The sequence below is a fragment of the Vibrio sp. 14N.309.X.WAT.E.F5 genome, assembly GCF_030397615.1.
Taxonomy (GTDB): domain Bacteria; phylum Pseudomonadota; class Gammaproteobacteria; order Enterobacterales; family Vibrionaceae; genus Vibrio; species Vibrio lentus.
Genome location: NZ_JAPNXR010000025.1, coordinates 1 through 57,671 on the forward strand (window position 1 = coordinate 1; position 57,671 = coordinate 57,671).

At 44.0% G+C, this 57,671-nt stretch carries 58 protein-coding genes, 1 tRNA gene and 1 riboswitch; of the genes, 31 read left to right on the plus strand and 28 right to left on the minus strand.

What is annotated here, in order from left to right; translation table 11 throughout:
• Positions 1-400: 400 nt before the first annotated feature.
• From OW495_RS20485 to OW495_RS20495, 3 genes are all read right to left on the minus strand, one after another.
• Positions 401-1,654 carry an HD-GYP domain-containing protein gene (locus OW495_RS20485; protein ID WP_099165098.1) on the minus strand — a complete coding sequence of 418 codons (1,254 nt, stop codon included), beginning with the start codon at positions 1,652-1,654 and terminating at the stop codon, positions 401-403.
• Between the two features lie 83 nt (positions 1,655-1,737).
• A complete protein-coding gene (locus tag OW495_RS20490; RefSeq protein ID WP_029223348.1) occupies positions 1,738-2,145 on the minus strand; it encodes a VOC family protein in 408 nt (135 codons plus the stop codon).
• 567 nt (positions 2,146-2,712) lie between these two features.
• A tRNA-Leu gene (locus OW495_RS20495) sits at positions 2,713-2,797 on the minus strand.
• Between the two features lie 195 nt (positions 2,798-2,992).
• Here OW495_RS20495 and OW495_RS20500 point away from each other — a divergent pair.
• A complete protein-coding gene (locus OW495_RS20500) occupies positions 2,993-3,469 on the plus strand; it encodes an RDD family protein (RefSeq protein ID WP_017107789.1) in 477 nt (158 codons plus the stop codon).
• 62 nt (positions 3,470-3,531) lie between these two features.
• On the opposite strand, the gene lptG is transcribed toward OW495_RS20500, so the two are convergent.
• Together lptG and lptF are read right to left on the minus strand one after the other, a co-directional pair.
• Positions 3,532-4,602: an LPS export ABC transporter permease LptG gene (gene lptG / locus OW495_RS20505; RefSeq protein ID WP_017110558.1), complete on the minus strand. Its 1,071-nt coding sequence runs from the start codon at positions 4,600-4,602 to the stop codon at positions 3,532-3,534.
• A 3-nt stretch (positions 4,603-4,605) separates the two neighbouring features.
• Positions 4,606-5,706 carry an LPS export ABC transporter permease LptF gene (lptF, locus tag OW495_RS20510; RefSeq protein WP_029225986.1) on the minus strand — a complete coding sequence of 367 codons (1,101 nt, stop codon included), beginning with the start codon at positions 5,704-5,706 and terminating at the stop codon, positions 4,606-4,608.
• A gap of 192 nt (positions 5,707-5,898) precedes the next feature.
• Here lptF and pepA point away from each other — a divergent pair, with 192 nt between their 5' ends.
• The 3 genes from pepA to OW495_RS20525 all read left to right on the plus strand — a co-directional run bounded on the left by pepA (position 5,899) and on the right by OW495_RS20525 (position 10,944).
• Positions 5,899-7,419 (plus strand): leucyl aminopeptidase, encoded by a 1,521-nt coding sequence (pepA, locus tag OW495_RS20515; protein WP_065104169.1) that lies wholly within the window; start codon positions 5,899-5,901, stop codon positions 7,417-7,419.
• Positions 7,420-7,518: 99 nt separating this feature from the next.
• Positions 7,519-7,968 carry a DNA polymerase III subunit chi gene (locus tag OW495_RS20520; protein WP_102384439.1) on the plus strand — a complete coding sequence of 150 codons (450 nt, stop codon included), beginning with the start codon at positions 7,519-7,521 and terminating at the stop codon, positions 7,966-7,968.
• 102 nt (positions 7,969-8,070) lie between these two features.
• A complete protein-coding gene (locus OW495_RS20525; protein WP_004735333.1) occupies positions 8,071-10,944 on the plus strand; it encodes a valine--tRNA ligase in 2,874 nt (957 codons plus the stop codon).
• 147 nt (positions 10,945-11,091) lie between these two features.
• On the opposite strand, the gene OW495_RS20530 is transcribed toward OW495_RS20525, so the two are convergent.
• Together OW495_RS20530 and OW495_RS20535 are read right to left on the minus strand one after the other, a co-directional pair.
• Entirely contained in the window at positions 11,092-12,099 is a 1,008-nt protein-coding gene (locus OW495_RS20530) for a M48 family metallopeptidase (RefSeq protein WP_102514528.1), read from the minus strand.
• Positions 12,100-13,272, minus strand: a complete 1,173-nt coding sequence (locus OW495_RS20535) for a YjgN family protein (protein ID WP_102514529.1) — start codon at positions 13,270-13,272, stop codon at positions 12,100-12,102. It lies immediately after the preceding gene.
• Positions 13,273-13,512: 240 nt separating this feature from the next.
• Between OW495_RS20535 and OW495_RS20540 the strand changes: the two genes are divergently transcribed.
• Positions 13,513-14,418 carry a bifunctional helix-turn-helix transcriptional regulator/GNAT family N-acetyltransferase gene (locus OW495_RS20540; protein WP_289888051.1) on the plus strand — a complete coding sequence of 302 codons (906 nt, stop codon included), beginning with the start codon at positions 13,513-13,515 and terminating at the stop codon, positions 14,416-14,418.
• 94 nt (positions 14,419-14,512) lie between these two features.
• On the opposite strand, the gene OW495_RS20545 is transcribed toward OW495_RS20540, so the two are convergent.
• Positions 14,513-15,310 carry a hypothetical protein gene (locus tag OW495_RS20545; protein WP_102545690.1) on the minus strand — a complete coding sequence of 266 codons (798 nt, stop codon included), beginning with the start codon at positions 15,308-15,310 and terminating at the stop codon, positions 14,513-14,515.
• 124 nt (positions 15,311-15,434) lie between these two features.
• Positions 15,435-15,851: a ribonuclease E inhibitor RraB gene (gene rraB, locus OW495_RS20550; RefSeq protein WP_004735324.1), complete on the minus strand. Its 417-nt coding sequence runs from the start codon at positions 15,849-15,851 to the stop codon at positions 15,435-15,437.
• A 576-nt stretch (positions 15,852-16,427) separates the two neighbouring features.
• On the opposite strand from rraB, the gene arcA reads away from it, so the two are divergent.
• From arcA to OW495_RS20575, 5 genes are all read left to right on the plus strand, one after another.
• A complete protein-coding gene (gene arcA / locus OW495_RS20555; RefSeq protein WP_009847726.1) occupies positions 16,428-17,648 on the plus strand; it encodes an arginine deiminase in 1,221 nt (406 codons plus the stop codon).
• A gap of 156 nt (positions 17,649-17,804) precedes the next feature.
• Positions 17,805-18,809 (plus strand): ornithine carbamoyltransferase, encoded by a 1,005-nt coding sequence (locus OW495_RS20560; RefSeq protein ID WP_122054730.1) that lies wholly within the window; start codon positions 17,805-17,807, stop codon positions 18,807-18,809.
• 287 nt (positions 18,810-19,096) lie between these two features.
• Positions 19,097-20,026 (plus strand): aspartate carbamoyltransferase, encoded by a 930-nt coding sequence (gene pyrB, locus OW495_RS20565; protein ID WP_004735321.1) that lies wholly within the window; start codon positions 19,097-19,099, stop codon positions 20,024-20,026.
• A gap of 12 nt (positions 20,027-20,038) precedes the next feature.
• Positions 20,039-20,500, plus strand: coding sequence for an aspartate carbamoyltransferase regulatory subunit (gene pyrI / locus OW495_RS20570; RefSeq protein WP_004735320.1), 462 nt, complete (start codon positions 20,039-20,041; stop codon positions 20,498-20,500).
• A gap of 135 nt (positions 20,501-20,635) precedes the next feature.
• Positions 20,636-21,025: a RidA family protein gene (locus OW495_RS20575; RefSeq protein ID WP_004735319.1), complete on the plus strand. Its 390-nt coding sequence runs from the start codon at positions 20,636-20,638 to the stop codon at positions 21,023-21,025.
• Positions 21,026-21,149: 124 nt separating this feature from the next.
• Here OW495_RS20575 and OW495_RS20580 read toward each other — a convergent pair whose 3' ends face one another.
• From OW495_RS20580 to mlaF, 8 genes are all read right to left on the minus strand, one after another.
• Positions 21,150-21,875: a 1-acylglycerol-3-phosphate O-acyltransferase gene (locus OW495_RS20580; protein ID WP_004735318.1), complete on the minus strand. Its 726-nt coding sequence runs from the start codon at positions 21,873-21,875 to the stop codon at positions 21,150-21,152.
• A 150-nt stretch (positions 21,876-22,025) separates the two neighbouring features.
• The gene (gene murA / locus OW495_RS20585; protein WP_029223045.1) at positions 22,026-23,291 is read right to left on the minus strand and encodes a UDP-N-acetylglucosamine 1-carboxyvinyltransferase; all 1,266 of its coding nucleotides are present in this window, start codon (positions 23,289-23,291) and stop codon (positions 22,026-22,028) included.
• 8 nt (positions 23,292-23,299) lie between these two features.
• Positions 23,300-23,554, minus strand: a complete 255-nt coding sequence (ibaG, locus tag OW495_RS20590; RefSeq protein WP_004735316.1) for a BolA family iron metabolism protein IbaG — start codon at positions 23,552-23,554, stop codon at positions 23,300-23,302.
• A 13-nt stretch (positions 23,555-23,567) separates the two neighbouring features.
• Entirely contained in the window at positions 23,568-23,876 is a 309-nt protein-coding gene (locus tag OW495_RS20595) for a lipid asymmetry maintenance protein MlaB (RefSeq protein WP_004735315.1), read from the minus strand.
• Entirely contained in the window at positions 23,876-24,535 is a 660-nt protein-coding gene (locus OW495_RS20600) for a phospholipid-binding protein MlaC (protein WP_241910206.1), read from the minus strand. The genes OW495_RS20595 and OW495_RS20600 overlap by 1 nt, the downstream gene beginning before the upstream one ends.
• Positions 24,536-24,539: 4 nt before the next feature.
• On the minus strand, positions 24,540-25,031 hold the full coding sequence (gene mlaD / locus OW495_RS20605) for an outer membrane lipid asymmetry maintenance protein MlaD (protein WP_065104177.1): 492 nt from the start codon (positions 25,029-25,031) through the stop codon (positions 24,540-24,542).
• Positions 25,032-25,033: 2 nt separating this feature from the next.
• Positions 25,034-25,813, minus strand: coding sequence for a lipid asymmetry maintenance ABC transporter permease subunit MlaE (mlaE, locus tag OW495_RS20610; protein ID WP_020477255.1), 780 nt, complete (start codon positions 25,811-25,813; stop codon positions 25,034-25,036).
• A 1-nt stretch (position 25,814) separates the two neighbouring features.
• Positions 25,815-26,609, minus strand: coding sequence for a phospholipid ABC transporter ATP-binding protein MlaF (mlaF, locus tag OW495_RS20615; RefSeq protein WP_065104179.1), 795 nt, complete (start codon positions 26,607-26,609; stop codon positions 25,815-25,817).
• A 262-nt stretch (positions 26,610-26,871) separates the two neighbouring features.
• On the opposite strand from mlaF, the gene OW495_RS20620 reads away from it, so the two are divergent.
• From OW495_RS20620 to mgtE, 12 genes are all read left to right on the plus strand, one after another.
• Entirely contained in the window at positions 26,872-27,837 is a 966-nt protein-coding gene (locus OW495_RS20620; protein WP_017107773.1) for a calcium/sodium antiporter, read from the plus strand.
• Between the two features lie 34 nt (positions 27,838-27,871).
• Positions 27,872-28,843, plus strand: a complete 972-nt coding sequence (gene kdsD, locus OW495_RS20625) for an arabinose-5-phosphate isomerase KdsD (protein ID WP_065104180.1) — start codon at positions 27,872-27,874, stop codon at positions 28,841-28,843.
• Entirely contained in the window at positions 28,843-29,400 is a 558-nt protein-coding gene (kdsC, locus tag OW495_RS20630) for a 3-deoxy-manno-octulosonate-8-phosphatase KdsC (protein ID WP_017107771.1), read from the plus strand. The genes kdsD and kdsC overlap by 1 nt, the downstream gene beginning before the upstream one ends.
• A complete protein-coding gene (gene lptC / locus OW495_RS20635) occupies positions 29,397-29,960 on the plus strand; it encodes an LPS export ABC transporter periplasmic protein LptC (protein ID WP_065104181.1) in 564 nt (187 codons plus the stop codon). The genes kdsC and lptC overlap by 4 nt, the downstream gene beginning before the upstream one ends.
• Complete coding sequence (gene lptA, locus OW495_RS20640) at positions 29,941-30,435, plus strand: lipopolysaccharide transport periplasmic protein LptA (RefSeq protein ID WP_102514350.1); 495 nt, start codon at positions 29,941-29,943, stop codon at positions 30,433-30,435. The genes lptC and lptA overlap by 20 nt, the downstream gene beginning before the upstream one ends.
• A 2-nt stretch (positions 30,436-30,437) precedes the next feature.
• Complete coding sequence (lptB, locus tag OW495_RS20645; protein ID WP_017107768.1) at positions 30,438-31,163, plus strand: LPS export ABC transporter ATP-binding protein; 726 nt, start codon at positions 30,438-30,440, stop codon at positions 31,161-31,163.
• Between the two features lie 54 nt (positions 31,164-31,217).
• Entirely contained in the window at positions 31,218-32,678 is a 1,461-nt protein-coding gene (locus OW495_RS20650; protein WP_017110568.1) for an RNA polymerase factor sigma-54, read from the plus strand.
• A gap of 58 nt (positions 32,679-32,736) precedes the next feature.
• Entirely contained in the window at positions 32,737-33,024 is a 288-nt protein-coding gene (hpf, locus tag OW495_RS20655) for a ribosome hibernation promoting factor (protein WP_017107766.1), read from the plus strand.
• Position 33,025: 1 nt separating this feature from the next.
• On the plus strand, positions 33,026-33,487 hold the full coding sequence (gene ptsN / locus OW495_RS20660) for a PTS IIA-like nitrogen regulatory protein PtsN (protein ID WP_017107765.1): 462 nt from the start codon (positions 33,026-33,028) through the stop codon (positions 33,485-33,487).
• A 1-nt stretch (position 33,488) separates the two neighbouring features.
• Positions 33,489-34,358, plus strand: coding sequence for an RNase adapter RapZ (gene rapZ / locus OW495_RS20665; RefSeq protein ID WP_017110570.1), 870 nt, complete (start codon positions 33,489-33,491; stop codon positions 34,356-34,358).
• A 2-nt stretch (positions 34,359-34,360) separates the two neighbouring features.
• Positions 34,361-34,636: an HPr family phosphocarrier protein gene (locus OW495_RS20670; protein ID WP_017110571.1), complete on the plus strand. Its 276-nt coding sequence runs from the start codon at positions 34,361-34,363 to the stop codon at positions 34,634-34,636.
• A gap of 149 nt (positions 34,637-34,785) precedes the next feature.
• Entirely contained in the window at positions 34,786-36,141 is a 1,356-nt protein-coding gene (gene mgtE, locus OW495_RS20675; protein WP_289888076.1) for a magnesium transporter, read from the plus strand.
• 89 nt (positions 36,142-36,230) lie between these two features.
• On the opposite strand, the gene pmbA is transcribed toward mgtE, so the two are convergent.
• Positions 36,231-37,574, minus strand: coding sequence for a metalloprotease PmbA (pmbA, locus tag OW495_RS20680; protein WP_102280908.1), 1,344 nt, complete (start codon positions 37,572-37,574; stop codon positions 36,231-36,233).
• A 118-nt stretch (positions 37,575-37,692) separates the two neighbouring features.
• Between pmbA and yjgA the strand changes: the two genes are divergently transcribed.
• The gene (gene yjgA, locus OW495_RS20685) at positions 37,693-38,217 is read left to right on the plus strand and encodes a ribosome biogenesis factor YjgA (RefSeq protein WP_017107760.1); all 525 of its coding nucleotides are present in this window, start codon (positions 37,693-37,695) and stop codon (positions 38,215-38,217) included.
• A 126-nt stretch (positions 38,218-38,343) separates the two neighbouring features.
• Here the strand turns inward: yjgA and thiQ are convergent, their stop codons facing one another.
• The 5 genes from thiQ to mpl form a co-directional block, all read right to left on the minus strand.
• A complete protein-coding gene (gene thiQ / locus OW495_RS20690) occupies positions 38,344-39,048 on the minus strand; it encodes a thiamine ABC transporter ATP-binding protein (RefSeq protein WP_065104184.1) in 705 nt (234 codons plus the stop codon).
• The gene (gene thiP / locus OW495_RS20695; protein ID WP_102514351.1) at positions 39,048-40,661 is read right to left on the minus strand and encodes a thiamine/thiamine pyrophosphate ABC transporter permease ThiP; all 1,614 of its coding nucleotides are present in this window, start codon (positions 40,659-40,661) and stop codon (positions 39,048-39,050) included. The genes thiQ and thiP overlap by 1 nt, the downstream gene beginning before the upstream one ends.
• Before the next feature lie 105 nt (positions 40,662-40,766).
• Positions 40,767-41,759 carry a thiamine ABC transporter substrate binding subunit gene (gene thiB, locus OW495_RS20700; RefSeq protein WP_102514352.1) on the minus strand — a complete coding sequence of 331 codons (993 nt, stop codon included), beginning with the start codon at positions 41,757-41,759 and terminating at the stop codon, positions 40,767-40,769.
• A 53-nt stretch (positions 41,760-41,812) separates the two neighbouring features.
• A riboswitch (TPP riboswitch) is annotated at positions 41,813-41,932 on the minus strand.
• A gap of 43 nt (positions 41,933-41,975) precedes the next feature.
• A complete protein-coding gene (locus tag OW495_RS20705; RefSeq protein WP_102514353.1) occupies positions 41,976-42,599 on the minus strand; it encodes a flavin prenyltransferase UbiX in 624 nt (207 codons plus the stop codon).
• Positions 42,600-42,636: 37 nt separating this feature from the next.
• The gene (gene mpl / locus OW495_RS20710; RefSeq protein WP_289888078.1) at positions 42,637-43,995 is read right to left on the minus strand and encodes a UDP-N-acetylmuramate:L-alanyl-gamma-D-glutamyl-meso-diaminopimelate ligase; all 1,359 of its coding nucleotides are present in this window, start codon (positions 43,993-43,995) and stop codon (positions 42,637-42,639) included.
• Positions 43,996-44,265: 270 nt separating this feature from the next.
• Between mpl and fbp the strand changes: the two genes are divergently transcribed.
• Complete coding sequence (fbp, locus tag OW495_RS20715) at positions 44,266-45,276, plus strand: class 1 fructose-bisphosphatase (protein ID WP_017107754.1); 1,011 nt, start codon at positions 44,266-44,268, stop codon at positions 45,274-45,276.
• Positions 45,277-45,353: 77 nt separating this feature from the next.
• Here fbp and OW495_RS20720 read toward each other — a convergent pair whose 3' ends face one another.
• The 4 genes from OW495_RS20720 to OW495_RS20735 form a co-directional block, all read right to left on the minus strand.
• The gene (locus OW495_RS20720; RefSeq protein ID WP_065112004.1) at positions 45,354-45,710 is read right to left on the minus strand and encodes a DUF2799 domain-containing protein; all 357 of its coding nucleotides are present in this window, start codon (positions 45,708-45,710) and stop codon (positions 45,354-45,356) included.
• Positions 45,711-45,791: 81 nt separating this feature from the next.
• Positions 45,792-46,148, minus strand: a complete 357-nt coding sequence (locus OW495_RS20725) for a gamma-glutamylcyclotransferase (protein ID WP_102514355.1) — start codon at positions 46,146-46,148, stop codon at positions 45,792-45,794.
• A gap of 88 nt (positions 46,149-46,236) precedes the next feature.
• Entirely contained in the window at positions 46,237-49,995 is a 3,759-nt protein-coding gene (locus tag OW495_RS20730) for a translocation/assembly module TamB domain-containing protein (protein WP_102514356.1), read from the minus strand.
• Positions 49,992-51,704, minus strand: a complete 1,713-nt coding sequence (locus OW495_RS20735) for an autotransporter assembly complex family protein (protein ID WP_102514357.1) — start codon at positions 51,702-51,704, stop codon at positions 49,992-49,994. Before OW495_RS20735 ends, OW495_RS20730 begins: the two co-directional genes overlap by 4 nt.
• Positions 51,705-51,899: 195 nt before the next feature.
• On the opposite strand from OW495_RS20735, the gene msrA reads away from it, so the two are divergent.
• Positions 51,900-52,529, plus strand: coding sequence for a peptide-methionine (S)-S-oxide reductase MsrA (msrA, locus tag OW495_RS20740; RefSeq protein WP_102268863.1), 630 nt, complete (start codon positions 51,900-51,902; stop codon positions 52,527-52,529).
• 111 nt (positions 52,530-52,640) lie between these two features.
• Here msrA and OW495_RS20745 read toward each other — a convergent pair whose 3' ends face one another.
• On the minus strand, positions 52,641-52,841 hold the full coding sequence (locus tag OW495_RS20745) for a DUF1107 family protein (protein ID WP_004735283.1): 201 nt from the start codon (positions 52,839-52,841) through the stop codon (positions 52,641-52,643).
• A 252-nt stretch (positions 52,842-53,093) separates the two neighbouring features.
• On the opposite strand from OW495_RS20745, the gene OW495_RS20750 reads away from it, so the two are divergent.
• The 6 genes from OW495_RS20750 to OW495_RS20775 all read left to right on the plus strand — a co-directional run bounded on the left by OW495_RS20750 (position 53,094) and on the right by OW495_RS20775 (position 57,423).
• Positions 53,094-53,645 (plus strand): YtfJ family protein, encoded by a 552-nt coding sequence (locus OW495_RS20750; protein WP_017107748.1) that lies wholly within the window; start codon positions 53,094-53,096, stop codon positions 53,643-53,645.
• 90 nt (positions 53,646-53,735) lie between these two features.
• A complete protein-coding gene (locus OW495_RS20755; protein WP_289888088.1) occupies positions 53,736-54,026 on the plus strand; it encodes a DUF2607 family protein in 291 nt (96 codons plus the stop codon).
• A gap of 41 nt (positions 54,027-54,067) precedes the next feature.
• Positions 54,068-54,781, plus strand: a complete 714-nt coding sequence (locus tag OW495_RS20760) for a DUF2796 domain-containing protein (RefSeq protein ID WP_289888089.1) — start codon at positions 54,068-54,070, stop codon at positions 54,779-54,781.
• A gap of 139 nt (positions 54,782-54,920) precedes the next feature.
• A complete protein-coding gene (locus OW495_RS20765) occupies positions 54,921-55,637 on the plus strand; it encodes an ABC transporter ATP-binding protein (protein ID WP_017110584.1) in 717 nt (238 codons plus the stop codon).
• Positions 55,634-56,893: an ABC transporter permease gene (locus OW495_RS20770; RefSeq protein ID WP_289888090.1), complete on the plus strand. Its 1,260-nt coding sequence runs from the start codon at positions 55,634-55,636 to the stop codon at positions 56,891-56,893. Before OW495_RS20765 ends, OW495_RS20770 begins: the two co-directional genes overlap by 4 nt.
• Positions 56,894-56,907: 14 nt before the next feature.
• On the plus strand, positions 56,908-57,423 hold the full coding sequence (locus tag OW495_RS20775; protein WP_065104194.1) for a DUF3299 domain-containing protein: 516 nt from the start codon (positions 56,908-56,910) through the stop codon (positions 57,421-57,423).
• Positions 57,424-57,671: the final 248 nt, after the last annotated feature.

The window sequence follows — 57,671 nt, forward strand, 5'->3', positions numbered from 1 at the left end:
ATATTCATCAACGAGTGCCCACACAGATTGATAGGTTTAAATTGTTAAAGAGCTTCACTTGTTGAGCGTTCCTTTAAGTAAGGAGCCTCTCGAAGTGGACGGCCATTCTAGCGTTTTAATTCTCAGTGTCAAACACTTATTGGGAATTAATTTCCACTTTTAAAAAGTAGGAGCGATTAAACGCTTTAAGCTAGTTGCCTTACCAACATTCTGCGCTGAAGCCTTGTGGCGCCTGCCGTATCAGTGAGGCGGCATTATAGAGATACCGCTCATATTGGCAAGCAATAAATGCGTTTTTTATTGAAAAAAGAGGTTAAGTGAGGACATTTCAACCAAGGGCTTATTTATACCAGTTTCACCCCAAGTTTCGAACAAATTACCCACAACGACCTGTGGATAACTACTCGCCATTATCAAAAAAGTAAGATAAACGAGCCCTAGGGTTTAGATATTCTCTAACTTGTTCCGGTAGCTTGCTTGGATGAACAGCATTAACGATTTTGATCTCTTTAATAAAGAGGTCAATGATCGGGGCTTGGGTTCTTGGCACGCTAGGATCGTAGATCAGTACATTTGGATAAAGCATATGCTTGGCGTTAACAGATATCACAATCCCAATCGAATCATTTGAAAGTTGTACTACGGTTCCTGGTGGGTAGACTCCCATAAACTTAACCAACAACCCCAAATTATCTTGGCTATATAGATATTTGCCGTTCTTATATAAGTGAGACAATGCCAAATATGGGATCATTTGTTGATATTGCGTTTTACCATGGCAAAGATTATCGAAAGCGTTAGCTACTGCAACTATCTTGGCAAACTCATCGATCTCATCTTCTTTTAAACCTTCAGGATAACCAGAACCATCATTCATCTCATGATGTTGAGCAATCACCTTTTTAGCACTTTCAGGAAAGTCATCAATTGTTGAGACAATATCTGCACCATATTTGGTGTGAAGCTTTAGGTAGTTCTCTTCTGGTACCGTTAGTGCGCTCTGCTTTCTTAATATCGCGACTGGTATTTTGATTTTGCCTACATCGTGGAACAATGCGGCAAATGAAAGATCTTTCAACTGTTGCGTATTGTAGCCTTTAGCTTTACCTATCATTAGCGCAATAACAGAGACATTTAATGTATGAAAGTAGATATCTTCAAAGTCACCTTTTGCATTCATGAGATGCAAGGTGACGTTATCATCGCTCACTAGGGTTTCGACAATATCATCAACAAGAGCCTTAACCTCCCCTACCGCATCTAATGGGCGATTACGGATTTTAGTCATCACTGAACGCATTCGAGCAAGCGAACGTTCGAACTCTTTCTCGCAATGGCTCACCCTACGACGGTAAGAGCTTAGAGTTTCGATACGCTCATGCTTATCTTTCCACATTCTTTCTGCTTCAAGGCTTACCTGTAAATCACAATCAAGGTCTTGTTCACTCACATGGTTCGCGGGTAAGGGTGATGTATCACTTTGGTTCGGGTTTATATAGACGTGCTTAATCCCAAGATGTCGAATGACTTTTACTTGGGCGTCGTCTTTGATTTTAAAGCTGTTGAGTAGAAATGGGTGTTCATTCCATTTTACTGGGAGTCGTACATGTAGACCGGGCTGAATGCGATCTACGGTAATCTTTATGCTGCCCATTTTTATATATAATATTGATTATTAATCTCTATTTATAATTCTAATAAAACCAAGCAGCAATTTCACTATCCAATTTCACAGGTTCAACTTAAAGAATCACAGTGCACCATCCAACGTATACCGAACTTGTCTTCTACTTTGCCAAACCGAGCCCCCCAAAAAGTATCCGCTAGCGGTGTCATTATACGCCCGCCTTGCTTTAGCTTTTCAAAGATGTGTTCTTGAGTCGCGGTATCCTCGGTAACAAGCGAGAGTGCAAGGTTGTTCCCTTCAAGCTCCTTGGCTTTAACACCATCGGACATCATCAGCTTCATACCAAATGCTTCGAACTCAGCATGCATAATCCAATCAGGTTGAGCTCCCTCTATTACTTGTGGCGCATCACTAAAAAGTTGTTTAGATAAAACTACACCGCCAAAACACTTATGGTAAAAATCCAACGCTTCATTACAACGGCCATCAAAAAACAAGTAAGGGGTTACTGTCAGCATATATCTCTCCTCTATTATTCCTTTAAACATAGACAATAGAAGAGAGATTGGTAGGTAACATCATGATTTAAGATGATTAATTCACTAAGGAATCGAATTACGAAGGGAAACCGTGAGATTTAGGAATGAAACCACAAGATCTGACTGATTGAAAAAGCATTCCTGCCGCCACCACGAAGGCAACGTATTCTGGTCTCTAGATACAACAAAGTCTCGACTTGAGTCGAAGCTTTGTCATTTAAATATGGTACCGGTAGGCGACTTGACTGGGCTTGCATCCAAGCCGACACGCTGGGTTAGGGATTCACAAACATCCCAAAGCGACCTTTCTATGTTTGGTACTGGTTTAGACCGACTGATTGGACAGGCATTCCTGCCGCCACCACGAAGGCAACGTTTTCTGCTCTCCAGATACAACAAAGCCCCGACTTTCGTTGAGGCTCTATCTTAAAATATGGTACCGGTAGGCGACTTGACTGGGCTTGCATCCAAGCCGACACGCTGGGTTAGGAATTCACAAACGTCCAAAACGACGAAAGGTCGCTATAAAAGCGACCTTTCTATGTTTGGTACCGGTAGGCGGACTTGAACCGCCACGCCCGAAGGCAACGGATTTTGAATCCGTCGTGTATACCAATTTCACCATACCGGCATTATCTTGGGGCATTGCCCTTTCGATGTCTGGCATTATACGTATGCGAACTGATGTGGCAAGTATAAAAACTTGAATTCATGTGTGTTTGCCGATAATTTCGCCACTAAGTCATAAGCTGTGCGTCATGTCTCTTTTCACGCCAAGCCTTAGACTATATTCTGACGCCTAAATTTTTGAAGAAGTAATAACACCATGACATCAACAAACACAATGCCACCAGCAGGAGTAATGCGCCGATTTGGTGCCTTGTTCTATGACGCCCTTATCGTAATCGCTATTGAAATGTTGGCGGCTGGCGTCATTGTCGCTCTACTGCACGCACTCATGGCTCTTGGCGTTTTTAACCATAGCGGTTATGCCGATGTTAGTGACTTCTTAACGAACCACCCTATCTGGAGCCCAGCATATACTTTCTACTTAGTCGTAGTTTGGGTGTACTTCTTTGTATTCTTCTGGACAAGAGCTGGCCAAACGCTAGGAATGAGAGCTTGGAAACTGCGTGTTCAAAACAAAGATGGCTCAGCAATTACGGTAACCCAAGCACTGATTCGCTTAGGAACCTCAGGGTTTGGATTGGCAAACTTATGTGTTCCATTCGATCCTCAGAAGCGAGGCTTTCACGACATCTGGGCGAAGACTGAAGTAGTCGTGCTACCACAAGCACGATAACGCTATTAATCTCGCTACAAGCAAGATCAAAAAAGGAAGGCGTTATGCCTTCCTTTTTCTATCTACAGTTTCCGCCTCAAGAGCATTATGGCTATTCCGAGGAACACCACGCTCGGGGCTAACGCACCAAAGGCCGGTGGTATTTGGTAAACCAAACTGACCGGACCAAAAAACTCACTGGATATATAGAAGGTGAAACCTGCAATAACCCCCGAAAGAATTCTTGCACCCATAGTCACACTTCGTAATGGACCAAAGATAAACGACAGTGCCATCAACATCATGACCGCTATCGAGATAGGCTGAGTTATCTTTCTCCATAAAGCGAGCTCATAGCGTGATGCATCTTGCTCCGACGCTTTTAGGTAGGAAACATAATCATACAATCCACTTAAAGACAGCTCTTCAGGCTTAACCGTTACAATCGCAAGCTTATCTGGAGCGAGTGACGTCTTCCATGAGTATGTCGGTAGGCTTTCTTTGGTAATCTGAATCTCATTTTCGAACGATGTGATCTCGACATCATTCATTGTCCAAACGTTGTCTCCAACGTAATCGACCTCTTCAGAATATATCGCGGTCTTAAGTGCCTTATTTTCATCAAAGCGCCACATGTTCAAACCATATAGCTTTTCATCGTCAATTTTGACAACGAATATAAAGTCATTGGCATCACGCGCCCATACCCCACTTTGAGTAGAGATAATATTACCACCAGCAATCGATATGGTTCTCAGATCACGAGCCATCTTCTGTGCTTGAGGCGCACCCCATTGACCAAGAAGAGTCACCACGATCATTAATGGAATGGCGGTTTTGAGTACCGATAGGCCAATATCTAACTTAGAGAAACCGGCAGCCTGCATCACCACCAGCTCAGAGCTCGCAGCAAGCATACCCAATCCAATCAACGCACCAAGTAATGCAGCCATTGGAAAGAACATCTCGATATCACGAGGGATACTCAATAGAACGAAATACAGCGCTTGTAATAGATCATAGGTACCACGACCAACCTTTCTCAGCTGCTCTACGTACTTGATAATCCCAGAGAGACCAACAAACGTCACCAATACCAGTGACGTTGTTGCGATGATGGTTCTGCCTATATATAAATCGAGAATCTTAAACACGGCTTAAGCTAACCTTTTATTCTTGAATTTTTCTTTCAAACGCCTTACTGGCACGCTATCCATAAAGTTTGCACCAATTGCGACAAATAACAATAACGCATTAATTGGCCACATGCCGACTACCGCAGGGATACTCCCCTCTTCAATCGAAGATTTGGTTGCACTAATTGCTAAGAAATAGGTTAGGTAAATTAGAATAGCTGGCCCAATTTTAGCGAAACGACCTTGTCGAGGGTTCACCGCAGACAGTGGCACGACAAGCATGGTCAACAATGGAATACAAAGCACCAATGAAATTCGCCACTGTAATTCCGCTTTAGCACTGTTTTCTGGATTGCCAATCAGTTCGAGCGTAGGAATGGCTTCCCAATCTCGACCTTTTTTCTCAACCTCACGCTGACCAATTAAGCCTTCGTACTCTTCAAAGTGCGTCACCATATAATCAAGACGTGTTGGAATCCCTTCATGACGGGTACCATCGTACATCACAATCACTTGGCGACCATCGCTGAGTTCTTTTACATCACCTGACTTAGAGAACATCACACTAGGCAATACCGAATCACGTGGGCGCATTTGAGCAACAAACACATTTTCTAACTTATTACCGTCGATATCATCAATGAAAACGACAGAAGAACCATCCGGCGTACCTTCAAACTTACCTTTTGGCAATAAATCAACACTATTTTCTGCAGCGACTTCTTCATACATTTGCTCAACTTTGTCTTGCGACCAAGGAGATAACCAAAATGAGTTAAAGGCAGCAACAGATGCGGTAATCAAAGCCAAATAAAGCGCAGATTGGATAAGGAATTTATTACCAATACCCGTAGCGTTCATTACGACTATTTCACTTTCAGCGTAAAGACGGCCAAAAGTAAGCAAAATACCAATATAGATACTGAGTGGAAGCATCAACAAGCCCATTGCCGGCATATTTAGACCAACAATCGACAATATGAGGCTCGCAGGAATATCACCATCAGAGGCGTCCGCTAAAACACTGATGAATTTTTGGCTGAGAAACACGAGAAAGAGAACAAAAAAGATCGCAAATTGGCTCTTGATTGTCTCGCGGATCAAATATCTAACAATAATCACGCTCAAATTACCTATACAAAACTTGTTTTTTTGATTGAATCACTATAATTTCCCGTTGAACCTTTTATTTTTTTAAATTTTTAGCTAAGTGTTAGCGTTCTTCTTTAAGGTTAGTTCCATTATAGGATCCAACAAGTAAGAACCCATTATCTAACATTTAGTTCGATTTGTCTTCAGGATGTAGGAGTACGCATGGAGTTCAGTGTAAAAAGTGGCAGCCCAGAGAAACAGCGCAGCGCATGTATCGTTGTCGGTGTATTCGAACCGCGCCGCCTTTCTCCAGTAGCCGAGCAATTAGATAAGATTAGCGATGGCTATATTAGTTCACTGCTTCGTCGCGGTGATCTAGAGGGTAAACCTGGCCAGATGCTGCTACTGCATCAAGTACCTGGTGTACTTTCAGAACGTGTTCTACTGGTAGGCTGTGGTAAAGAACGTGAGCTAGGCGAGCGTCAATACAAAGAAATTATCCAAAAAACCATCAGCACACTAAACGAAACAGGTTCTATGGAAGCAGTATGCTTCCTTACAGAGCTTCACGTTAAAGGTCGCGACACTTACTGGAAAGTTCGTCAAGCGGTAGAAGCGACTAAAGATGGTCTTTACACATTCGACCAATTTAAGAGCAACAAACCAGAGACTCGTCGTCCATTGCGTAAATTGGTATTCAATGTACCAACTCGTCGCGAGCTAAGCCTTGGCGAAAAAGCGATTTCTCATGGTCTTGCTATTGCTTCAGGTGTGAAAGCATCTAAAGACCTTGGCAACATGCCACCAAACATCGCAAACCCGGCTTACCTAGCTTCTCAAGCTCGTCGTTTAGCTGACGATTATGAGACAGTAAAGACTAAGATCATCGGTGAAGAAGAGATGGAAAAGCTGGGTATGACTTCATACTTAGCAGTAGGCCGTGGCTCTAAGAACGAATCTATGATGTCTATCATGGAATACAAAGGTGCTGCTGACCCAAATGCAAAACCTATCGTTCTAGTCGGTAAAGGTCTTACTTTCGATTCAGGCGGTATCTCACTTAAGCCTGGTGAAGGCATGGATGAGATGAAGTACGACATGTGTGGTGCTGCATCTGTATTCGGCACAATGAAAGCATTGGCGAAACTTAACTTGCCAATCAACGTTGTCGGTATTCTTGCAGGCTGTGAAAACATGCCGGGTAGCAATGCTTACCGCCCAGGTGACATTCTAACGACAATGTCTGGCCAAACGGTTGAAGTACTCAACACTGATGCTGAAGGTCGCTTGGTTCTATGTGATGCTCTAACTTACGTTGAGCGTTTTGAACCGGATTGTGTTGTTGACGTTGCAACACTAACTGGCGCGTGTGTTATTGCTTTAGGTCACCACATCAGTGGCGTTCTATCAAACCACAACCCTCTTTCTCATGAACTTGTTAATGCTTCAGAGCAAGCAAGTGACCGTGCATGGCGTCTACCTATGGCAGACGAGTACCATGAGCAGCTAAACAGCCCGTTTGCTGATATGGCAAACATCGGTGGCCGCCCTGGCGGTACTATCACCGCAGGTTGTTTCCTGTCTAAGTTCACCAAAAAGTACCACTGGGCTCACATCGACAGTGCAGGTACCGCGTGGAAGTCAGGTGCAGCGAAAGGCTCGACAGGTCGTCCTGTCTCAATGCTAGTCCAATTCTTATTGAACCGCAGCGGCCATGAGACTGAAGAGCAATCTTCAAAATAATGAAAAGGGCCTACGGGCCCTTTTTTAATAAGCGCTATTTGTTAGAGCCTGTTAACCAAGTAACATTGATATCCACAATTTTCAGTTCGAGTGTTAAATATGCAGACTGCTACGTTTTACATTGTGTCTCCAGACAGCCCGCAAGCCAGTGAAGAGGGTTTTGCTCACTACGTGTTGTTTCTTGCGCAGCATTTTGCAAAACAAGGCGCTAAACTTTATCTCAACTGTAACGATAAAGATCATGCTGAGCGTATCGCTGAAGTTTTTTGGCAAGTAGAGCCTACTGAATTTATCGCGCACAACTTGGTTGGCGAAGGTCCAAAATATTCAACGAATATTGAGATAGGCCATCAAGGTGTCAAACCTAATTGGAACCGCCAATTGGTAATAAATCTGGCCGATAATCATACAACCTTTGCGAACGCCTTTGCTCAGGTGATAGACTTCGTTCCTTGCGACGAAAAACCTAAGCAACTCGCTCGAGAAAGGTATAAAATTTACCGTCAGGCTGGATATCAGCTACAAACTATCGAGATTCAACATCCATAGTCAAACCTCATAGTTAAAGCTATCTTTGGATTTAGATTCAAGAAGCTTCACTTATGAAGTTTGACCACGATTAACCATTCACAGTATCCGTTTAAGAGCACTATGGAAAAGACATACAACCCAACATCAATCGAACAAGCTCTGTATAAGACTTGGGAAGAGAAAGGCTACTTTAAGCCACACGGTGACACATCAAAAGAAGCTTACAGCATCATGATCCCGCCACCGAACGTCACTGGTAGCCTACACATGGGTCACGCGTTCCAAGATACGATCATGGATACGCTTATCCGTGCTCAACGTATGAAAGGCAAAAATACGCTTTGGCAAGTGGGTACTGACCACGCTGGTATCGCAACTCAAATGGTTGTTGAGCGTAAGATCGCCGCTGAAGAAGGCAAAACAAAACACGACTACGGCCGTGAAGCTTTCATCGACAAGATCTGGGAATGGAAAGGCGAATCAGGTGGCACGATCACTCAACAACTTCGTCGTCTTGGTGCATCTGTAGATTGGGATCGTGAGCGATTCACTATGGATGACGGCCTATCAGCTGCGACTCAAGAAGTATTTGTTCGTCTATACGAAGAAGACCTAATCTACCGTGGTAAGCGTCTAGTAAACTGGGATCCTAAACTGCACACTGCAATTTCTGATCTTGAAGTTGAAAACAAAGACAAAAAAGGTTTTATGTGGCACTTCCGCTACCCGCTAGCGAATGGTGTTAAAACCGCTGATGGCAAAGACTACATTGTCGTTGCGACTACGCGTCCTGAAACCATGCTTGGTGATACCGGTGTTGCGGTTAACCCTGAAGATCCTCGCTACAAAGATCTTATCGGTAAAGAAATCCTGCTTCCTATCGTAAATCGTCTTATCCCTATCGTAGGTGATGAGCACGCTGACATGGATAAAGGCACGGGTTGTGTGAAAATCACGCCAGCTCATGACTTTAACGATTACGAAGTGGGCAAGCGCCATAGCCTACCAATGATCAACATCCTAACGTTCAACGGTGATATCCGTGATGCGGCAGAAATCTTCACAACGAACGGTGAAGAGAGCGATGTGTACTCAACAGAGCTTCCAGCTAAATACCAAGGTATGGAGCGCTTTGCAGCTCGTCGTGCAACGGTTGCTGAATTTGAAGAACTAGGCCTACTTGAAGAAATCAAAGATCACGATCTAACCGTTCCTTACGGTGACCGTGGTGGCGTGGTTATCGAACCAATGCTGACTGACCAATGGTACGTGCGTACAGCACCTCTTGCTGCGCCTGCTGTTAAAGCCGTTGAAGATGGTGAGATCCAATTCGTACCTAAGCAGTACGAAAACATGTACTTCGCGTGGATGCGTGACGTGCAAGATTGGTGTATCTCTCGTCAACTTTGGTGGGGTCACCGTATCCCAGCATGGTACGACAACGATGGTAAAGTTTACGTAGGTCGCACTGAAGAAGAAGTTCGTGAAAAGAACAACCTTTCACCGGTAATTGTTCTTAAGCAAGACAACGACGTTCTTGATACATGGTTCTCTTCTGCACTTTGGACGTTCGGCACACAAGGCTGGCCTGAAGATACTGAAGCAATGAAAACATTCCACCCATCAGAAGTACTAGTATCTGGTTTTGATATTATCTTCTTCTGGGTTGCTCGTATGATCATGATGACTATGCACTTCGTGAAAGACGAAGACGGCAAGGCTCAAGTACCTTTCAAAACAGTTTACATGACGGGCCTTATCCGTGATGAAAACGGCGACAAGATGTCTAAGTCGAAAGGTAACGTACTTGACCCTATCGATATGATTGACGGCATCGGCCTTGAAGAGCTAGTAGAGAAGCGTTGTGGCAACATGATGCAACCTAAACTGGCTGCTAAGATCGAAAAAGCAACACGTAAAACTTTCGAAGATGGTATCGAACCATACGGTACCGATGCACTGCGTTTCACTCTTGCTGCTATGGCTTCAACTGGCCGTGACATCAACTGGGACATGAAGCGTCTTGAAGGTTACCGTAACTTCTGTAACAAGCTATGGAACGCAAGCCGTTACGTACTGATGAACACAGAAGAGCACGATTGTGGCATGTCACTGTCTGTAGAAGACCGTGCAAACATGGAATTCTCTCTAGCAGACAAGTGGATTGAATCTCAGTTTGAAGTTGCAGCGAAAGAGTTTAACGCTCATCTAGACAACTACCGTCTAGACATGGCAGCAAACACGCTTTACGAATTCATCTGGAACCAATTCTGTGACTGGTACCTAGAGCTAACTAAACCTGTTCTTTGGAAGGGTACTGAAGCTCAACAACAAGCGACTCGTTACACGCTTATCACGGTTCTTGAGAAGACTCTACGTCTTGCTCACCCTGTTCTTCCTTACATCACTGAATCTATCTGGCAAAGCGTTAAGCCACTAGTAGACGGCGTTGAAGGCGAGACCATCATGACTCAAGCGCTTCCTCAGTTTAATGAAGCTAACTTCAATGCTGAGATCGTTGACGACATCGAATGGGTTAAAACTTTCATCACAGCTATCCGTAACCTACGTGCGGAATACGACATTGCACCAAGCCAAGGCTTAGAAGTAATGATCAAAGTCGCTGATGAGAAAGATGCAGCTCGTATCGAAGCAAATAAGATCGTTCTTACTTCTCTAGCTAAGCTAGACGATATTAAAGTTCTAGCAGACGGCGAAGCAACTCCGGCTTGTGCAACCAAACTGGTTGGCAAATCTGAGCTGATGATCCCAATGGCGGGTCTTATCGACAAAGATGCTGAGCTTGCTCGTCTAGATAAAGAAGTAGCGAAGACTCACGGTGAGATTAAGCGTATCGAAGGTAAGCTAGGTAACGAAGGTTTTGTTGCTAAAGCACCAGAAGCCGTTATCGCGAAAGAGCGTGAAAAGCTTGAAGGCTACCAAGAAACTCTTGTTAAGCTTGAAGAGCAAAAAGCGACAATCGCTGCTTTATAATCCATGCGATAGTTTTTAAGTAAGAAAAAGGGCAGATAATAATCTGCCCTTTTTATTGTCTAAAATTCGGTTTTAATTGTTTGATTAATACATTCACATTAGATAACAATGATTTAAGCATTAACACTAGCCTTCACCAGTAAACAACTAATGTACGTCCCTCAATGTTTCAATCCGTTCACCCAATTCAGGATGAGAACTGAGCCATGTGGGTAGTTCAGTATGTCCATCAGAACCTTTTCCTAACAATTCAAACATCTCAATCATAGCTTGATTAGAGCCATGCAGCTCGATCATCGAATAGGAAGCAAATGAATCCGCTTCTCGCTCTGCATCTTGTGATTGACCATTATTTGCAACAAACACACCAAGACCCGTAAGGTTATCAATGATCCCAGAGCTTTCACCAGTCAAAGCCGCCACAGTTACTGATAACAAACTGGATCGAACCAATACTTTCATTACATGCTGATGTTGAACATGTCCTAATTCATGTAACAAGATACTGTCTAGTTGCTCTTTCGTCTCAGTCAACCGAACTAAGTCATCTAATACAATGATTGTTCCCGCACTCAGTGCAAAAGCATTGGCGCCAAGTTCTGAAGAACGAAAGACCAACTGTACATCGCCCTCAATATTCATTTGTTGCAACTGCTTTTCAAAGCGCTGACGAATATGATTCTGTCGTTCTTCCGGCAGAGTAGAGCTCTCAAAGAACTGTTCATCTAAAGACTCTAAAACCTGATTTTCAACCAATCTAGGCACTGAATCAGGCAAATAAGTGACTATTTGATGAGTTAACCACGGGATCCCATGAGTAAACATAGAAATAGTAAGTAACACAAGAACAACACTACTAACTAAGATAGCCATGATGTTCTTTTCTAATTTACCTAAGAAATTATGTTTACCTCTGTCTCTCAAATAGGCGTCCAATTCATCACTTGCCTCCGTGATAAATTGCCATCCATCTGGGAATTTGAGCTTTGTTGGAGCGGATCCAACGCCTCGCATAATTTCAACACGTTCAAAATATGCAGAAACAATAGAACCATCCCCATCCACACTCAGGAGTAGTTTATCAGGGTGAGATATATCTAAAATGGCCTCGCAGCGTTCAGAACTACGAGGCGGGTGTGCAACACCAGAGATCATTTAGCCAATACCAAGATCAACATTAAACGCTTGAGCTATTTCATCAGAAATAGCCGATTCCACATCAGACGGTTGGTCGTTTGCTACTAGTAAATCTAAGTTACCTTGAACATACGTATTCTCCGACAAGTAGTTCATCGTTCTTACCATCACCCATGGTCTAGCTAACCCGAGGGTAATCACTTGAAGCAAGAAGTTAGTTAATACTAAAAGCATGTAGCTTTTTATCGTTAATGTCGAAGCAAAACTTAACGTTGAATCGGCCTCATTTTCTTTTCCTTCAAGCACTAATTTAGAGAAAGTATAATTTCTAATTTTTACTTGAATGTAAGCAGCAATCGCAATACTCATAACAATGAAAACAAAGTAATAAGCAACTATCATTGAAGTCAAACTTCCGTTGTTAGCGATTTCGGATAACGACTCAGGGTTGTTGATCATGTTAAAGCCAACGGCACTGAAGAGAGCCAAGACGGCAACAATAGAGACAACCAGCCATACAATCATACTGGTTAAGTATACTTTGAAATAAAAGCCATCTTGGTAATCAGCTTTAAACTGACGATCGCCATAGCGATAACCATTAGAAAAATAATTGGCGATACCAGCAAGTAGCCAGGATTGTAAATAAACATAAGAAGGTATGGATATTAAAATGGCGATGCCACCAGCAATCATGTTCATTTGCATAGTAAATATTATTGCCATGATTGCCGTAAATACGCCGACACCCACAACAAGACCGCGCCCAATAATTGCCCAGTAGGCTCCAGAAACAGTACCGTGGAAAGAGAAGTGAACATTTCGAAAGCTTGTCATTGCAGAATCAAAACGAGCATTACTGCGAGATAACAATGGTAACAATGCAAAGAAAGCCAGTAATAAAACCAATGCAACCTGAGGAGCAAATTGATTACTGACTCCCCAAGCGACTACACAAATCAACGCAATGATTCGCCCTTTCAATATTTGTATAGGCTTACCATGATATTCAAAGCTATCACTGCCAATAAATGTATTCCCATAAAAGTAACGTTTATTTCGAACTTTTGCCCAAGCCGAATAAATACCCAATGTGATGACGGATAGAAGGATATTAACGATCCAAATACCAAAATATTCGTTACCCTTTCCCTTAAAATTCGCCCTAGTTTCTAACTGTTTTGTTTCCATTTCTCTATTCCATTTGACGTTTTAAAAACAACCATGTACATCTGCGTGCACATCAACAACGTAAAAATATAGAAACACATCATTCTGATCAATTGATAATTAATATAAAAAGAGAGCGAACTATCAACATTAACCCTTTGATCTCTAATTTATTCCCCCTTTCCTACAATAACCCCATTGACATAGTTGCGATTCGCAATTAAATTATAGTTGTACATCGCAACCACATTGAGAGGCAACATGACTTCAGCACAACTTAGAGAATTATCACGTCAGCTCGTTCGACAGCTTGGAATGCTCGACAAAGATTGTGGTGATATTGCCCTACCTCCGATTCAAGCTCATACACTGATTGAACTAGAACAGCAGCCATTAACCGTGAACCAATTAGCGGATAAGCTCAATATTGATAAGTCCAACGCCAGTAGAGCAGTCAACAATCTAGCGAAGAACTCGTTAATCCAAACCTCGCCACACCCCAACGATAAACGCAGTGTTGTTGCTTCAGTAACAGAGCAAGGGATAAACACTCTTGCCCAGCTTCACAGTCAACAGAATCAGTTTTATGACTCGGTACTTGAGCGTTTAACCGAAGCGGAAACCCAACAAGTTTCGAGGGGAATCGAGCACTACCTTAAAGCACTGCAACAAAGCCACGCTTCAATCGATGTGGTGGTTCGCCCCCTACAACAGCAGGACAACACCGGAGTGGCCAATGTGATTCGACAAGTCTCTTATGAAAACGGGCTAACTGAAGATAAAGGTTATGGTGTTGCTGATCCCACCTTAGAAGACATGTTCAGTGTTTATAACAATGAAAGATCTCAATATTGGGTGATTGAACTTGATGGAAAGGTTGTTGGTGGTGGTGGATTTGCACCACTAGCCGGTATGCCAGAAGTCTGTGAACTGCAAAAAATGTACTTCTTGCCAGAAACCAGAGGCAAAGGCTTAGCGAAGAAGTTGGTTAATATGTCGATGGAGAAAGCGAAGGAACTGGGCTATCAACATATGTATCTAGAAACGACCGAATGCCTTAATGCCGCCGTTAAACTTTACGAAAAATTGGACTTTGAACACCTTGATTCAGCTTGGGGAGAAACAGGCCATGACGCTTGTGAGGTTGTCATGGCCAAAACGCTATAATGTGTTTTTGAAATAGGGTTAGCGTCGGCAGTTCATTAGATGACAAGCGAGTGAGCAAATTGGTTCATTACGTAACGGGCTAATTGAATAACCGCTAGTTACGCAAAAAGTTACTCACGCAAGAGGCTGGATTCAAGGCTACGAAAGAACTCTCTTTTTGCCCATCGAGTTCTACTTCTAACTGATATAAATGCTTAGGGTTGGGCTTCTCAAGGTTAAATACCATTGGAGCCTCAACCTGAAACACAACACCCGTATGTTCTGCTCGCACATCAATCGGCATCACGAGAGTCATACCATTAAACTTGATTGATGCCGATATTAATCCCGGCTTTAACGTTTGATAAATAACATCTACTTTAAACTCACAGCCACCACCGTGATGCCAGATTTGCTCGGTGACGACTTGCTCAAGCTTGACGTTACGAACGAACTGCAGATATGGAGCTTGCCAGATTCCGATACGAGAATCTGATTTAGCGACGACCTGTGAAGAGATAGAGTCATCCATATCCTCTTCAAGCAACAGGCTCTCCTCTTCTTCAAGGAAAAGGATCTCAAAACGATTTCGACCAGGCTGCATATAAGGACGGATGTCTTTACGATATTCGGCTTCGCTGCCATCACAGTCAAACACGGCAACGCCATTGAGTCGCACTTCTGCAAAGTAGTCAACGCCTGCGACGACTAGCTCAACAAATGGGCATGCCAACATGGCATCATCCACTTCGATGTCATGCATCAGGTGCCATTCTTGCTCTGCGATTTCCTCTTCACTCAAGCTGTTAGGGAGCTTTGAGCTTAATGGAGCAGGAAAGGTAATGTCATCTTGTGGGATAGAGAGATCCGTCAGTGGCGAAATTTGCCAAAGACCATCGAGAGGTAGCCGCATGTCATTCCTTGAGCTAGATCAATTTTGACCGCATTATAATGAATGAATGCATATAAAGACATTTATTTTTCTGAGGACAAAAAAATGCCAGCTCAAGGCTGGCATTCTTTAAAACTGGGAGAGATTACTCTTCGTCTTCATCATCTTCGTCAGGGTAGATAGCATCTTCACCTTCGTAGTAAGTGCCCCAACCGTCGTAGATAATGTCAAACTTCTCTGCAAGATTTACAAGCTTCTCAACTTGCTCATCAATCGCTTCTGCGTTCAGAGTACACTGCATCGTTGCATCACAACAAAGAAGCTTGTTGCCATCTTCATCTTCTGTCTCTTCAGCTTCAAGCACTTCAAAGCCCATTTTGAATGCTTCAACAACGGCTTTCTCAAGTACTGCGAAATCTTCAGCGAATAGGTGATGCTCGATATCGTATAGAGCTTCAGGATCGCTACCATCTTCGATTAGTGCTTCAATGATGTCGCGAGTCTCTCCTTTTTGAAATTCAATTAATTCCGCTACTGATAGATATTCATCTTCGTGAGACATGTGTCTGCTCCAGAGTGTTGACTATGAAAAGATCAAATTTGATTGCCACGAAATATGGCACGGATCGCCTAGAAAAGCCACCTAGATCAGGTGTAGAAGAGTAAGTTTATCGCTAGATAACAGAAGGGATATCAATTAAAAAGTGAAATCAAAATCACAGAAACAAATTTTCAACATATTTTTAACCATCGTGTGTTTTAGCATTTCATTTTTATTGTTACTTTTAGCCTGACTCCTCAAAATTGAGTGGTTAATCATATCAGATGCATACTGCCGATCACTTCATCGATGCATAAAACCTCACTTATAAGTAAGTAACTGCATAAATTTTGAATGAAAAATCACGTTAACCAAGCAAAGTGGATTATCAAATCACTGAAATTGGAGCATAGATCCGCAAAAAGTTTGTTCCATAACTCAGCCTTTCGGTTGGATTTTAATATTAACAATCCCATACAACTCAGCATTTAAAACCAAAAATATCAAAATAACATAACCTTTACACAAGTTTCAAAACTTGCATATTACGAACAAGCTTGTCATAAATAGACGCTGGATTAATAGTAAGGATGCAAAATGAGTAAGCTGTACGTTGGCTCCGAAGTCGGTCAATTAAGACGAGTTCTCCTAAATAGGCCTGAAAGGGCACTCACCCACCTCACCCCTTCTAACTGTCATGAGCTACTCTTTGATGATGTACTTGCAGTAGAAGCGGCAGGTGAAGAACACGATGCCTTTGCGACAACACTTCGTAACCAAGACGTTGAAGTGTTATTACTGCATGACCTACTGGTTGAGACACTCGCTGTAGCACAAGCTCGTGAGTGGCTGCTTAATACTCAAATCTCTGATTTCCGTTACGGCCCTACATTCGCACGTGATTTAAGAGAGTACCTTGCTCAAATGGACAATGAGCACTTGGCTACGATCCTACTTGGTGGTTTAGCCTACTCTGAGCTTCCTATTAAATCTTCTTCAATGCTACCGAAGATGCACCGCCCACTTGATTTCGTTATTGAGCCGCTACCTAACCATCTATTTACCCGCGATACTTCTTGCTGGGTTTATGGCGGTGTCTCTCTTAACCCTATGATGATGCCTGCTCGTCAACGAGAAACGAATCACTTGCGAGCAATCTATCGCTGGCACCCTGTATTCGCGGGGCAAGATTTCATTAAGTACTTCGGTGATGAAGATCTTCATTACGACAACGCCAATATTGAAGGTGGTGATGTACTGGTAATCGGTAAAGGCGCTGTTCTTATCGGTATTTCAGAGCGTACCAAGCCACAAGGTGTCGAAAACCTAGCTGCGAGTTTATTCAAGTCCGGTCAAGCTAAAGAAGTGATTGCGATTGATTTACCGAAGCACCGCTCTTGTATGCACCTTGATACGGTCATGACGCACATGGATATCGACACATTCTCTGTCTATCCAGAGATCGTTCGTAAAGACCTAGATACTTGGCGCTTAACGCCGAAAGAAAATGGCGAAATGCGAGTAGAGAAAGCTGAAAACTACCTAACAGCGATTGAAGGCGCACTGGATCTCGATCAACTGAAGATCATCACAACTGGTGGTGATAACTACGAAGCTGAACGTGAACAGTGGAATGACGCTAACAACGTACTGACGGTGAAGCCGGGTACGGTTATCGGTTATGAGCGTAATGTTTACACCAATGAGAAATACGACAAAGCAGGCATCGAAGTTCTGACAATTCCAGGCAATGAATTGGGTCGCGGTCGTGGTGGCGCTCGTTGCATGAGCTGTCCTATCGAAAGAGACGGTATTTAACTCAAGTAGTTCAATAAAGCGAACACATTAACTTATCTAGGCCAGTACCATTGTACTGGCCTTTTTTATCAAATTAATAAAATAAATATTCACAAATATAGCATTTTTATGTTTAACTAAGTTCTTCATTGATTCTATATACCCAAGGAGCGAGAGATGGCATTTAATCTTCGCAATCGTAACTTTCTAAAACTTCTCGACTTTACTCCTAAAGAGATTCAGTTTTTACTCGACCTGTCTGCTGACCTTAAAAAAGCTAAGTATGCAGGTACAGAGCAGAAAAAGCTTAACGGTAAAAACATCGCTTTGATCTTTGAAAAAGCATCAACTCGAACTCGATGTGCCTTTGAGGTAGCTGCTTTTGATCAAGGAGCGCAAGTCTCTTATTTAGGCCCTTCTGGTTCTCAGATTGGTCAAAAAGAATCAATGAAAGATACCGCGCGTGTATTAGGTCGCATGTACGATGGTATTGAATACCGAGGGTTTGGCCAAAGCATTGTCGAAGATCTTGCCGCTTATGCGGGTGTACCGGTTTGGAATGGTCTAACCGATGAGTTCCATCCAACTCAAATCTTGGCTGATTTCCTTACTATGATCGAACATGGTCGCGGTAAACATCTGCATCAAATCAGCTTTGCTTACCTAGGCGATGCTCGTAACAACATGGGTAATTCTCTATTAGTAGGTGCAGCTAAAATGGGTATGGATATTCGCCTTGTCGCACCTAAAGCATTCTGGCCAGAAGAACAGCTCGTTGAAGAGTGCCAAGCTATTGCACAAACTACAGGTGCAAAAATCACGCTGACAGAAGACGTTGCCGAAGGCGTGAAAGGTTGTGATTTCCTTTACACCGATGTTTGGGTTTCTATGGGTGAAGCGCCCGAAGCTTGGGACGAACGCGTGGCTGTGATGACACCTTACCAAGTGAATATGGATGTCATAAAGCTCACAGGTAACCCTCAAGTTAAGTTCATGCATTGCCTGCCAGCTTTCCACAACAATGAAACCGTGATCGGCCAGCAAGTCGCAGACAAATATGGAATGAACGGTTTGGAAGTAACAGATGAAGTATTTGAGTCCGACTACTCAATTGTGTTTGATGAAGCAGAGAATCGCATGCACACCATCAAAGCAGTAATGGTCGCGACACTTGGCCAATAGAGAATAATGAAAGTAAACAAAAGCTTGATGTAATCGCTTGCGCTCACAAATTGAAAGCGTATAATTCTCGGCAATTTGTCTGAGAGTAGTGAAAATGACGCCAAGCAATGTTGTGATAAAACATAATGATATTGTGAAAACACATAATAAAATTGTGAAAACACCAAATATTGCTCGCAAGCTAGCATGCTTGCCAGGCCGTCTATTCTGCTTTTCAGCACTTTTTTAAAGCCTCCCATTATGGGGGGCTTTTTTATGGCCAATACATTATTGTGGGGAAGAAGATCATGGCGAATTCGCTCTATCAAAAGCACATCATCTCAATTCCAGAGCTTTCTCGTGAAGAGCTAGAATTAATTGTTCAAACGGCAGGTCAACTTAAAGCTGAACCAAACCCAGAACTCATCAAGAACAAAGTTGTTGCAAGCTGCTTCTTCGAACCTTCAACGCGAACTCGTCTCTCTTTTGAAACGGCTATTCAGCGCATCGGTGGTGATGTGATTGGTTTCGATAGCGGTGGTAACACGTCACTGGCGAAGAAAGGCGAAACGCTAGCAGACTCAGTGCAGGTCATCTCTTCATACGTTGATGCTTACGTAATGCGCCACCCTCAAGAAGGCGCTGCGCGTCTGGCTTCTGAGTTCTCAAACGGTGTACCTGTTATTAACGCGGGAGACGGCGCAAACCAACATCCAACACAAACGCTATTAGACCTGTTCTCTATCGCCGAAACTCAAGGTCGCCTAGACAACCTAAACGTTGCATTCGTTGGTGACCTTAAGTACGGCCGTACGGTTCACTCGCTAACTCAAGCACTAGCGAAGTTCGACAACATCTGTTTCTACTTCGTTGCTCCAGAAGCACTGGCGATGCCTGACTACATTTGTGAAGAGCTTGATGAAGCGGGCATCAAGTACCAACTACTGACCGACATGGAAGATGTGATTCCAGAGTTGGATGTTCTGTACATGACTCGAGTTCAAAAAGAACGTTTTGATGAATCGGAATACGCGCACATCAAATCAGCGTACATCCTGACGGCTCCGATGTTGGAAAATGCACGTGATAACCTAAAGGTTCTTCACCCTCTTCCTCGTGTTGATGAAATTACTGTCGATGTCGATAAAACACCTTACGCTTACTACTTCCAGCAAGCTGAGAACGGTGTTTACGCGCGTGAAGCATTGCTAGCCCTTGTTCTTAACGAAACGCTGTAGAGGAGAGATATCATGTCTAAAGAGACTCAATTAAAAGTTGAAGCAATCAAGAACGGAACGGTTATCGACCATATCCCAGCCAACATCGGGATCAAGGTACTCAAACTGTTCGACATGCATAACTCTAATCAGCGAGTAACTATTGGCCTAAACCTGCCATCCTCTGCTCTAGGCGGTAAAGACTTACTCAAGATAGAGAATGTGTTTATCACTGAAGAACAGGCGAGCAAGTTAGCACTTTACGCGCCTCACGCGACCGTAAACCAAATCGAAGATTACGAAGTGGTTAAGAAGCTACCACTAGAGCTTCCTGAGCAAATCAACGATGTGTTCGAGTGTCCAAACACCAATTGTATTACTCACAATGAACCCGTTGAAAGCAGCTTTAAGATCTTTGAAAAGAAAGAAGATATTCGATTGAAGTGTAAATACTGCGAAAAAGTCTTCTCTCGTGAGATCGTGACAGAAAGATAACGTCATACGGCAACGCCGATCGAACGCAAAAACTATTCAATACCTCGCCTGTGCGGGGTATTTTGCTCTTTACCTATCCTAAGTTTGAAGGCACACTAAAAATCGCTTTTTATCCAATAACTGATGGAATAACCAATGACTAAAGTACTTCACACAGAATCTGCTCCAGCTGCAATCGGCCCATACGTACAAGGTGTTGACCTTGGCAACATGGTTCTGACTTCTGGTCAAATCCCAGTAAACCCAGCAACTGGTGAAGTATCTGCTGATATCGCAGAGCAAGCTCGCCAATCTCTAGACAACGTTCAAGCAGTTGTTGAAGCTTCAGGCCTGACTGTAAAAGACATCGTAAAACTAACGGTATTCGTTAAAGACCTAAACGACTTCGGTACAGTAAACGAAGTTTACGGTAAATTCTTTGATGAGCACGGTGTTGCAAACTACCCTGCACGCTCATGTGTTGAAGTAGCGCGTCTGCCAAAAGATGTAGGTATTGAGATCGAAGCTATTGCGGTTCGCAAATAGGTTTTAATATCTAGAATAAACGGTTTCTAGTAAACAAATTGGCATAGAGCTGAGCGTTTATCAGATACAAAAAAGGTTGCCCAATTGGCAACCTTTTTTATTGTTCATCGTTTCGCTTAGATGATTACTTCTTATTAAGCTCAACCACTTCTTTGTCTAACTCTTCAAGCTTCGCAGCCATCTGCTCACGAGCTAGGTTAGCCAGTTGACGAACATTAGACTTATCGTAATCTTCAGTGCTGATTGGTGGCAGCATTTCAACAATCACATGACCATTGTTCCAACGGTTCAGCTTCACGCCACCTGTTGAGCTACACACGATAGGGATAATAGGTAAGCCAGCGCCAATCGCAGCATGGAAAGCACCCGTTTTGAATGGTAACAAACCACGACCACGAGAACGAGTCCCCTCAGGGAACATCCATACTGAAACATCACTCTCTTTTAGGCTAGTGACCACTTGGTCAATCGTACCTACCGCTTTGCTGCGGTTAGCGCGGTCGATTAGGATATTACCCGTCAGCCAATACAGCTGACCAAAAAGAGGCATCCACGCTAAGCTCTTCTTACCAACAGTCACAACCTTAGGTGTTACCGCTGATGAAATCGTGAATAGATCCCAGCTGTTTTGGTGGTTTGCAACGTAAACATGTTGGCCACGAGAGTAAGCATCTTCCGGGATACGAAGCTCTAACTTCATACCAAAGATTTTCGACATGCGACCGAAATAACGACCAAAGGTAAATACGTGTTTCGGGTTGCGTGGGCTTAGTAGACAGTAACCACACCCAAATACAAACATAAGAATCGCAAATATCGCCACTGCGAAAATACGTAATATTGCTATCATTTTGTTCCTCACAACCGCCAAGTTGATTCATCTATTTGCACAAAATAGGCAACAGATTCACTGGCGGTAAATACAACTATAAAAAAGCCGAAACCAAGGTTCCGACTTTTCTGTTTTCATCTTATTGATTCATGAACTCACTAACCTAAGTTAGTTCGACTCGCTAAACCGTGTAATGTTTGCGCCTAAGGCTGACAATTTATCTTCAATCTTATCGTAGCCACGATCGATGTGATAAATACGGTCAACAATGGTTTCACCTTGAGCAATACAGCCAGCAATAACAAGACTCGCAGATGCGCGAAGGTCCGTTGCCATTACTTGAGCGCCGCTCAATTTTTTGGTTTCACCACAAATAGCCGTGTTGCCTTCTATTTCCGCTTTTGCGCCCATTCGCTGTAACTCAGGGATGTGCATAAAGCGGTTTTCAAAGATAGTCTCAGTGATAACACCACTGCCCTTCGCCATCATGTTAAGCAGAGTAAATTGTGCTTGCATGTCGGTTGGGAAACCTGGGTGAGGTGCTGTTACGATTTTCACCGCTTTCAGCTCACGATCTGTCATATCAAGGCTGATCCAGTCTTCGCCTGTTTCAACCTTCGCACCCGCTTCTTCAAGCTTCGCTAATGCAGCTTCAAGAAGATGAGCGTTAGTGTTACGACAAACGACTTTACCGCCAGACACTGCCGCAGCAACCAAGAACGTACCGGTTTCAATACGGTCAGCAACCACAGAGTGTTGGCCACCACCAAGACGCTCAACGCCTTCGATAGTGATCGTGTCTGTACCTGCGCCAGAAATCTTAGCACCCAGTTTGTTTAGGAAATCTGCCGTATCAACAATCTCAGGCTCGCGCGCTGAGTTATCTAATACAGTTGTACCTTCAGCCAATGTTGCTGCACACATGATAGTAATGGTGGCACCCACACTTACTTTATCCATCACGATATGCGCGCCTTTCAGACGGCCATCAACACTTGCTTTCACATAACCATCTTCCAATACAATGGTCGCACCTAGTTGCTCTAGGCCATGGATATGTAAATCAACAGGTCGGGCACCAATCGCACAACCACCAGGAAGTGACACTTGGCCTTCACCAAAACGAGCAACTAGAGGACCCAAAGCCCAGATAGAAGCACGCATTGTTTTTACTAAATCATAAGGTGCACAAAATTCATTAATTTCGCTGCCATCAACATGAACACTACCGTTACGTGATACTTTTGCGCCTAAACGCTTTAGTAGTTCCATCGTAGTATCGATGTCACGTAGGTGAGGAACGTTACTTACTTCCACTGGCTCTTCAGCAAGAATTGAAGCAAATAAGATAGGTAGCGCTGCATTTTTTGCGCCTGAGATCGTCACTTCACCGCTTAGCGGCTTATCCGATCCAATAACTCGAAACTTTTCCATCATAAACCTTAAAGTGACATCAGTTTCTTATCACGTTCCCACTCTTCTGGCGTAAACGCCTTAATAGAAAGAGCATGGATGTCATTGCGTTGAATGTATTCCATTAGTGGGCCGTAGATTAGTTGCTGCTTCTTAACTCGATTCATGCCGTCAAAACATGCATCAACCGCAACAACTTCGTAATGACTGCCTTCACCCTTCACGAAAATCTCCTGAAGGTTCAGTGCCGCTGCTAATAATTCTTGTACTTTTGTGCTGTCCACAAATAGCTCCTGCCTAATTTTTTATGTGTTCTGCCATCATTGGCTGGATATTGCTCAATTGGAACAACGTTCGTAATTGTTCTGGCACGAAACTGAGCATTATATGACAGTTTTGATTTTTTGCATGCTCTAATAAGTGAATTAGCATCACCATTCCTGCTGAATCGACTCGATTTATATGGCTAAGGTCAATTTCAACGCTCGATTCCGTTGTTTGCCACTTTTCCAATATTCGCCAGATTGCAGGAACGCTGTCTCGGTCGATATCACCGAGCAGCTGATACTCTTTAGAGCTTAGTGCTTGCCATTGAGAATGGCTCATTATTTGTTGCTCTCAAAACGAATGGGCTGCGCTGCCAATTTCTCTAGTTCGTCAGCAACTTGTAAGATGCCTTCATGACGAATTTTAGTATTCCACTCTGACTGCTTGCTTGATAATAGACTAATACCTTCAGCAACCATATCGAATGCCTTCCATTCGCCTGACTTCTTGTCTTTGCGTAACTTAAACTCAAGCTTAATGTTTGGGCGCGGCGTATCAATGATATCGACCTTTATACTCGTAATACGACTATCTGCTTTGATTCTTGGCTCTGGACCAAATTGAATCGTCTGATCCGTGTACTGCGTCAGTACCTGAGCATAAGAAGAAACGAGGTACTTACGGAATGAATCGATAAATACACGCACGTCTTTTCTGTCCGCACCTTTTAGGTTTGGCCCTAACAACTTAAGTGCTGCATATTGAGCGTTCACATAAGGCATCAATTCTTCTTCTACAATAACCTTCAATAATTCAGGATCATTGTGGATATTCTCTTGTTCGTTCTTCAGGCGTTCAAAAGACACTTCGGCTACTTGAGTCATCATCTGATAAGGCTGAGTGCGATCAATCGATTCTTCAGCAAGAACTTGAGTCGACATCAGCAAAGCAACCGCTGTTATAAACCATTTTTTCAATAGGCTATTCGTCTTTAACATGAGACTACTCCTTAGCTTCATTATCATCAGAACCGCCAACGCTATACAGCACTTGGCCTATCAAATCTTCGAGCACTAATGCTGATTTGGTGTCTTCAATCGAGTCACCATCAACCAACATCTCTTCATCTTCAAAAATGAAGCCAGGAACAAGACTGATGTATTGCTCACCAATTAAACCAGACGTTAAGATTTGAGCACTAGAGGTATCAGGAAATTGTGAGTACTTCGCATCAATAGACAGTTCAACCACAGGGAGATAGCTTTCAGTATCAAGCTGAATACTCTGAACTCGGCCAACAACCACGCCACCCACCTTTACCGGAGAGCGAACTTTCAGGCTACCAATGTTGTCAAAGGTCGCTTTTAAGTTGTAAGTATGGTTTGAACCGAGACCTTTTACGTCAGCGACTTGAAAGATCATGATTAAGATTGCGCAAATTCCGGCAATAACAAAGGTGCCGACCCATAATTCTAATTTTCGAGTTTGTTGCATGATTAATTCCCAAACATCAATGCGGTAAGAACAAAATCTAGCCCTAATACCGCTAGAGAAGAGTGCACTACAGTGCGTGTGGTTGCTTGACTAATACCTTCAGAGGTCGGTACTGCATCATAACCATTGAAAAGCGCGATCCACGTTACGGTGATAGCGAAGACCATACATTTGATCATGCTGTTGCCAATATCTCGACCCAGCTCAACAGAAGATTGCATCGCAGACCAAAAGCTACCGTGGTCGATGCCTTTCCAATCAACACCCACTAGCTGACCGCCCCAAATACCTACCGCCATAAAGATCATAGCAAGCAATGGCATTGAGATAAGCCCTGCCCAAAGTCGTGGTGCAATAATGCGTTTAAGAGGATCAACGGCCATCATCTCAAGACTAGAGATTTGTTCCGTTGCTTTCATTAAGCCAATTTCAGCCGTTAACGCAGAACCAGCACGCCCAGCAAATAAAAGCGCTGTTACCACAGGGCCTAGTTCACGTAGTAACGACAGCGCGACCATTTGCCCAAGGTTACCTTCAGCACCGTAATCAATTAATACGACATAACCCTGTAGGCTAAGTACCATGCCAATAAACAGACCCGAAACCAAAATAATAGCTAATGACTGAACGCCAACGCTATAAAGTTGTTTAACTAATAAAGGGAAGTTTTTTAGTCTCGGGACGCCAAACAAAGCGCCAAATAACATCAGGCTTGCTCGACCAAATGACTCACAGATCGCAAGTGTTCGTTTACCGACACCCGCAATAGTTTTCGCAATCATATTAAAACAAATCCTTTTCTAGACTCTTTGCCGGGAACCGAAATGGCACAGGGCCATCCGCATCACCCTGCAAAAATTGCTGCACTCTTGGATCGTCATTGTTGTACAGTTCCTCGGGAGACCCAGCAGCAATAATTTTACTATCAGCCATTAGATAAACCCAATCAGCAATACTCATCACTTCTGGAACATCGTGAGAAACGACAATCGAGGTCAAACCCAAGGCTTGATTCAAATTGCGGATAAGCTCAACTAAAACACCCATGGTGATTGGGTCTTGGCCGACAAAAGGCTCATCGTACATAATCAACTCCGGATCCAAAGCAATCGCACGAGCCAACGCCGCTCGTCTTGCCATGCCGCCGGATAACTCGCTCGGCATCAATTGAGCCGCACCACGCAACCCTACCGCTTCAAGTTTAAGCAAAACAACAGTACGAATGAACTTCTCGTTAAGCTCAGTATGTTCTCGAAGGGGGAATGCCACGTTATCAAAGACATTGAGATCCGTAAAAAGTGCACCCGATTGAAAAAGCATGCTCATTTTTTTACGGGCTTGGTATAACTTACGGCGTGACAACGCAGGAATATTATCGCCATCAAACCACACTTCCCCAGCATCTGGAGGCAGTTGACCGCCAATCAAACGAAGTAAGGTGGTTTTACCAATCCCAGACGGTCCCATGATTGCAGTAATTTTTCCTTGAGGTACCTCTAAGCTAATGTCATCAAAGATAACTCGCTCGCCTCGAGAGAAGCTGAGGTTTTTAACCTTCACAAGCTCAGTATTCAACATAACCTGTTGTTTCCTTGCTCTAAAAAACATCAATTATGGCTGTAATAATAATGAGTCTACTTTAGAATTAAAAGCACTGTTCGATTAATTACACAAAACAAAAAGACAGGCAGGGATTTGAAAGCATTGAAAAATTCACCTTTCGGGTACATTTCTTTACCACTAACCCGGAATTAATTTGTAGAGTGACTTCCCTTTTATCTATCAACAAGTCAAAATTAGCGGTTAATTCTCCGTTTTTTATTAATTTTTAGGAATCATCATGCTTGAAGCGATTGCGTTTCTCATTATCGGTCTAGGTTTTTTGGTGTGGAGTGCAGATAAACTGGTTTATGGAGCCGCTGCTCTTGCCCGCAACTTCGGTATTTCACCTTTAGTTATCGGTATGACGATTCTTGCAATGGGATCTTCTGCGCCAGAAATGATGGTTTCAGCAACAGCTGCTCTCGACGGAAAAACAGATACTGCAGTTGGTAACGTTTTAGGTTCTAACATCGCTAACATCGCTCTGATTTTAGGTATTACAGCGCTTATTAAGCCACTATCTATCAGCTCTGGTGTGATTCGCCGTGAACTACCATTGATGATTGGTGTCACTCTACTTGCAGGCGCTTTACTGTGGGACAACCATTTAGGGTTCTACGAAGGCGTGTTGTTGTTTGTTCTTTTTGCCGCATTCTTATTCGCAATGTTACAAATCAGCCGCAGTGAGAAAAAGAATGGTGATGCCTTTCTTGAAGAGCAAGAATCTGAAGTTCCTGAAGGCGTAAGCAACCCTAAAGCCGCAATGTGGGTGGTGGTTGGTCTAATTGTTCTGCCTCTCGCTGCCAATATGTTGGTTGATAACGCGGTTGTTATCGCTAAGTTCTTTGGCATGAGCGACCTTGTAATTGGTTTAACTATCATTGCCGTTGGCACTAGCCTACCTGAACTTGCAGCGTCTCTTGCAGGTGTAATGAAGGGTGAAGATGACATGGCCGTGGGTAATATCATCGGTTCAAACGTATTCAACATTCTTGCTGTTATGGGTATTCCGGGCATCTTAAACCCATCCATACTGAGTGAATTTGCGATGGGTCGTGATTTCTGGGTAATGCTAGGTGTATCGCTACTGCTTGTTGTAATGGCACTCGGTAAGTCTCGCAGTGTGAATCGTATTGAAGGTGGTGTATTGATTGTGACGTTTGTGGCATATCAAAGTTACCTACTAATGAACATGTCAGCTTAATTATTGATTTAACTTCCCGTACTTGGAGTATTTGATGTCTCAGTCATTCGATTATCGCAGTGTTGCAAAGCAAGTTTTGGAAACCGAAGTTGCAGGTCTTACTCAATTGGACCAATATTTTAATGATGATTTTTGCAAAGCTTGCGACCTTATCCTGAACAACAAAGGAAAAGTGGTTGTGATGGGCATGGGGAAATCTGGCCACATCGGCAACAAAATAGCAGCAACGTTGGCAAGTACAGGTACATCGGCTTTCTTCGTACACCCTGGGGAAGCCGCGCACGGTGATCTAGGCATGATCGGAGCTGGTGATGTTGTGATAGCGATATCCAACTCGGGTGAATCAGGTGAGATCCTGAGCCTATTCCCTGTCTTGAAGCGTTTGAACATCAAGATCATCAGCATGACTGGTAAGCCAGCTTCAAACATGGCGACGTTATCTGATATTCATTTACAAATATCCGTGCCAGAAGAAGCGTGTCCATTAGGGCTTGCGCCAACAACCAGCACTACAGCAACCTTGGTGATGGGTGATGCATTAGCCGTCGCACTTTTACAAGCCAGAGGCTTTACTGCGCAAGATTTTGCTTTGTCTCACCCTGGCGGCGCTTTGGGTCGACAACTATTATTGAAGCTTGAAGATATCATGCACACTGGTGATGCACTTCCTGTCGTTGCACCTAACGCCCTAGTCAGAGATGCTCTACTAGAGATATCGCAGAAAGGTCTCGGTATGACCGCGGTTGTTGGCGATGACGGTCAAATGGCGGGTATTTTTACCGACGGTGATTTACGTCGTATCCTAGACAAGCGCGTTGATATTCATAGCACGCAGATCGGCGATGTAATGACACAAAACCCAACCGTAGCAGAGCCAAACATGCTCGCGGTTGAAGGCTTAAATCTGATGCAAGCAAAAAGCATTAATGGCTTGATGTTATGTCATGAAGGCAAGCTCGTCGGTGCCCTAAATATGCATGACTTACTCAAAGCAGGAGTAATGTAATGACAAACACAGTAGAAACCTTATATGGCACAGCAGACGCAGCCGTATTCGAATTGGCAAAAGATATCAAACTACTGATTTGCGATGTTGATGGTGTATTCTCAGATGGTCGCATCTACATGGGCAACAACGGCGAAGAACTGAAAACATTCCACACTCGTGATGGCTACGGTATTAAATCGCTGATGAACGCTGGCATTGAAATCGCGATCATCACCGGTCGTAAATCTCAAATTGTTGAGAACCGTATGACGGCTCTTGGTATTAAACTTATCTACCAAGGTCAAGATGATAAAGTTAAAGCCTACCAAGATATTTGCGATAAGCTTTCTGTAGACCCAATCAATACGGGTTACATCGGTGACGATCTGATCGATTGGCCAGTGATGGAAAAAGTTGGCTTGAAGGTATGTGTGGCAGATGGTCACCCACTGCTTGCTAGACGAGCGAATTACGTGACAACAATTAAAGGTGGTCATGGTGCGGTACGTGAAGTCTGCGATCTTATCTTACAAGCAAGAAATGAACTCGACATGCATAAAGGTTTAAGCATATGAGTTTTACTCGTATTATCTATTTAATACTTATATTTATTGCCTCTTGGTCGACCTATTACTTGTTCGACAAAGAGCAACAATCAACGATACAAGTAGCTCCAAATTTAGAGCTGCCGGCTTTTAGTGGCAAAAGTCTAGATAACATCAGTTATGACGAAAGCGGTATTCGTAGCTATCAGGTTGAATCAACCTACTTGGAACACTACTCCGTTGTTGGTGATACACATTTTCAAAACCCGGTTCTCTCAGTTTTCCGTGAAGGACATACTATTGAATGGCAAGTGACCGCTGATCGCGCGATCATGGATGAAAATCAAGTCGTCACTTTTTATGATAACGTTGTAGCCAAGAACCTATTGCCAGAGGCGAGCTTCGATACCATGACAACCGATAAAATGGTTGTTGAGCTCACTAGCCGAGATTTTTATTCAGATACTCCGGTCCATATGATCGGTACATTTTTTGAAACTGAGGGACAAGCAATGAAGGGTAACTTCGGTACCAACAATGCAACCCTCTTTAATTCTGTTCAAGGTAGATATGAAACTCTTACACCTTAGTTTACTTGCTTTTGCCTTTGCTGCGCCAAGCGTATACGCCCTATCTTCGGATAGCGAGCAGCCTGTCTACATTGATTCAGACAGTCAGCAGCTGGATATGAAAAGCAACAAAGTCACATTCATCGGCGATGTTGTTCTTAAGCAGGGCAGCATCAATATCAATGCTGATAAAGTGATTGTGACTCGAAATGCGATCAACGGTGAAATTGAAGAAATTCAAGGCTTCGGTAAGCCTGCAACCTTCTCTCAGTTGACTGATGACGGGAAGACACTCTACGGCGAAGCTGACGACTTACATTATCAGCTTGTTGCTGACAGACTGATCATGACTAAGAATGCAATGCTATCGCAAGATGGCAGCATCATTCGTGGTTCTAAAATCACTTACCAAATCGGCTCTCAAAAATTAGTCGCTGACAGTGGTGAAAACAAACGTGTATCAACGGTTTTACAACCTACTGAAGTGAACAAGTAATCATGGCAGTCCTTACAGCAAAGAACCTAGCGAAAACATACAGCAAGCGTAAAGTCGTGACCGACGTAAGCTTACAGGTAGAGTCAGGCCAGATCGTAGGATTACTTGGGCCCAACGGCGCAGGTAAAACCACGTCTTTCTATATGATTGTTGGCTTAGTTGCGCGTGATGAAGGCACTATCAGCATTGATGATCTCGATATCAGTATCTTGCCAATGCACAGTCGTTCACGCCTTGGTATTGGTTATCTGCCTCAAGAAGCGTCGATTTTCCGTAAGTTGTCAGTTGAGAATAACATCATGGCCGTTTTACAAACGCGCGATGAGCTGACTCACGAACAGCGTCAGGATAAGCTAGAAGACCTGCTTGAAGAGTTCCATATCCAACATATCCGAACCAGTAATGGTATGGCTCTGTCGGGTGGTGAGCGCCGTCGTGTTGAGATTGCCCGCGCATTGGCAGCCAATCCTCAGTTTATTCTATTGGATGAACCGTTTGCTGGTGTTGACCCAATCTCGGTTATTGATATCAAGAAAATCATTGTTCACCTGCGCGATCGCGGCTTAGGCGTTTTGATTACCGACCACAACGTTCGCGAAACATTGGACGTGTGTGAAAAAGCTTACATTGTGAGTCAAGGACACCTGATTGCAGAGGGTACTCCTGAAGATGTTCTCAATAACGAACAAGTTAAACAAGTTTATCTAGGCGAACAATTCCGTCTATGATTATATAGAGAGTATCGAGAGTTCTTAGAATAATAACTAGGTAAGTACCACTGAATGAAACCCTCATTACAACTTAAGCTAGGCCAACAGTTAGCAATGACTCCTCAATTGCAGCAAGCGATCCGTTTGTTGCAATTGTCTACATTAGATTTGCAGCAAGAGATTCAAGAAGCACTAGAATCCAACCCACTACTCGATGTCGAAGAAGGCAATGAAGAAACGCCTACATCAGAAGAGAAACCTAGCAGTGACGAGAAAGAAACAGTTGAAACCGCAGAACCGGACTTACCTGATAGCTCCGAATTAATCGAAAAATCAGAGATTGGCAACGAACTAGAAATCGATACCACTTGGGAAGATGTTTATAGCGCAAATACCGGAAATACGGGTATTGCCATTGATGACGACATGCCCGTCTACCAAGGTGAAACAACTCAAAGCCTGCACGACTACCTACTTTGGCAACTCGACCTAACACCATTCTCTGAAACTGACAGAAGCATTGCGTTCGCGCTGATTGATGCCATTGATGACTATGGCTACCTCACCGTATCTTGTGAAGACATCCTCGAAAACTTCGATAGCGAAGAAGTAGAGCTTGATGAGATTGAAGCCGTCCGCAAACGAGTTCAGCAATTTGACCCACTCGGTGTTTGTTCAGTGAACCTACAAGATTGTTTGTTACTGCAACTGGCAACTTTCCCTCAAGACACGCCTTGGCTCAACGAGGCTAAGTTAGTACTTACTAGCCATATCGATCAACTCGGTAATCGTGATTACAAACTGGTCATCAAAGAGACTAAGTTGAAAGAAGCCGAACTACGTGAAGTTTTGCAGCTCATTCAACAACTGGACCCTCGTCCTGGCAGTAAGATAACCCCAGACGAAACTGAGTATGTCGTTCCCGACGTATCGGTATTCAAAGATCTGGGTAAATGGTTAGTGACCATTAACCCCGACAGCGTGCCTAAACTAAAAGTAAATCAGCAATACGCTGACTTAGGTAGCAAAGGTAATAGCGCCGATAACCAATACATCCGCTCAAATTTGCAAGAAGCGAAATGGTTAATTAAAAGCCTAGAAAGCCGAAATGAGACGCTACTCAAAGTTGCACGATGTATTGTTGAACATCAACGCGGTTTCTTCGAACATGGCGCAGAAGCCATGAAGCCGATGGTACTGAATGATGTGGCTTTAGCCGTCGACATGCACGAGTCGACTATTTCTCGTGTAACGACTCAGAAATTTATGCACACCCCTCGTGGCATATTTGAACTCAAATACTTTTTCTCTAGCCATGTCAGTACTGACAATGGCGGTGAATGTTCATCAACAGCAATTCGCGCGCTCATTAAGAAGCTTGTCGCGGCTGAAAATACCGCAAAACCTCTCAGTGATAGTAAGATTGCTGCTTTACTGGCTGACCAAGGAATTCAGGTAGCTAGACGTACGATAGCGAAATACCGTGAGTCTCTGGGCATTGCCCCATCGAGTCAGCGTAAACGTCTGTTGTAGGCTTATTTAGTTAGCTATTTAAGTCATATCTCAGGCAAAAAACTGAAAAGGAAAGTCTATGCAAATCAATATTCAAGGCCATCACGTTGATCTTACCGATTCAATGCAAGACTATGTTCACACCAAATTCGACAAACTTGAACGCTTTTTTGACCATATCAATAGTATTCAAGTTGTTTTAAAAGTTGAGAAAATCAATCAGATTGCAGAAGCGACCCTTCATATAAATCAAGGCGAAATTCATGCAGCAGCAACAGATGAAAGTATGTATGCTGCGATTGATTCATTGGTTGATAAACTCGTTCGCCAACTCAACAAACACAAAGAAAAGCTAAGTAGTCACTAACATGCAATTAAGCGAAGTACTTTCATTGGACTGCACCAAAAGTGCAGTCCAATGCACAAGCAAAAAAAGAGCCCTTGAGCTCATCAGTCAAATCGCCGCTGAAAGCTGCGGTCAAGATTCAACAGAACTGTTTGAGTGCATGTTGAGCCGTGAAAAGATGGGCAGTACTGGCATCGGCAATGGCATCGCTATTCCGCATGCTCGTATGAATGTCAGTGATAAAGCGATTGCTGTATTACTGCAATGCCAAGAACCCATCGAATTTGATGCGATTGATAACCGTCCTGTCGACCTATTATTTGCTCTGCTTGTTCCTAGTGAACAATGTAAAGAACATCTAAAAACCCTTTCTTGTATGGCAGAACGACTTAACGATAAGCAGACCCTTAAACAGTTGCGTAATGCTCAGAGTGATCAGGAGCTTTACGACATCATGATTCAAGTGCCAACTTGCGAGCAATAGCATGCGATTAATCGTTGTTAGTGGCCAATCTGGGGCCGGTAAAAGTGTTGCGCTACGAGTCCTTGAAGACTTGGGGTATTACTGTGTTGATAACTTACCAGTAAATCTACTCAGCGACTTTGTCGAATCAGTGCGGGAAATCAATCAAAACGTTGCCGTCAGCATTGATATCCGTAACCTGCCGAAAGAGCCAAAACTGGTCACAGATACGCTAGAGCAACTAGAATCAGCAACCGACATCGACGTCAATGTGCTGTTCCTAGATGCGAGTAAGCAGACGCTACTGAAACGCTACAGCGAAACACGCCGAATCCACCCTCTTTCGATTGGCCAAGACAAGTTATCACTTGAACAAGCTATCGACTTAGAGAAAACCCTTCTTACACCTCTCGCAGAGCAAGCTTGCATCGTCATTGATAGCAGTGACTGCAACCTTTACGAGTTAAGTGAAAAGGTTCGATTTAAAGTTGAAGGAAAAGAGAAGCAAGAGTTAATCATTGTCTTTCAATCTTTCGGTTTTAAATATGGTCTGCCTAGTGATGCTGACTATGTGTTTGATGTTCGTTTCTTGCCGAATCCTCACTGGGAACCGGCTCTTCGACCATTGACTGGGCTTGATGCGCCTATCCATTCTTTTCTAGAAAAACACTCTGAAGTGCTTGAACTCAAACAGCAGATCCAAGGCTTTGTTGAGCAGTGGTTACCGATGTTAGAGAAGAACAATCGCAGCTACCTAACGGTCGCGATTGGCTGTACCGGTGGCAAACATCGCTCAGTGTATTTAACGCAGAAAATTGGTGAGTACTTCGACCAACTTGGACACCAAGTTCAAATTAGACACGCTTCCCTAGAGAAACAACAGCAGGTTTAACCATGGAATTAACTCGAACTGTACTGATCCAAAATCGTTTGGGTCTTCATGCTAGAGCGGCGGTAAAGTTAGTTGAACTCGCACAAAGCTTTGATGCCACTATCACTATCCATAGTGAAGAAGACAAAGTCGCGACAGCTGACAGTGTTATGGGGCTACTCATGCTGGAATCAGCGCAAGGGCAACATATCACTATCCAAGCCGCGGGTACCGATTCACAACAAGCCTTGGATGCTGTCTGCCATTTAATTGAAGACAAGTTTGATGAGGGCGAGTAGCTCAAGATCACGACTCCAAATACCCAATAGTCCGGAGCAACTTCCGGACACGATTAAATCTTAGTTCTAGCTAAGTTAATGATTTAAATAAGCCCCAGAATTAAGTTACTATTCCAAGCATTGTTAGAATAATGAGATAGGAGGAAAATATGGCAGAGCAATTAGAATTCGACCAAGCTCACCAAACCCTCCAAGAAGTCAGCGAAGCCCTAGAAAACGGCCGATTTGTTCACGTACGCCGACTACTTCAGGACATGGAACCTGAAGATATTGCACACCTTTTAGAAGCCTCCCCTCGCAAAAGTCGTGATGTACTCTGGCAACTCACCGATCCTGAAGACTACGGTGAAATTCTTGATGAGCTAAACGAAGACGTCAAAGATGCTCTTGTGTCAAAAATGGCACCAGAAACCTTGGCAGAAGCAACCGAAGGTATGGAGACCGATGACGTCGCGTACGTACTTCGAAGCCTACCCGACGATGTTTCTCGCGAAGTCCTTTCTCAAATGGACTCCGTTGATCGTGCTTTAGTTGAAACGGCACTATCGTACCCAGAAGATTCAGCGGGTGCGTTAATGAACACCGACGTAATCACGATCCGTGGTGATGTCGATGTTGAGGGCGTCCTGCGTTATTTACGTATGCGTGGTGAATTACCTGACGCTACCGATGCCCTCTATGTTATCGACGATGATGAACGCCTGATTGGTAACCTATCGCTCAGCACACTGATTACGACGCAACCCGATGTTGCGGTTTCCGAAGTAATGGAAGATGCAGACGAAGCTATCGCGGTTGAAACCAGTGCCTCTGATATCGCTAGCCTGTTCGAACGTCGTAACTGGGTTTCGGCTCCTGTTGTCGATGTAAATCAACATCTTGTCGGTCGTATCACGATCGATGATGTGGTTGATGTCATTCGTGAAGATGCCGAACACTCGATGATGAGTATGGCGGGTATGGACGATGACGAAGATACCTTCGCTCCGGTCGTAAAATCCGCACGTCGTCGTAGTGTCTGGTTAGGCGCAAATGTTTTGGCGGCACTCGCCGCGGCGTCTGTGTCTAACATGTTTGAGGCGACACTAAATGAAATGGCTGCCATCGCTGTTTTGATGACCATCGTACCGTCCATGGGCGGTGTTGCTGGTAACCAAACCGTCGCTCTGGTCATTCGTGGTTTAGCACTTGGTCACATCGGTGACAGTAACAAACGCGAACTACTACTCAAAGAAGCCTCTATCGGCTTCCTTAACGGCATTCTATGGGCCGTTATCATTGGCGGTATAGTCGTAGCTTGGAAAGGCAATTGGATCTTGGGAGGCATTATCTCTGCAGCGATGATGACAAACTTGATTGTCGCGGGTATTGCAGGCGTAACCATTCCAGTGATGCTGAAGAAGATGAATATCGACCCCGCGCTTGCTGGCGGTATGGCTCTCACCACGGTAACCGATGTAATTGGCCTATCGGTGTTCTTAGGCTTAGCGACCATACTGATCTAGCGAACATGAACAGATAGCCAACTTTTGGCGAAAAACAAAAAGGGAGCTATCAGCTCCCTTTTTAATTCATCAGATTAGCTTTAATTGAATTACTCGCCTGCGACTTTCATCGACTCAAGCAAGATAGAACCGGTTTGAATTTGCGAACGTGTTTCAACGTCATTACCTACCGCTACAATCTGAGTGAACATGTCTTTTAGATTACCCGCGATCGTCACTTCCGATACTGGGTATTGGATCTCTCCATTCTCAACCCAAAAACCTGCTGCACCACGAGAGTAATCACCAGTCACGGTATTCACACCTTGACCCATCACTTCAGTCACAAGGAAACCTGTGCCTAATTCTTTTAGCATTTGCTCAAAGTTTTGACCGGTAGATTTAACGAACCAGTTATGGATGCCACCAGCATGACCTGTCGGTGTCATTTCCATCTTGCGTGCTGCATAGCTAGTAAGAAGGTAAGTTGCTAACACACCATCCGTGATAATTTCACGATCTTGAGTGTAAACACCTTCGCTGTCGAACGGACTTGAAGCCAAACCACGTAAGATATGCGGACGCTCAGAAATATTGAACCAATCAGGTAGGATTTTCTGACCTAGGTGATCAAGTAAGAACGAAGACTTACGGTAAAGGTTACCACCACTAATTGCCATCACAAGGTGGCCAATTAGGCCTGTAGCGACATCATTAGCGAACATGATTGGGTATTGACCTGTTGGAAGCTTCTTCGCATCCAAACGGCTTACGGTCTTTTCTGCGGCTTCTTGACCAACACGCTCAGGCGTCCAAAGCTCATCACGGTGACGTGCAACGGTGTAGCTGTAATCACGTTCCATTTCGCCGTTAACACCTTCACCAATCACACAACAGCTTGTGCTATGACGGCTTGATGCGAAGCTGGCTAGTAGACCGTGGCTATTTCCATAAACCTTAACGCCATAATGACTGTCGTAGCTTGCGCCATCACTTTGTTTGATCTTGTCGCTGTACGCGAGTGCTTGTCTTTCAGCAGCAATCGCAATCTCAGCAGCATAGTCTGGATTCGGCTCATCAGGGTGAAAAAGATCCAAATCAGGAATTTCTTTCACCATATATTCTTTAGGTGCTGGACCTGCAAACGGGTCTTCAGAAGTGTATTGAGCAATATCAAGCGCGGCTGCGACGGTTTGAGCAATCGCCTTCTCGCTCAGATCAGATGTAGATGCGCTGCCTTTCTTCTGGCCGCGATAAACAGTAATGCCTAGAGCACCATCACTATTAAATTCAACGTTTTCCACTTCACACATACGTGTTGAAACACTTAAACCCGTTGACTTAGTAATAGCGACCTCAGCTGCGTCTGCACTCACTGATGCCATATCCAACGCTTTAGCTACTGCGGCTTCTAGCTCAACTCTTTGCTGGGCGACTTGCTGTTTTACATCCATATCTATTCTAATTTTTTAGGTCAATATTACGTAGGATAACAAGAATTTCGCTTTCTCCCCAAGATTCTTGCTAAAATAGGCAATATATTCGTTTGAGATAGTGACATAGGCAGAAAAGATGGCTCGCAAAAACCAAAAAGCCCCATGGGAACCAGAAGAAGAAATCATCTGGGTAAGTAAGACTGAAATGAAAACGGACATGGACGCCCTGCAAAAGCTGGGAGAAGAGCTTGTTGAACTAAAGCCTTCTATTCTTGATAAGTTTCCTTTGTCTGAAGATCTGGCTTTAGCGATTAAAGATGCACAGCGCTTTAAAAATGAAGCAAAGCGCCGTCAGCTTCAATACATTGGTAAAGTAATGCGTAATGTAGATCCAGAGCCGATTCAAGCGGCTTTAGATAAGATTCGCAATAAACACTCTCAAGCAACAGTTGAACTGCACAAACTAGAGCAACTGCGTGACCGCGTTGTTGCTGAAGGCGATGCTGCCATTTCAGACGTGATGGATATGTATCCTGAAGCAGACCGTCAACGTCTTCGTCAGCTAGCTCGTCAAGCTAACAAAGAGAAAGCGGCAAATAAACCAGCTAAGTCTTCTCGTGAAATCTTCCAAATCTTAAAAGAGCTAAAGCTAGGCGACTAATTTTTGCCTCCCTTTATTCAGAAAAATAACAAAAGACCTAGCGCATGCTAGGTCTTTTTGTATTCGACGCTCTCAATATCAAGAAGTATTCAATATCAAGAAGTATTCAATATCAGGACTCAGCCGTTATTCTCCTGCCCGAACAAAGGAACTCAATTCACCTTGTGGGTGATCGGCAGTTAGCGCATCTATCGAGTCTTCGACTAAAACCTTACCCAGTGCCACAAACACAAACTTGTTCGCGATACTGCGCGCATCACCTAAGTGGTGTGTCACCATCAAAACAGTAATGTTTCGCTCTGCTGCTAATCGCTTCACTAAGCTAAGCATCTCCTCACGAAGCAAAGGATCAAGCGCTGAAAAAGGTTCATCAAGCAGCCAAATATCATGCGGCTGTACAAAACATCGAGCTAGCGCAACGCGCTGACGTTGACCGCCCGATAAATGCTCCGGCAATCTATCCAAATACTCCGCGACTCCAACTTGTGCGGCTGCTTGCTCAACTTCAAGCTTTTGGGTTGTAGTAAGCTTTAACCCTGGATGCAGCCCTAAACCAATATTTTCACGTACAGTAAGGTGGGCAAACAGATTATGTTCTTGAAACAGCATAGCCAATGGGCGTTGATGCGCCTCTTTACCTATCAAAGATTGCCCTGCTACCGAGATCTCACCCGATGTTGGCTCAATAAAACCAGCAACCAGCGCCAGCAGCGTTGATTTACCCGCACCACTAGGCCCCATCAATGCAACAATGTCGCCCTGCTCTGCTTGAAAATCAAAACTAAACAACTCTCGGTGATAGTGGTAGTCCACATCTTTCATCACTAACATCATCGGTTCCTTAACTTTTTAGCATTGAGATTTGAGGTTCGAGTAAATAAAAATTCAATCAGACTAAAACTACCGACACTCAACAACAGCAGACTTACCGAAACAACGGCTGCGGCTTCCATCTGATAGCTGCCTAGCAATTGGAATAGATACAAAGGTAGTGTTCTAAAATCATGACTGCCAAACAAGGCAATCGCACTTAAATCTCCCATTGCAAGCATGAAGCTAATCGAGAATGCGTGCGCCATAGGTTTACGTAATGCTCGCCATTCCACCAGCCTAAATCGGGTGAAACCCGTCATCCCTAAGCTTGCACACACATATTGATACTGCTGAGACAGATGCAACATAGGTTGAGCCAAGGTTTTAATCACGTAAGGCAGCGCCATCAAGCTGTTCACGGCGATCACAATAAAGAAAGCCAAGCTGAACACATCGGTAAATGAACGCAGCAATAAGAAGAGACCAGTACTGATCACGAGCCCCGGTGTTACTAAGATAATAGTGCCAATCAGCTCGATTTTATCGGCTCGAAAATTCTTATTCTGCAAGCGCCATGCACGACTGGTCAGCAGTATCGCAATACCAATAAAAACGGCGATAACACTGGCCAAGGAAGCGACACGCACCGAGGTCATTAACGCCGCCCAAAACGGTTCACTGCTGAGCACCGTCAAAGCTTGAGAGTTAATACCACTAAAGATAACCATGGCTAATGGCGGCAATACCAGCATTGAGACTACGATGATCCAAAAGCTATCCCAAGCTTTTGACCACCAGCTGTCCTTAACCAAATATTTCTCTTCCGACAGCTGGCTGGCTGTCACGGAGATAGGCTTAGATAAGCGCTGAATACTCACTGCTAACACACCACACAGTAGCATTTGCCATATTGCGAGTAATGCACCGGCCTGTAAGTCAAAATCGAATTTAATCGCTTGATAGATGGCTAGTTCAATGGTGGTCGATTTCGGACCTCCACCAAGAGCCATCACTGTCGCAAAGCTGGTGAAGCACAGCATGAAGACCAAACCACAAACATGTGGTAGTTGTTGTCTTAGCCTCGGCCATTCGACCCATTTAAATTTATTCCAATGGCTCATGCCCAAATGAGCACACAGCTTGTGTTGCTCGGCAGGCACGGTATCCAAAGCTTGTAAAAGTAAACGGCTAGCATAAGGCAGATTAAAGAAAACGTGCGCCAGCAAAATGCCATTCAAACCATAAATCGAGAATGGTAATTCAATGTCGAAGTTAGCCAAAAATTTAGCTAACCAACCACTGTTGCCATAAATCGCGAGCAAGCCAAAGACACCGACCAACACGGGCAGAACCAAAGTCGACGCGAACAGCCTTAACAACAGAGATCGCCCAAAAAATTGCCTGCGACACAGAGCGTGAGCAATGGGTATCGCAAAGCCAACACTCAGTACCGTTGAGAGTGTTGCTTGATAAAAACTGAATTTCGTTACATGCCAATAGTAAGGATCGGACCATACTTGGCTGATATCAAGAGAAGGGGCATTGCTAAGCAATGCCCCAACTGCTGAAACCACGAAGGCGGTAATGAGTATCGCAACCCAGATCCCGACCTTAGGTGTTTTCTTTATCATAAATTGATTTTTACCGTAAATAGTCCGCTCAAAATATATCGAGCGAACCTTTAAATACAGAAAGTTAGAAAGCTAATCTTTAGACAATTAAGCTAGAAAGCTAAGTTAGAACGTAAGCGCACTCTGCCATTCACGGATCCAAGGCTTGCGCTTAGCTGCAATTTCTTCAGGCGTAAAGCTCAGAGCTTTCTGCGGTACCGTTAACTGCTCGAACCCTTTTGGTAGTTCGATGTCAGTCACTGGGTACATCCAGTTGCCCGTTGGCATCGCTGATTGGAATTCGTCACTTAGAATAAACGCCATAAACTCATCAGCAAGTTTCTCGTTCTTGCTGCCTTTAACCTTAGCTGCCACTTCCACTTGAGTGTAATGACCTTCTTCAAAGTTTGCTGCTGCGTACTTAGAATCACTTTCTGCAATGATGTGGTAAGCCGGAGAAGTTGTGTAAGACAAGACTAAGTCCGACTCGCCTTCTAAGAACATAGAGTAAGCTTCAGACCAACCTTTAGTCACAGTAACCGTTTTCTGAGCGAGCTTCTTCCACGCGGCTGTCGCTTCATCACCGTAAACAGACTTCATCCATAGCATCATGCCTTGACCTGGCGTTGAAGTACGTGGGTCTTGGTAGATAACCTTGAGATCGTCACGCTGCTCAACCAATTCTTTCAAACTCTTAGGCGGATTTGCTAATTTCTCTTTGTTATAGATAAACGCAAAGTAACCAAAATCATAAGGAACAAAAGTGCTGTCGTTCCAGCCGTTAGGAAGTGTCACTGATGACGTATCAACACTGTGCTCAGCTAATAAGCCTGTCGCTTTCGCCTCAGCCATTAGATTGTTATCTAGGCCTAACACGATGTCTGCTTTGCTATTACCACCTTCAAGACGCAAGCGGTTAAGAATAGACACGCCATCTTCTAGCGCGACAAAATTCACATCACAGCCACACTTTTCTTCGAATGCTTTTTCAACGGCAGGACGAGGGCCCCAATCCGCAGCAAAAGAATCATAGGTATATACAGTTAGAGTATTGTCTGCAGCAACGGCAGAAAAAGAGATGGCTGTAGTAACAGCAAGGGTTGTTAATGTGAATTTCACTGGACGCTCTCCATGGTCTGAGCGGCACAGGTTTGAGGGAGGAGAACGGTAGAAGTTGTTCCTAACTCAATTCCTACGCCAGCATTATCTGGTTCAGGTTTACGGGTCCCAAGCACTTGCTTGATCTCAGCTCGCATTCATTATTTGAATGGTTTGCTCCCCGATGAGTGTTCAGAATTGTAATTCGAATTTTAACAATAAGCTATCAAGTTTGGATCAATTACGTTGATCGTAACCCCAACGTGGCACTAAACCTTGCTCAATACCAAGATGGTCCAAAATACGCGCCACCATAAAATCGACTAGATCTTCGATCGACTTAGGTTGGTGATAAAAACCCGGAGCCGCAGGCATGATCGTCACGCCCATGGTCGAGAGCTTGTGCATGTTCTCTAGATGCAGCGTAGAAAATGGCGTCTCACGAACCACCAACAACAGCTGGCCTAGCTCTTTCATAACCACGTCTGCTGCTCGCTCGATCAGGTTATCTGATAGGCCATGAGCAATAGATGCCAAGCTTCCCGCAGAACATGGACAAACGACCATCTGCTTCGGTGCTGCAGAACCAGAGGCAACCGGTGAGAACCAATCATCTTTGCCACACACCACCAGCTTTTCCGGGTCGCAACCTAAATGCTTAACCAGAGCTTGTTTCGCTGCGTCAGGCCCAGCAGGTAACTTAAGTTCATGCTCTGTCGCCAACACCACTCGCGCTGCCGACGATATCAGCAAATAGACCTGATAATCTGCCGCCAATAGGCATTCAAGTAAACGCAGTCCATAAGGCGCACCAGATGCGCCCGTGAAAGCGAGGGTTATAGCTTTATCGTGTTTTGTCATGTTCTCAATTACTTCAAATTATAAGGTCTTGGATCAGTTAGCCTTTGAGTGCCAAACCATCCAACAGTTTTTGATGAATGCCACCAAATCCACCGTTACTCATTACCAAGATTTGGTCGCCCGCTTGTGCCTCTGAGACAATTCTAGCAACGAATGCATCCATGTCATCACTTACGTGCGCGAGTTGATGGCATGCATCGGCAACCTCTTGTACAGACCAATCAATGTTATCCGGCTGGAATAAGTAGGTAGAATCCGCCAGCTTAAGCGAATCAGCCAAAGTTTCTTTGTGAACACCACGCTTCATGGTGGCAGAACGAGGCTCTAAAACGGCAATGATTTTCTTTGTGTCGACCTTATTACGTAAGCCGCCCAGCGTAAGTTCAATCGCTGTAGGGTGATGAGCAAAATCGTCATAGACAGAAACGCCTGCCACTTCACCTTTAAACTCTAAGCGACGCTTGGTATTAATGAACCTCGCCAGTGATTCGCACCCTAAGTCAGGTGTGACACCAACATGTCTTGCCGCCGCAATCGCCATCAAAGCATTGTTGACGTTATGATCGCCAACCAAATCCCAATCTACGGTTCCAACACATTCACCTTGGAAGTACACCTCAAATTTAGAGCCGTCTTTAACCAGTTTCTTGGCATCCCAATCACCGAGTTCACCACTCGACTCAGTTTCACTCCAGCAGCCACGAGATAACACATCTTGGATCGCGGTGTCTTGCTTCGGTGAGAAAATACGGCCATTACTTGGTACAGTGCGAACCAAATGATGGAACTGTCGCTTGATTGCCTCAAGATCATCAAAGATATCTGCATGATCGAATTCGAGATTGTTCATCACTAACGTTCTTGGGTGGTAATGAACAAACTTAGATCGCTTATCAAAGAAAGCGCTGTCGTATTCATCGGCTTCAACCACGAAGAACATACTTTCACCAATGCGAGCTGAGATACCAAAATTACCAAGCACACCACCGACAAGAAAGCCCGGTGCGTAACCGCAGTCTTCAAGGATCCAAGCCAGCATGCTCGATGTTGTTGTCTTGCCATGCGTTCCCGATACCGCCAGAACCCAACGGTCATGCAACAAGAACTCTTGCAACCACTGCGGCCCAGAAGTGTATCTAAGGTTGTTATCCAATACATACTCAACACACGGGTTACCACGACTCATCGCATTGCCAATGACCACTAAGTCAGGTCTTGGTTCTAATTGGCTCGGGTCGAACCCTTCAATAATCTCAATCCCCTGGGACTCCAACAAGGTGCTCATTGGAGGATAAACATTCGCGTCACTACCAGTAACCTTGTGACCTAATTGACGAGCCAATACCGCAGCACCACCCATGAAGGTGCCACAAATTCCTAAGATATGAATATGCATATATTGCTTCCAAACGCTTGGCTAAATGAGCCATGTCTAAATCAAACTACTTGCACTCATTATCATTAAATGGCGATTAAAAGCGAGCCACAATGCAAAACAAATTTAGTCGACATAGTAAGTGAGATCTGTGTCGCTTAGTTCATTACCATTAAAAAGATCTAACCTTTAGAATTTAGGTAAGCGTCTAGATGAATAAAGCCCATATAAGAGGCTAATTCTACAGTGCTCAAATCCCCCCTAATATTCAGAGAAGTTTAAGGAAATAACATGTCTGAGATGCGCACCCTTGGTGAATTCATTGTTGCAAAACAAAATGACTTCCCCCATGCAAGCGGTGATCTATCATCCCTTTTGTCATCAATTCGTCTTGCTGCGAAAATTGTTAACCGCGAAATTAACAAAGCAGGTCTTGTCGACATTACTGGCGCTGTTGGTACAGACAACGTTCAAGGTGAAGAGCAACAAAAGCTAGACCTATACGCGAACGACAAGTTTAAAGCTGCACTTGAAGCCCGAGACCAAGTTTGTGGTGTTGCGAGTGAAGAAGAAGACGAAGCCGTTGCCTTCAATAAAGAGCTCAACAAAAACGCAAAATACGTCGTGCTGATGGATCCACTTGATGGTTCTTCAAACATCGATGTGAATGTATCGGTTGGTACAATCTTCTCTATCTACCGTCGAGTATCACCGATTGGTACTCCGCCAACACAAGAAGATTTCCTACAACCTGGGCACAAGCAAGTTGCCGCGGGTTACGTAATTTACGGTTCTTCAACCATGCTTGTTTACACAACAGGTGCTGGTGTAAATGGTTTCACCTACGACCCATCACTGGGTACCTTCTGTCTATCTCATGAAAACATGATGATCCCTGATGAAGGCAAGATTTACTCGATCAACGAAGGTAACTACTTCCGCTTCCCAACGGGTGTTAAAAAGTACATCAAGTACTGCCAAGAAGATGAGCCGAGTGACAACCGCCCTTATACTTCTCGTTACATTGGTTCTCTAGTATCAGATTTCCACCGTAACCTGCTAAAAGGCGGCATCTACTTATACCCAAGTACACAAAGCCACCCTCAAGGTAAGTTGCGTTTGCTTTATGAGTGCAACCCAATTGCTTTCCTTATGGAACAGGCTGGTGGTATCGCTTCAGACGGTGTTCAACGTATCATGGATATCAAACCAACAGAGTTACACCAACGTGTACCTTTCTTTGTTGGCTCAACAGACATGGTTCGTAAGGTAGAAGAATTTCTTGAGCTTAACCAAGACTAATCCTCTCGTTTATTTCTCAAAATAACACCATTAAAAAAGCCAGCATTCACATGCTGGCTTTTTGTTTATTCATTGAATTATCGAACATCAAATTTCGATTCAGCACCTCGTTCATAGTTGAAGCGGAACCATTTATCGATGTCATCACAAATCCCAAGATAGGTTTCACCACGACGCCCTAGCGCTCTTGGATTCTGAGAACAATACTGAGTTTTACCCACTTCGTAACCTTGGCCATAAGCGGCATACAAGTTTGCATCAATTGATGGTGAAGACGCGGCTTCAGCCAAACTTGCTTCAGTCTGTTTGGTTTTTCCTTTCAGCGCCATTTCTTCGCCAAAGCTCTGCCAATCGGTCGTGTTCATTGATGTTGGTGGCGGAGTTTGCGCACAACCAAATAGCATTACTGATAGCACCAATAATATATATTTCATAATTTCCTCCTGATGGAAAAGACTAGCTCGTACATTGAGACTTTTAGCTATTACGTCAGAATGCTTCCAGTAGTTCATTCACTATAGCGGGTTGTTCCGCTTACACCAGTCACCCGAAAGTATTTCTTTATTAGCTGTTAGATCAAGCTGATACAAATATACCCATGCTAATCCAAATATAGTCTCTATTTGCTCGCGACGATACTCAACAGGAACATCTTCTAGCCGATCGAGCGACTCCAAAATTTCGTCGTTAATGATATAGACCTCGCCAGCGACACTTTTCTTTCCAAAAATCATCGCCGGATAGGCACCTAAATCAAAAAGAGCAAATGACTCTGGTGTATCAAAGCGCCCCAACAACTCACAATGCTGCAAATAGTGGTGATTAGACTGGCCTTCTCTCAACGTGCCATAGACGAACACAAGATGCTCCATAAACCCTCCACAAGCCCTTCATACTTTTACTTCGATGAATGGCTGAAACATTATCTACTCGAACTCAAATTGTTTTATTCAAACTTCTTTACTCGAATTCGAATTGATAAAGAAGATCTACGGCACTGTCTAGGCCCGATACAGCTTCAACATAGAGGTCCTGCATCAATCGATAACGAACAGTAAATTCACCTAACGAGTTGAAGATACCCACGCCATATTTCACTTGTAAGCCAGGCAGAATGTAGCCACTTACCGTTACTTGTGAGTCATCCCCAGAACCTGCAGTATCCAGTTGTAAATCTTGCACACCAAACGCTTCACCGATTTCGCCGACAACTTTACCGCTCTTCGCCAAGCTCAAGCCAATTAAGGTGGTTGTCATCGAACCGCTCGACTCGCCGTCGATATCTTGGCCACGCAATATATAAGACAGCGCATTCGCTTGAGGCATCGCTGGGTCAGAATAAATCTCGATGGTCGGCTCTGTCGCAGGGCCTGTCACTCGAATACCTGCGGTCACATCATCCTGAGTATTATCTGGGTTACGTATCGCATTGATTGCTACGTATGGCTGATCCGGCGGACCATTCATTAGAATCTTGCCCTCTTCGATCAACAGGTCTTGTCCGAATGATTGGTAAGTACCATCGACGATGTTCACTTCACCGGTAATGAATGGACCTTGGTCTTTTTGAGCCACATTGAGCTTACCAACCAAGTCGCCTTCAAGACCGAACGCTGACAATTTAAAGTCATCACCAATGGAGATGTTAATATTGGTCATCACATTGAACGGAATCGTATCTTCATTTTCTGGCTCAAGATCTTTATTCAAGATAACTTGATCAGAGGACACACCAACCGCTGATGGTGGCAAGTCTTCAACAACAATACGTCCCCATGGTAATGCAATGTCACCGGTTATTTTCGCAAGCTCTGGCGTGACATCAATGGTCATGTCGGGAACAACCTTCACCTTAACCATAGGCGGGATAACAACCATCAACTCGTCGGCAAACACTCTGACATTAGAGTGCCATGCTTGAAGATCCTGCCAATCCCCAGAGCCTTCGATATCAAGGTGACCATCCGGTGTTTCAACATTGGCATCTAACTTCGCACTGTAACCGTCAAAGTCGAGGTCAATACGGCCATCTTTAATATCGACTGGCGTGACATCGCCTTTGACTTGAATACCATCAACAGAGAATTGACCAAAGACTTGAGGATGCATCAAAGAGCCTTTTACTTTTAAATCACTCTCAAGATCCGCCTTCAATAGGCTGTATTCACCAAGAATCGGCTGTAAAAAATCCAGATGGAACGTTGTCAGCTTAATTGCCGCATCAACCATTTTGTCTTCAGCAAGGATATCCGGTAGCGACACCGTGCCAGACAAGTCGCCATTATCAGACACATCCAGTTTAAAGTCGGCGTTCAGTTGGTTGTCTTTCAGCTGTGCATTCAATGCAACGCTTTCCCAACCTAGTGTGATTGGCTCACCAACTTGCTGAACAACCTGACCTTTCGGCATATCGACGCTAACCGTCACCTCTGGTTCACCTTGTTCCGACCACTTAGCATGAGCGGTCGCATTCACTAAGCCCTGTAGTTGTGTTTCTTTAGGCACAAAAGCTTTAATCTGTTCGAAATCGAATTGGTTGATCGCCAGTTTGGCCTCACCCGACTTTCCGACACGCACGTCTTCATCCAGACACACACTCGAACCCGATTGCTTCCAACAGTGTGCTTGGACATCAGCAAACTGACTATCGACATCCGCCTTAATTGCGACAGGTTGATCTAATACCCAAGGCCCCTGCTGAGTGGTAATTTTGACTCTGTCTAACGACCCATCCCAAATAAGAGAAGGCTTTTGAATCAACTCACCGGAAATCGCTAAACTTGTAGACACGATGTCGGATATCACATCAAGTGTCACGGTATGCTTCTTCTCACCACCACTCACCGTTAAGTCGATGCTTTCAACGCTTTGATCTTGATAGGTTAAGTTCTTGGCTTTTAGTACAAGATCAGCTTGAGCTTCAGGTAATGGCAGTGGAACCACAGAGCCATTGAGCGACAAGGATTCCAGTGTCGCCTCGCTATTCCAATCGACCTTATCAACATTCAAAGCAAGATCGACTTCAGGCTCTTTCGTTGGGCCGCTCAATTGGATGCTACCGATCACTCTGCCTTTCAACTCGGGAATACTTTTTGCGAGCTCAGGGAAGAAGATCTCAACACCCATGTCCCATTGCTTATCAAGCTCACCCAGCGCCTTAATCGAGTTAACACCATGAGCTAAACTCAAACCACTGGTTTTCAGTTTAGGTTCACCGCTCGCGCTGCGATCAGACGCTGACAACTGCCCTTCGATATCCAGAGGGTATTCTCGCAAGATCCCTTCAATATCGAGCTTAGGCAGTTCAATCGCCCAACCACCCGCTTCCGTCAACTCACCCGAAGTGACGATGCTTCCGCTAATGTTACCCTCGGCTTCTGGCCACTGTAGACCCGGTTGTATGTCTTTGAGCGTCACATCGGCTTGCCAATTAACGAGCTTCTTCCAGTTCGCTTTGACTACACCATTGAGTTCGCCACCCAAGGTATTCAGTTTCAAGCGTTCAAGTTCAATCTGTTCTGTGGTGCCTTTGCCTTGCAGGTCGATGGCTAACGCAGGTATCTCCTTACCATCTCCTTTACCTTTAAGCTGCACATTAAAACCATCTAATGAACCATCGGCTTTGAATTTCTCAATCACAGCTTGGTAGTCACTTTTACCTGTCAAAGGCCATTGCGCTTTACCTCCCTCTAATAGAAGGTCAAATGGCAGAGTCGGATCTAAAGGTTGAATGTCCCCAGACAGTTGTGCCTCAATCAATTCAGAAAACTGAGAATCTAAGTGCAGCTTAGCCACGCTGCCTTGTGCTTTCAGCGATAATTTCTGACCAGCGAGGTCGGTTTCTTTCACTAACGCATCCAAAGAAAGTTCTAGCGGATAACCATCCTTGAGCTCAACCTTCGTCGCTAAATTCGCGCTTACTTGTGGCATATCGAGTTCGAGAGTAGAAACATCTACCGTATGTTTCCCCGCTCGAGCTTCTAGTCCAAGGTGGTTCACCACAATCGGTGTTTCTTGTTCTAAAGTGAAATTGTTGAGATCAAAACGCTCAAGTACAATCTGCAAAGGAATTAAGACTTCAGGCAACTCGATAGCCGTTTTAGTGGCAGCCTCTGGTTCTACCGTTTCTGTTTGCGGTTCTTCTGTCGATTCAGCGAGCTTAACTTTTAGGTCATTGAACAAGGTTGGCGATACCGTCAGCGTTTCCCCCTGCATACTTAGAGCCGTTGAGAACAAACCCCATTCAATTTCATGACCCAAGATATTCAGTTTGATATCAGACAACGCAATACGATTGATCACGATTGGTAGTGGTGTTTTCACTGATGTCACGGGCGGAGTCGGTTCTGCTTCTTCTGTTGAAGCTGGTGGTAATTCAGTAAATGCGAAATCCAAACCTTGAATCGCTAAGCGGTCAACACACAGTTTAGGATCGAGTAAACAACGAGGATTAATCGCCAAGTTCAGCTTTTGAACCTTAGTGTCGATATGCAGGCTGTCATCTTTAAACTGAACATTATTAAGCGTAAAGCTTGGGAAAAGAGCCCCTTTAGTGCTTTCTACTTTAAGTTGTGGCAATGCTTTTTCAGCGCCCCATAGCACTGTATTCAATCCAGGATTGGTGAACAAAACAAAACCGAGCAGGGCTATCAACAACAGCAAAATAGACGTCAGTGAAATTGACGTCCATTTTATGCATTTACCCATCACTTTGATCATAATTCTGGCCCTAAGCTAAAGTGTAACTGGAACTCATCACCTTTTGCTGCATCTAGACCCCAAGCAAAATCTAAGCTCACAGGGCCGACGGGCGACGCCCAACGAACCCCGACGCCGGTACCATGTTTCCATTCAGGTTTATCATTGAAGGCATCACCAATATCGTAGAAAGCCGCACCCCACCAATTCCCAACCAATCGGTATTGATATTCAAAAGAGCTGGTTGCAATAAATTTTGCACCCGTTAGTGCGCCACTTTCATCACGAGGAGAGATAGATTCATAACCATAACCACGAATACTGTTATCACCACCGGCAAAGAACCTTAGCGAGGGAGACAGCTTCTCAAACTCGTCGGCAAAGTTTCCGCCGAATTGAAGGCGAGTTAAACCGCGGTGATTATTACCAATGCTGCGAATCCATGCTGTTTGCCCTTGAAAACGCACTACCTTAGTTTCCGATAATAAGGTGTCATCAGCCGCTTCAAACATAATGGTTTGTTTATCGCCCCACATCGGCATCGAGCCACCACGCGTTCGAGTTCGCGAGAAAGAGATACCCGGCAACACGAATTGCGCTAAGTCATCTTGCAAACCTTGTTCATAGTTTTCGACCAAGTATCGAATAAATACAGTACGTTGCCAGCCATTATCCAGACGCCAATATCTTTCTAAGGCTAAGTTTGACTCCAAACTTTTGGTATCTCGATTATCCAAGTTCTTCATACCGTACTTAATTTGATAGTAGTCATTAAGCACGTCATCCAATGGGATTTTATAAGCCGCGGTAATCGTCTGCTCGGGCTTGGAGATCGACAAGCTACTATTGAAGCTATGACCTTTCTCGTTAACCCAAGGTTTCTTCCATTTTAGGGTGCCTTTTACACCAAGGTCTGTTGATACACCGATACCAGTTTCGATTTGGTTACGCGCTTGCGGAGCAAGACTCACCTTCATCGGAATTTCACGGCCTTCGCCTAATTGGCTTAAATCAGGTTCAACAAAAACAGAAGAGAACCAATCCGTATTGGACAGGTTTTGGTTGTACTCACCGACTTTGGTTATCGAGTAAGGTTCGCCATCCTCAAATGGTTTGAGTGACTGCACCTTATCTTCTTCAATCTGGCTACCGGTAACCTGAGTGGTACCAAAGTGGTAGCGGATACCACTGTCATAATGAAGGCGAACATAAGCACGGTTTAATTCGGGAGCGACTTCGAGCTTACTGAGATCGTAAGCCCCATCGAAATAACCTTTCGCTAATCCAAGGTTACGTATCGACGATTTCAAAGAATCATAGCTACCATGATTAAGCACTGAGCCTTTAGACAGATTGCTCTTGGCGATCAAAGCCAAAAAGTCAGGATCATCTTTGGCTTCACCAGTTAGAACGATATCTGAAGTATAAATAACAACAGGCTCTCCCTGCTCAACCGTGACCGTCAGCTCGGTATCATCTTCGGCGCGAGTAAATGTGATGCGAGGTTGGTAGTAACCTAACGCATTCAGCGCTTCTTTGATCATAGATTCCAAGCGTGATTGGAACCTTAGCGAAACCGAATACTCTTCTTCAGGGATCGCACTCAGATAAGCATCAACATTATCCTCAAGCGCTCCATCTAGCCCTTTAATTTCAAGGGAAACGTCAGCGAAAGCGAGCGTCGATGACAGTAGAGTGCCAATCAGAACTGGTAAAGTTTTTCTTATCATGTTTAATTGGTGAAGAAGTTATCAATACGTTAATAAGTGAAAAGAAATAATACCGCTAAAAAGGCATTGAGTCTGTAATAAATCCTGCAATAACACGGTCTAATTTAAAGACTTAGTCAATATGAACTAACCGTTGATATGAACCTACAGTTAGTAAAAGCCAACGCGGTAAACGTATGCGAAAAGGAATATAACATGCTAAACAAACAACAACTGGTTTCCGCAGCAACCGCATTACCGGGAAATGCTGACCCAATCCAAATCACTGAGCGCCATTTTGTCAATCAAACGGACCTACTCGATGCTCCGACGGGTTCTCAACAAGAAGTCCTACTTGGTATGGGATGCTTCTGGGGAGCTGAGCGTTTGTTCTGGCAACTGGATGGCGTGATCTCCACATCCGTAGGCTACGCAGGTGGGTACACGGTCAATCCTACTTATGAGCAGGTATGTAGCGGGCAAACTGGTCATACCGAAGTTGTTCGTGTCATTTTTGATAGCGAACAAACGTCTTTAGCTCGAATACTTGAGACCTTTTGGGAACGCCATGACCCAACTCAAGGTATGCGCCAAGGCAACGATTTGGGGACGCAATATCGCTCGGCAATTTACACATTCAGTGAACAGCAGCAAGCTGTCGCCGAACATTCCAAACAAGAATATCAACGAGCGATGACTGAATCTTTAGGCAACGAGATCACGACGGAAGTTCTACCTGCTGGAAAATATTTTTTCGCGGAAACCTACCACCAACAATACCTAGCAAAAAACCCTAACGGTTACTGTGGGTTGGGCGGTACGGGTGTGTGCTTCCCTCCACAATAATGTGTGTTAGGCATACCGACTAGAACGTCACCCATAAAAAAAGGGCTTCCAATTAGGAAGCCCTTTTTCACTATAAATCTATTTAATACAAGACAATTCAATAAAGCTCAGTTACACCGGCAGTGCAGCAATTGTGCCGTTAACTTCTTTAAAAATAGTGAGCTTTTGTTTGTCTGAAACTTCAGGAAGAAGCACCTTGCCTTGGTCGAAGCGAAACTCTCCGATACCTTCAATAGCAAACTGGCCTTTGAACAGGACTTTAACGAAACGCGCCACCTGATGTGGACGGTAAGTAGAAAATTTTCTTAACATAATACAACCTCAATTCCATTTGAGTACTACAGTCACGCACCTGAACACCACCGTATTCAAAGCACATTAAATCGCTAATTCCTTTAGCAAACAGCAAGATAATCTATTGTTCATCTCGATATTGATGCATTATACCTTTTGATAACAAGCCTGCAACTTATTTCTACGTCGTACGATAAAAAAGTTAAAGAGGCATTTTTCAAATTTCATATTATACTTCCAGAGCAAACCAATAAGCGGAACAAAAATATAATGAAAAACAAAACTCTACTGGCTTTTTTAGCCGCAGCCTCTCCACTCTTTGCCAATGCTCACAACTTATCTGTAGGTGAAACCCTGCCTGCTGTCGATGTTAGCAACTATGGTGAAATCGTACTAAACGACGGAAATACTGGATATCAAGCTTGGGCAACCAACGCGCTTCTAGGTAAAGTTCGCGTCGTTCAAGCAATCGCTGGCCGCAGCAGCTCTAAAGAGCTCAACGCACCACTGATGGCAGCCATTACAGCATCGAAATTCGCAGAAGACAGCTACCAAACCACTACCATCATCAACCAAGATGATGCTATTTGGGGGACGGGGTCTTTCGTTAAATCATCAGCCGAAAGCAGCAAAGAAGAATTTCCATGGTCTTCTATGGTACTAGATGAAGACGGAGCCGTCGCGTCATCATGGGCTTTAGCAGAAGAAAGCTCAGCGATTATCGTTCAAGACAAGCAAGGTAAAATATTGTTTGTTAAAGAAGGCGCTCTCAACGAATCAGAAGTCACGCAAGTTATTGAATTGATTAAAGCCAGCCTTTAATCAGATAATCGCGTCTTTTTCGAGACCTGACCAAAGGATATTGTTATATTATAACAGTATCCTTTTTTAATTCTGTGGTTAATCATCCTCATGTGGCAAAACACACCTAACAATGTGAAACGCAAAACAGGCTTGTTGCTTGGGCTGATGCTCATGTTAAGCGTGTTAGCAGCGACACATATTGTGGATATCGACCCAGATCATCACTCTTCACATCATTGTGAGCTGTTTTCGATAAATCAGTTCATTACGGCGCACTCACTGCAACAGATCCCAGAGTTCCATTCAGAATTTACTGCCACTATCACAGAATCAGTAATTTCGTTACAGCGCCTGTATTTCGCTTATCTAGCACGTTCACCTCCTGTAAAGATCGCTTAATTACCACTATTTTTTAATTAATCTTTATTCAGGAAAAAAACATGAAACCTACTATTTTAGCCGTTGTTATCGGCATGACTGTCTCAGCGAATGTTCTAGCTAACGAAGAGTTCCGCTCTCACGAAGCACACGTGCACGGTAAAGTTGAAGTAAACATCGCTCAAGATGGACAAGAGCTGCTTGTTGAAGTAACAGCTCCCGGTGCTGATGTGGTTGGCTTTGAACATGCTCCAGAGACTGCCGAGCAGAAGAAAGTGTTTGAGCAAGCTATCGCGCAATTAAATAAGCCAGAAGAGCTATTTGGTTTCAACAATGCAGGCTGTACGCTGAAGTTCAAGTCAGTGACGAACACCTTGGAAGGCGATCATGATGACCATGAAGGCCATGACCACACAGAACACGATCATGACGACCACAAAGGCCATGACCACGCAGAACACGATCATGACGACCACAAAGGCCATGATCACGCAGAACACGATCATGACGACCACAAAGGTCATGATCACGCAGAGCACGACCATGACGACCACAAAGGTCATGACCATGAAGGCCATGATCACTCAGAAGGTGGGCACGGTGAGTTCACTGTCGAGTATCATTACCAATGTTCAGACATTGAGAAGCTGGATACCGTTAACACCCAATGGTTCTCTAAATTCGGCAACACCAAGTCTATGACTGTGAACCTGTTAACCGACAGCGCGCAAATTCAAGAAATACTTAATGCCGAGCGTATTAGTTTTCAATTCTAATCACGATTAGATTGAATTAAACGCAGATAAACAGCCAAGTAACGACCTGCTTACTTGGCTGTGCAAATCGGTGTGTTCTGGGAATTTATTTTTCTAATAGCTGTCCAGTAAATACACCGCTTTAATCATTGGAGCTAATATGTCTTTTGACAGTTCATCACTTGTGGTCAAACTCGAAAATATCAGCTTTCGTTGGAAGCCTGAATTATCCCCAACGCTAGAGATCCCCTCACTGCATATCCAAGCCCAAGAGCACCTTTTCATCAAAGGGCCTAGTGGTTGTGGGAAGTCAACATTATTAGGGTTATTGACCGGAATTAACCAAGCAGAGCAAGGTGAAGTTTCTATCCTTGGCCAAGATCTCACACAGCTAACGCCTCGTCAGAGAGACAAGTTCAGAGCCGATCATATTGGCTATATATTCCAACAATTTAATCTGCTTCCTTACTTATCAGTGATCGACAATGTGACGCTTCCTTGCCAGTTTTCAAAGATTCGTAAACAGCAAGTCACTGAAAGTCAGAACAGCCTGCAAGCCACCGCTCAAGAATTATTGCTCAGATTAAAGCTACCACAAGCCTTAATGAACAAACCTGTTACTGAGCTGAGTATTGGTCAACAGCAACGTGTCGCTGCAGCTCGCGCTTTAATCGGCCAACCAAAGATCATCATTGCCGACGAACCAACATCGGCTTTGGATCATGACAACCGAGAAGCCTTCATCGAATTGTTACTCGAGCAAGCAAATCAAGCCGGGTCTACTCTGATATTTGTCAGTCACGATCCAACATTAGAAAAGCTGTTCACTCGAACCATAGATTTAAAAACCGTTAACCAAGCTAAGGTTGTCGTATGAAAGTAATTACTCACTTAGCCCTAAAAAGCGTACTCAACCGTAAAGCCACCGCTATTCTTACGATTCTCACCGTGGCAGTGTCAGTGATTCTATTACTCGGTGTTGAACGCGTAAGAACCGAAGCAAAGAGCAGTTTTGCCAATACGATTTCAGGTACTGACCTTATCGTTGGTGGCCGTTCTGGTCAGGTAAACCTACTGCTTTATTCAGTATTTAGAATCGGTAATGCAACCAACAATATCGACTGGAAAAGTTACCAAGAATTTAGCCAGCATAATGCCGTAAAGTGGGCGATACCCATCTCATTGGGAGATTCGCACAAAGGCTTCCGAGTTATGGGTACAAACCATAGCTACTTCGAAAACTATCGCTATGGAAGTAAGCAACCACTTACTTTTAAGCAGGGTAAAGAGTTTAAACAGCTATTTGATGTAGTGATCGGGGCTGATGTCGCGAAGAAGTTAGATTACAAAATCGGTGATCACATCATTCTTGCACACGGTATCAGTGATGTTGCCTTTAGTCGCCATGATAACCTGCCCTTCACAATTGTCGGAATACTCGCGCCAACCGGCACACCAGTAGATAAAACCGTGCATGTTTCGTTAGAGGCTATTGAAGCGATTCACGTGGGCTGGGAATCAGGAGCCAACCTAGGGCACACGCCAGATGCAGAAACATTAAAGACCTACGATTTCCAACCTAAGCAGATTACCGCGATGATGGTTGGCCTTAAATCGAAAATCCAAACCTTTGCACTGCAACGAGAAATCAATAACTATCGCCAAGAACCTTTGAGCGCCATTATGCCGGGTATTGCGCTTCATGAATTGTGGGGAATGATGGCCGTTGCAGAACAAGCACTACTGATTGTTTCAGGGTTTGTTGTAGTCGCGGGACTATTAGGAATGCTAAGTAGCCTACTTACTAGCTTGCAAGAAAGACGTCGAGAGATGGCCATTTTGCGTGCTATGGGAGCAAGGCCTCGCCATGTCTTTGGTTTACTGATCAGTGAAGCAAGTGCACTGACCTTCCTTGGTATAACACTAGGGGTTGCAGTTTTGTTTGCCCTAATCGCAGTAGTTGCTCCTATTGTGCAACAAAGCTATGGTATCAATATATCGATATCCGCAATCACCCCTCATGAGTGGAAACTGCTTATACTGGTACAAGTTGCCGGAATCATTATCGGCTTTATTCCCGCTTTCAGGGCTTACCGTCAGTCATTGTCTGATGGCATGACTATTCGAATCTAAAATAGGAACCTACGATGCAACGCAAATTCCTACTGATATTTGGGCTACTTCTGTTCCCATTTATCAGCACAGCTCACGCTGAAACCGCACCGACTGACGAATCGGTATTAACACTGGATTGGATTGATTTGATTCCGGAATCAGAACGTGCTCAGCTGGATTCATTCGGCATGCCGACAGTTAACCACGACAGTATGGACAAACCTCAACAATCGACACTTGGCGCTGTTCGCCCTGAGCTGAATGGCAGCACAGTAAAGATTCCTGGCTTTGTGATTCCATTGGAAGGTGATGAAAACATGATCACTGAATTTCTGCTGGTACCGTACTTTGGCGCATGTATCCACGTGCCGCCACCGCCGCCGAACCAAATCATCTACGTGAAGTTCCCTAAAGGTGCACCAATACAGCAACTATGGGATGTGATTTATTTAGTAGGTACGCTAAAAACCGAGTCAATAAGCCACGACTTAGCTCAAACAGGTTATCTTATTGAAGGTACAGCAATAGAAGAATATGACGACATGTAGTCATTAGAAGGGTGGCTCACGGATGAGCTGCCATCACTGAACAAGTGAACTTATTCAATAACAGTTTCATAACGATATTGTTTGACTAGATTACGCGATGTAATTAGACAAATATGCTAGGACAGCTACATAAGTAGCGAGTAATAACCCTATACTAAGCTGTTTCTTCAGCTTGTTATCATTGACTTGATTCATAACTCCTCCTTGAGAATTACAACAAATTTAACATTTTATTATCATTAGCAAAA

What these genes read in the sequence shown, in the direction of transcription:
- ptsN (WP_017107765.1), top strand. Translation starts at nt 33,026, where the DNA reads ATGCAATTAAGCGAAGTACTTTCATTGGACTGCACCAAAAGTGCAGTC.
- fbp (WP_017107754.1), top strand. Translation starts at nt 44,266, where the DNA reads ATGTCTGAGATGCGCACCCTTGGTGAATTCATTGTTGCAAAACAAAAT.
- mlaE (WP_020477255.1), bottom strand. Translation starts at nt 25,813, where the DNA reads ATGATTGCGAAAACTATTGCGGGTGTCGGTAAACGAACACTTGCGATC.
- mlaF (WP_065104179.1), bottom strand. Translation starts at nt 26,609, where the DNA reads ATGTTGAATACTGAGCTTGTGAAGGTTAAAAACCTCAGCTTCTCTCGA.
- OW495_RS20760 (WP_289888089.1), top strand. Translation starts at nt 54,068, where the DNA reads ATGAAACCTACTATTTTAGCCGTTGTTATCGGCATGACTGTCTCAGCG.
- mpl (WP_289888078.1), bottom strand. Translation starts at nt 43,995, where the DNA reads ATGCATATTCATATCTTAGGAATTTGTGGCACCTTCATGGGTGGTGCT.
- mlaD (WP_065104177.1), bottom strand. Translation starts at nt 25,031, where the DNA reads ATGCAACAAACTCGAAAATTAGAATTATGGGTCGGCACCTTTGTTATT.
- OW495_RS20765 (WP_017110584.1), top strand. Translation starts at nt 54,921, where the DNA reads ATGTCTTTTGACAGTTCATCACTTGTGGTCAAACTCGAAAATATCAGC.
- thiQ (WP_065104184.1), bottom strand. Translation starts at nt 39,048, where the DNA reads ATGTTAGTGATGAAAGATGTGGACTACCACTATCACCGAGAGTTGTTT.
- lptB (WP_017107768.1), top strand. Translation starts at nt 30,438, where the DNA reads ATGGCAGTCCTTACAGCAAAGAACCTAGCGAAAACATACAGCAAGCGT.
- OW495_RS20755 (WP_289888088.1), top strand. Translation starts at nt 53,736, where the DNA reads ATGTGGCAAAACACACCTAACAATGTGAAACGCAAAACAGGCTTGTTG.
- OW495_RS20705 (WP_102514353.1), bottom strand. Translation starts at nt 42,599, where the DNA reads ATGACAAAACACGATAAAGCTATAACCCTCGCTTTCACGGGCGCATCT.
- pmbA (WP_102280908.1), bottom strand. Translation starts at nt 37,574, where the DNA reads ATGGATGTAAAACAGCAAGTCGCCCAGCAAAGAGTTGAGCTAGAAGCC.
- pyrB (WP_004735321.1), top strand. Translation starts at nt 19,097, where the DNA reads ATGGCGAATTCGCTCTATCAAAAGCACATCATCTCAATTCCAGAGCTT.
- OW495_RS20725 (WP_102514355.1), bottom strand. Translation starts at nt 46,148, where the DNA reads ATGGAGCATCTTGTGTTCGTCTATGGCACGTTGAGAGAAGGCCAGTCT.
- kdsD (WP_065104180.1), top strand. Translation starts at nt 27,872, where the DNA reads ATGTCTCAGTCATTCGATTATCGCAGTGTTGCAAAGCAAGTTTTGGAA.
- msrA (WP_102268863.1), top strand. Translation starts at nt 51,900, where the DNA reads ATGCTAAACAAACAACAACTGGTTTCCGCAGCAACCGCATTACCGGGA.
- OW495_RS20735 (WP_102514357.1), bottom strand. Translation starts at nt 51,704, where the DNA reads ATGATAAGAAAAACTTTACCAGTTCTGATTGGCACTCTACTGTCATCG.
- OW495_RS20730 (WP_102514356.1), bottom strand. Translation starts at nt 49,995, where the DNA reads ATGATCAAAGTGATGGGTAAATGCATAAAATGGACGTCAATTTCACTG.
- OW495_RS20500 (WP_017107789.1), top strand. Translation starts at nt 2,993, where the DNA reads ATGACATCAACAAACACAATGCCACCAGCAGGAGTAATGCGCCGATTT.
- OW495_RS20650 (WP_017110568.1), top strand. Translation starts at nt 31,218, where the DNA reads ATGAAACCCTCATTACAACTTAAGCTAGGCCAACAGTTAGCAATGACT.
- OW495_RS20545 (WP_102545690.1), bottom strand. Translation starts at nt 15,310, where the DNA reads ATGCGGCTACCTCTCGATGGTCTTTGGCAAATTTCGCCACTGACGGAT.
- rapZ (WP_017110570.1), top strand. Translation starts at nt 33,489, where the DNA reads ATGCGATTAATCGTTGTTAGTGGCCAATCTGGGGCCGGTAAAAGTGTT.
- kdsC (WP_017107771.1), top strand. Translation starts at nt 28,843, where the DNA reads ATGACAAACACAGTAGAAACCTTATATGGCACAGCAGACGCAGCCGTA.
- OW495_RS20560 (WP_122054730.1), top strand. Translation starts at nt 17,805, where the DNA reads ATGGCATTTAATCTTCGCAATCGTAACTTTCTAAAACTTCTCGACTTT.
- OW495_RS20600 (WP_241910206.1), bottom strand. Translation starts at nt 24,535, where the DNA reads ATGTTAAAGACGAATAGCCTATTGAAAAAATGGTTTATAACAGCGGTT.
- thiP (WP_102514351.1), bottom strand. Translation starts at nt 40,661, where the DNA reads ATGATAAAGAAAACACCTAAGGTCGGGATCTGGGTTGCGATACTCATT.
- OW495_RS20540 (WP_289888051.1), top strand. Translation starts at nt 13,513, where the DNA reads ATGACTTCAGCACAACTTAGAGAATTATCACGTCAGCTCGTTCGACAG.
- yjgA (WP_017107760.1), top strand. Translation starts at nt 37,693, where the DNA reads ATGGCTCGCAAAAACCAAAAAGCCCCATGGGAACCAGAAGAAGAAATC.
- OW495_RS20595 (WP_004735315.1), bottom strand. Translation starts at nt 23,876, where the DNA reads ATGAGCCATTCTCAATGGCAAGCACTAAGCTCTAAAGAGTATCAGCTG.
- OW495_RS20720 (WP_065112004.1), bottom strand. Translation starts at nt 45,710, where the DNA reads ATGAAATATATATTATTGGTGCTATCAGTAATGCTATTTGGTTGTGCG.
- OW495_RS20490 (WP_029223348.1), bottom strand. Translation starts at nt 2,145, where the DNA reads ATGCTGACAGTAACCCCTTACTTGTTTTTTGATGGCCGTTGTAATGAA.
- OW495_RS20530 (WP_102514528.1), bottom strand. Translation starts at nt 12,099, where the DNA reads ATGATCTCTGGTGTTGCACACCCGCCTCGTAGTTCTGAACGCTGCGAG.
- hpf (WP_017107766.1), top strand. Translation starts at nt 32,737, where the DNA reads ATGCAAATCAATATTCAAGGCCATCACGTTGATCTTACCGATTCAATG.
- mgtE (WP_289888076.1), top strand. Translation starts at nt 34,786, where the DNA reads ATGGCAGAGCAATTAGAATTCGACCAAGCTCACCAAACCCTCCAAGAA.
- pepA (WP_065104169.1), top strand. Translation starts at nt 5,899, where the DNA reads ATGGAGTTCAGTGTAAAAAGTGGCAGCCCAGAGAAACAGCGCAGCGCA.
- murA (WP_029223045.1), bottom strand. Translation starts at nt 23,291, where the DNA reads ATGGAAAAGTTTCGAGTTATTGGATCGGATAAGCCGCTAAGCGGTGAA.
- arcA (WP_009847726.1), top strand. Translation starts at nt 16,428, where the DNA reads ATGAGTAAGCTGTACGTTGGCTCCGAAGTCGGTCAATTAAGACGAGTT.
- OW495_RS20525 (WP_004735333.1), top strand. Translation starts at nt 8,071, where the DNA reads ATGGAAAAGACATACAACCCAACATCAATCGAACAAGCTCTGTATAAG.
- OW495_RS20485 (WP_099165098.1), bottom strand. Translation starts at nt 1,654, where the DNA reads ATGGGCAGCATAAAGATTACCGTAGATCGCATTCAGCCCGGTCTACAT.
- OW495_RS20670 (WP_017110571.1), top strand. Translation starts at nt 34,361, where the DNA reads ATGGAATTAACTCGAACTGTACTGATCCAAAATCGTTTGGGTCTTCAT.
- rraB (WP_004735324.1), bottom strand. Translation starts at nt 15,851, where the DNA reads ATGTCTCACGAAGATGAATATCTATCAGTAGCGGAATTAATTGAATTT.
- OW495_RS20750 (WP_017107748.1), top strand. Translation starts at nt 53,094, where the DNA reads ATGAAAAACAAAACTCTACTGGCTTTTTTAGCCGCAGCCTCTCCACTC.
- lptA (WP_102514350.1), top strand. Translation starts at nt 29,941, where the DNA reads ATGAAACTCTTACACCTTAGTTTACTTGCTTTTGCCTTTGCTGCGCCA.
- OW495_RS20535 (WP_102514529.1), bottom strand. Translation starts at nt 13,272, where the DNA reads ATGGAAACAAAACAGTTAGAAACTAGGGCGAATTTTAAGGGAAAGGGT.
- OW495_RS20580 (WP_004735318.1), bottom strand. Translation starts at nt 21,875, where the DNA reads ATGATAGCAATATTACGTATTTTCGCAGTGGCGATATTTGCGATTCTT.
- OW495_RS20770 (WP_289888090.1), top strand. Translation starts at nt 55,634, where the DNA reads ATGAAAGTAATTACTCACTTAGCCCTAAAAAGCGTACTCAACCGTAAA.
- OW495_RS20575 (WP_004735319.1), top strand. Translation starts at nt 20,636, where the DNA reads ATGACTAAAGTACTTCACACAGAATCTGCTCCAGCTGCAATCGGCCCA.
- lptC (WP_065104181.1), top strand. Translation starts at nt 29,397, where the DNA reads ATGAGTTTTACTCGTATTATCTATTTAATACTTATATTTATTGCCTCT.
- OW495_RS20775 (WP_065104194.1), top strand. Translation starts at nt 56,908, where the DNA reads ATGCAACGCAAATTCCTACTGATATTTGGGCTACTTCTGTTCCCATTT.
- OW495_RS20745 (WP_004735283.1), bottom strand. Translation starts at nt 52,841, where the DNA reads ATGTTAAGAAAATTTTCTACTTACCGTCCACATCAGGTGGCGCGTTTC.
- OW495_RS20620 (WP_017107773.1), top strand. Translation starts at nt 26,872, where the DNA reads ATGCTTGAAGCGATTGCGTTTCTCATTATCGGTCTAGGTTTTTTGGTG.
- pyrI (WP_004735320.1), top strand. Translation starts at nt 20,039, where the DNA reads ATGTCTAAAGAGACTCAATTAAAAGTTGAAGCAATCAAGAACGGAACG.
- OW495_RS20520 (WP_102384439.1), top strand. Translation starts at nt 7,519, where the DNA reads ATGCAGACTGCTACGTTTTACATTGTGTCTCCAGACAGCCCGCAAGCC.